Source organism: Bacteroides sp. HPS0048, assembly GCF_964240755.1.
In the GTDB taxonomy this organism is placed as follows: Bacteria; Bacteroidota; Bacteroidia; order Bacteroidales; family Bacteroidaceae; genus Bacteroides; species Bacteroides nordii.
Genome location: NZ_CAXSVC010000028.1, coordinates 1 through 57671, shown reverse-complemented (window position 1 = coordinate 57671; position 57671 = coordinate 1). Strand labels below are relative to the sequence as shown.

Below are 57671 nucleotides of genomic sequence, written 5' to 3'. Positions count from 1 at the left end.
CCAACCATTCTCCGGAGTAAACTTTGTTCCGCTGAGGCGCGCACGCTCGAGCCAGAGAGGAGAGGTTACTTTACCATAGGCATTTGAAGCGTCGCCTACAAAATAAGAGAGTTTTTCTCCTTCATACCAACGCGGTATCCAGCCATAACCCTCTGTACCAATTTTCTGTCCCATACCGTTCACGAGGATAGAGTTGTGGGCACGGGTGTTACGGTAAGAATACATGCAATGATCGTCAGTGAAACCTGTACGGTGACCGCTGCTATAGAAAATCTCTTTACCACCGTAGAATGTATTGAATGCATTTTGATTGGCAAGTGCATGTGAGGTACTTCCGTAAGAACTACTGCGGAAGGAGAGCATGGCATTCTTCTCCGGTTCTCCCAGAGAAGTATTCATATTCCCTAATCCCGTTTCATTGAAAACGTGTGTCTGTGGCATATCATCGAGGGTACGTTTACCAATGGGGAAAACATCTTCAGCCGGGAAAGGCTTTTTAGTGATACAACGATACCAGGTAAGGTCGGCAGGTTTCGCTTCGAAAGAACTCTGGAAGATGTCCGGTTGACGTTCTTTTATAGATCGTACGTAAGCAGCCGCCCACGGATTATTACATTGGCGTGCCAATGCATCAGCGTAGCCTACACGTGCTCCGCTGGGAGTCTTTTGATTTTCGTGAGAATTTCCCTGTCCGGCAGCTTTAGAGAAAGGAGGTTGCTGATAGATAACGTACAATGCATTCTTGTTGTACCATGGATCAGCAAAGAAATCGAATCCGGTGACACGTGAGAAGAAAGCGGGTACTTCAATCAGTGTACGGATGTTCACGTGAAAATAGGAGTCTCCGTTATGCCATCCTCCGTCTGCATTAAGTCCCGGCAGGCGTGATACCCATTCGTTATAGCAATAATCTACCCAGGTAGAGGCTTCGGGGAGTTCGCCGTAAGTAGCAAATGCAGCCATTGTAAGGATACGGAAAGTCATTTGCCAAACGTGATTATCGGCAATACGGTTCTCAAGATGGTTGACGTATTCTTCGAAAAACTTGCTTCCATTCTCCCGGATACTACCCAGTAAAAGAGTTTTCTCAGTAGGGGTGAGCAGGTGGTAGAAGGCGTCGTAAGCCGAAGTGCTCATGGAGAGAATTGTACCGAGGTTAAAGTCACCGGCAAAATACTTACTGTCTTTCCAGGAGAGGATTTCGGTAAGACGCTTCATTGCTTCACGATAATATACTTCGTTTTTAGTCAGTAGATAAGCACGTATCATGCCTTCTATATTTTTCTCTTCACGATCTACAATCTTTCGGCTTTCGCGGATAAGGGCGGATTTGTATTGTACGATGTTTGTTAGTTTCACCACTGCGCTGGTATCAATTTCTTCTGCCAGGTGTTTCAGGGGGTGCATGATACATTTATCGGCTTTGTTGATGTAAGACTGCGCTTCCGGATTATTCTGATTTCGGGCGATGATGTCGTTCCATTCTTTAAAGTCGAGAAGAATACGAGGGTGTTCTGCAGGAAGTTTGGTTAGTAACTCTTGCAATGAAGGTGGATTGAAAGTACGCGTATTCTCATCTATATAGAAATGATAAACAGGCGACCACTCTTCTTTACCGTTCTTGTCTACATAAGCATGTTGCCAGTAATAAGTACCTTTCTCAAAGAGTTGGAATGGATTGAAGAAAGCCCAGTTACGTTCGGCGGTAATGACTCCTTGCCGGAAGTCTTTGTCGCGGGCGATACGTATGCGATAAGTTACGTGTGGTTTCTGCTCTTCACCTTCCACGCCATCGAGTACAGCGCCGAGGTGAGGGAATTTATCCGGCCACATGAAGCGTGGCGGGTTCATTGTAATGTGTTGTCCGTCGAGTGGGGAGGGAGTTTCGCGTACTTCATGCATAAGTGTAGATTGTGTCAGATGCATGATGCTGTTCTGCGCTCCTACTGAAGTAGAAGACAGGAGGGCGGCAAAGAGGAAATAGTAAGTGATTCGTTTCATGATTTAAAGACTAATTAATAATAATATGCCAATTACCATGCGGTGAGTAAACGTCGCGCAGCCAATTGGCACATTGGCATATTATCACATTATTTAAAAAGTTCTTTTAATTTCACCGTTTTATTGTTGATAAGCGGGTGTGCCCAGAAGCCTATAAAGGTTATATATCCCACGAATATCAGAATACTCAGCATACCTGTGCGCAGTGAAGTGGCATCTGCCAGTGTACTGACAATCATTGGACCACCTGCACCACCTGCAATCGCCGAACAAAGAATCCCGGCAAACGAACCGTGATGTTTCCGTGCTGAGTTTAAAGCTAAAGAGAAGATGATACTAAACATCATCGATATACTGAATCCGATAGCCGGGAAAGCAATCAGCGACATTTCACGCGTGCCAAATAGAGCGGTCAGTAACAATATCATAGTCAGGAATCCTGAGATTTGCAACAACCGTTTACTATCCATCAGTTTCAGCAGGAACATACCGACGATGCAACCTGCCGTCATCAGTCCCCAGAAATAACTGACGGCCTGTGCACCTTCTGTCTGTGGATTGACATCATGGTATTGCTCAAGGAAGGTGCTCATGAAGATGGAAGTTCCCTGCTCGGTACTTACATAGCAGAAGATGCCCAGGAAGAACAACCATACATACTTCTGTTTGAATAACTCTAAATAGGAACTGGTGGTACCGCTTTTTTCCTCTTCCTGTAGAGTGATTTTCGGGAAGCGTGAGATGCCGACTGCAATCAGCATAATCAGCAATAGTGCGGAAAAGACCCAATAGAGAGATACCCAGGGCATTTCTCTCGGAGTAACATCTGCCAGCAGATCGAGTAGGAAATTATGTCCGGCAACGTAGGTGTCAGCGTTCAGTTCCCGTATCAGATAGGTATAAACCAATGGACTGAGGAATGAAGCAATACCAAACATGAATTGTGCCAGTTCGGCAACAAAAGCATAGTTCTCTTCACCTCCTACAGTACGTTGCAATGGATTCAGTACTGTTTGTAACATCGCCATACCTAACCCGATAATAAAGGATGAGGCTAATAACATGGGATAGGTATGAAGACAAGCGAAAAGAATGGTACCAATAAACGGCATTAAAAAACCACAGAAAAGTACCGGTTTCTCTCCGTAACGGTCAATCAGCAATCCGGCAGGGATAGACATGATGGCATATGCCAGGAAAAAAGAAGTCGGAATGAATCCCGCCATTGCCAGGTCGCTCAGATTGAAGTTGTGGATGATATCCGGTATCAGCGGCCCCAGAATATTGGTAATAAAAGATATAGTGAACCAAAACGCCATAATGAGCGCCAGCATTCCAAAGTTTCTTTTCATAATAATAGTGTTTCAGATTTCTTTTGTACTATCGTCGATTAAATATTAAGCCTGCTGCTCCTATACTTCCGGCTTTATTACCTAAGCGAGCTGCAATGATTTCAGTGTTGACCGCACAATCGGGGATAGCATAACGATGTGCTTGCCGGCTGATCTTCTCTATATAGAAGTTTCCCGCTTCGGACAGTCCGCCTCCAATAACAATGCGTTGCGGGCTAAAGATATTAATAAATCCGGCAATACCATGTCCTAAGTAGTCACAATGTTCTTCTAAACATTCCGTAGCAAGTTTATTTCCCTCTTTGTAGAGGTGGACAATAAGCTCACCATTGATCTCCTTTCCCGGATATTGTATGCCTGCTTCTGCACTGCGTTGTGTGAAACGGCGTACCAGTGCCGATGTGGAAGCGTAATGTTCCAGACAGCCTACCGAACCACAAGCACAAGCCTCTCCATTGGCAATGAGGGGTACATGTCCCAGTTCCGTCCCCCGGTTGGCAAAGCCGTTGAATAGTTTGCCGTCAATCACAACAGCTCCTCCGATTCCTGTACCGACAGTCAGAAACACAACATGTGTTGCTCCTTGTCCTGCTCCGTACATCGTTTCTCCCAATCCCATCAGATTAGCGTCATTGCCAAGTAAAGTAGGGAGTCCGGTAGCTTTTTCAATTATATCCGCTAAGTGGAGCTTTTCCCATCCCTTGATGTTTTCGGCTCCTCCGAGAACAATACGGTTGGTTTCGTCTACAATTCCTGGTGTACCGATACCGATACCTTCGATATTGTATCCTTGTTCAGTGGCGAAAGCTTTTACTTCATTGATCGCTTTTATCAATTGTTCTATTACGGCTTCTGCCGAGATATCAGCCAAAGAGGGTAGTTTTCCCTGAAACGGGAATTCTCCTTCATTACTGATGAGGGCGTATTTGATGGAGGTGCCGCCCAAATCGATGCCGATAGCATATAGGTTGTTCATAAAATATCTTATTAAGTTGGATGTACTTTTCTTTTGCCTTGATGCAAAAGAAAAGATACCAAAAGAAAAGCTCAAGGCTGCATTTTCTCCGCTACTGCACTACGGTGAAAAGCTAAAGGGGCTCGAACTCGCTTCGCTCAGACAATCGCCCCTTCTTACGCTTTTCGCCTCCATTCCGTTTGACGCTGCGGAAATGAGGCCGGGGGGGACCATTCGGATGGTAGATAGCATACAATGCTTCTTGTAACTAAAAACGTATACTATATTACATTAATTATATTGCAATATATTTACTTTTATATCACATATCTCTACCTCATCCTAAACCGTAGTTCCGCTGATGAACGGTCTCTGGCCTCATTTTTTCTCCGTCAAGCGAACGCCCGCAGTGAAGCGTCAAAAAGGGGCGATTGTTTGAGCGAAGCGAGTTCGAGCCCCTTTAGCGGAACGAAGGAAGTGAGTAGGAGAAAAAATGCAGCCTTGATTCTTTCTTTTGGTATCTTTTCTTTCGCATCAAGGCGAAAGAAAAGTACATTATACAATTTAAACTCTCTCCGCCCAGATCGGTGAACTCCATGCCCACTGCTGATCGCGTTGACGAACCCGGACATAGTAATAATCCGTATCCTTTTGCGGTTCTTTATCTTCCATAAAGTGCTCTACTGTATAGCAGCTTTCGGGCATTGCGCGATTGAAAAGAATGGCTTCACTCAACCAGCCTATCATAAAGTGAGAGCGTGAACCTTCGAGCAATTCGCCTAAAGTATGCTCAAACTTCTTGCCGTTAAACTCTGCTGTCAGAACTCCGTCTTTAGGCATTTCCAGTTCAAGGATGACAGCCTGCATTGCGGGAGTAGTTACGTTCGGATTTTTACTGGAGTACATATCGAGTTCCGTTTCCTTCTCATTGGTAGAAAGGATACGATTTACATGTGTATGGAATTCTGTTTCACCCTCTTGCGGAGAAGTAAATGCAGCGCCACGGAAACAGGGGGTTACGCTCACGATACGTCCTTTATCTACTGCGAGTTTACCTAACCAGTGCACGTATTTCTCTTCACGATTCCAGCCAAAGTCTACTTTCACTTTACAGTGTACAGTGTCACCTTCGGGCATTATCGGAGTCAATGGGCCATTCAAGCGGGCAATGCATTGTCCGTTTTTCACGATATCTACATAGTCGATGCAGCTTTCACCTTCTACGTTAACATAGATGCGACGGCTGTTGCCACGTACCACGTCTCCCATGAATGCGTCATTCAGACGGAAGTCAATCTTAATTTTGTCACCGGTCGCACCACATACATGACGGTTTTTCAGAGCATCCCAAATGGCATCCCGAGTCAGTGAAGGAGCCAGTACACCGATACGTCCGTCGCCATAGCTACCCGGATAACCCGAATGTTGGTCTGTAGAGCACATGATACCAAACTTATTGCCACGATCCAATCCGTATTGCACGGTTCCTTCCCACTGGCGTGGTCCCATATCATGCAGATAGTTATAATCTCCCTGATCACTTTCTGCCAGTCCGTGACGAGAATACATTTCAACGAATGGAGTCTGATCTCCTTCTGTGAAACAATCCCAGTTGTATCCGCGGTATCCACCCTGATAACCCATATGGTGTGGGGTGATAAATACCTTCTCGTTTTTTAGCTTCTCTTTCCATTCCTGTACAGAGGTACATTCTACGAGTGGTACATCAATGTCATGCCACAGTGCCACGTGGTCACCGTGTGCCATGCTATGGCATTCGTATCCCGTAAAAGTAAGGAATTCTCCTTCCTTATTATACTCTTTCGTCATAGCGATGTATTTGTCATAGTTGCCTTCACGCAGACGTTTGAAAGCACCTGTGTGGTAGTCTATCACCCATTTCAGACGAGGATCATCAGCTCCGGGAATGTCCGGCCACATGGCATGTGGAGTCACTGATACAAAGTCCAGTTGTTCTCTTGCTGCTTCAAAAGCATCGCGCATATCACCATGTCCGTAAGTGATGTTACAGTGATTATGTAAGTCACCCCAGTACATTTTAAGGTCACTTGCTGATGGCATGATTTTTTTAGCATCTTTGCTACCCGCTGCACAAGCACCGAGCAGGCTACCGGATGCGGCCAGTCCCAGGAAGGACCAACCTGTGTTTTTAAGAAAACTTCTTCTGTCCATAATAATATTTACGATTAGACGATTTACAAATTACGATTGAAATTACTTTGTTTATATATAAGGCAGTGGAGAGATTTACGATTAGACAATTTACAATTAGGATTATTCTTCTGAAAGAGGAAATATCAATCGTAAATCGTCAATTGTCCAATCGTCTAATCTTTTCACCTGTTGTGCATCATTCGTCTGTCTCCTTTGAATAGTTCTTTTACCTTCTCTTCCGGATCAGTATCATTATATTGTTTCTGTGTATCTTCCAACAGCTGCATGAGTTCTTTTTGCTTCTCTGCATACTCCGGTTTATTAAATACGTTATTCATTTCACGCGGGTCTGCTTTCATATCGTACATTTCCCATTCGTTGATGTCATTGTAGAAATGAATGAGTTTGAAATCCTGCGTGCGAATACCATAGTGACGCTTCACAGAGTGCTCTGCCGGATATTCATAATAGTGATAATAAGCAGCCTGACGCCAGTCTAGCGGAGCTTTGCCTGCATTATCCATGATCGGCTTCAGAGATTTACCTTGTATATCCGAAGGGATATCTGCGCCTGCATAATCAAGGAAAGTAGGAGCAAAGTCTACATTCATGCTGATTGCACTACTTGTGCTTCCTGCCTTGATACCTTTTGGGAAACGGATTATCAGTGGCATACGTTGACACTCTTCATACATAAAGCGTTTGTCAAACCAACCATGTTCACCCAGGAAGAAACCCTGATCCGACGTATAGACGATGATTGTGTTATCCAGTTCTCCAATCTCTTCCAGATAGTTCATCAAGCGTCCGATATTCTCATCTACTGCAAGTACTGTTGCCAGATAATCGCGCATGTATTGCTGATATTTCCAGCTGATAAGTGCCTTTCCTTTTAAGTTTCCTTTATGATACTCGGCAATACGTTGTGCATAGACTGAATCCCATTTGTCCTGCACTTCTGCCGGCATGCGTTTGTAGACGCTGTACAGGCGATTGGTAGTATCTTTTAGCATTTCGGCACGTGTGAGTAACTTCAAGTCCCAATCGTTCGTTAATGTATGTTCGATAGACATATCCTGTTCACGTGCTGCACGCCCACGTCCTTCGTAATCATCGAAAAGGTTGGCGGGTTCAGGGAATATTGTATTATTGAATATACCCAGATGCCGGGGAGCAGGCATCCAGTTGCGATGAGGTGCTTTCTGATGATACATCATGCAGAAAGGTTTTGATTTATCGCGGTGTTCAAGAAAGTTGATTGCTTTGTCTGTGATAATATCTGTGGCATATCCTTTCTCGACAACAGGTTTACCCATTTCAAGAAAATCTGGGTCGTAATAATCACCCTGTTCATGTTGTCCGCTCAGAATGCTCCAGAAGTCGAAGCCTTGTGGTTCGGTGATAAGATGCCATTTGCCGATCATGGCAGTTTGATATCCGGCTTGTTGCAGTAGTTTGGGGAAAGTCTGCTGATCGCCGTTAAAAGTACTTGCATTGTCAGTAAAGCCGTTCTCATGGCTGAATTTACCTGTCAGGATACAGGCACGGGACGGACCGGAGAGTGCATTGACTGCATAGCAGTTATCGAAGCGGATACCTTCATTGGCAATGCGGTCCATATTCGGAGTTTGAATAAGATTACCACCATAGCATGACATGGCTTGTGTGGTATGGTCGTCCGTCATCATGAAAATGATGTTAGGGCGCTTGGGTTCTTCCTTTTTTTCTGCGCATGAGGCAAGACTCAGTGCGGCAAGTGGAAGGATGAGTTGAGAGGATTTGCTTTTCATAATGACCAGTTATTTAGTGGTTAGTGATGGGTGATCAGTGATGAGTGATTAGTGATAAGTGATTAACACCATGCGGTATATAGTGCAGCCGGTTAATCACTTATCACTAACTACTTATCACTAATCGCTGATTTTATATTTCAATGACTGTTTCTTACCATCGATTTTCACTTCTACTTCCAGTGCATTTTCGTCAAACTTCTTATTTTTGAAACTTGCCGACAATTTGGGGGCTTTGGCACTGTCCTCAGTCGGGTAGATAATCGTGATATAACGTACGGCCTCTTCTTTATCTTTGCCTACATTGAAGGCTACGGCAGTACGTTCAACGCGTTTGCGATAGGCAGTAGAGCGCCATCCTTCTTCTGTTTCCAATGTTGTACCTTTCGGAGCAAAGCATTGTAGTTTCACATTACTGTTACCTCCAAAGTCAGAAGTAATTGTCATTGTTTTCGGATCAATGTTCACTTTACCTTCACACAGTTGGTAGTGCAGATTTACTTTACCTTTGGCAGCACCTACAGCTTCGTCTACAATCACAAAATATTTATTTTCAACGAAGAATACAGAACGACGGTGTTTCAAATCTTTGTAGCTGGAGTTTTCAGTTACTAATATTTGTACGTCACCTTCCGGTTGCCAAAGTTTGGTTACAGACTCTGTGGTCTCTAATGTTTTGTTATCAAGTGTCAACGTATTGTGAACCATCGTTTGGCGGAACCAGTTACGTAATTTCATCACTTCACCTTCGCCGGCGTATACGTATGCACCACTGTCTGGGAAGAGGTTTTTGCCATTAAACCAAAGTTCAAATGTGCCATTATCCGGTTGGCAATGCCAGAATGCTTTGGGGCCGGCTTTCACTACCATTACTGTAGCGCCTGTATTCCATGAATTGCGGAAAGTAAAGAAGCCTGATTTCAGAAAACCTTTAGATAAGTTCTCCGGTTTCTTTCCTTTTTTACCTTCTGTAGCAAACCAAAGTATCTGCTCATTTTTCGGGAAGATTTTTACCCAGTCTTTGTAGTTGTTGATTTCAGCTGGTTTATCACCTAATTTAGCATCGCTGAAGCAAGGATTAGAGTAATCAGGGAAACAGATATTACTATAGAAAGTAATCATTGATTCGATGGTATCCAGATAACCCTGTGGGAATTCATTACGGAACCCATTTACATCTGCCATGCGCAATGCCTTACAGAAGATATTAATAGCTGCCAGGTGATAATGTGGGTCGAGCTCAAACTGTCCGCCGTCTTCGTATACCTGTACATGAATTTCGTGATTCAGGATATCGATGCCGCTCTTTCTCCATGCTGCCGCTTCTTTGAATTCGGGAAAGAAAGCTCCTGCATAGATCATACGTTGTGCCTCGAACAATAAGTGGTTGCCCTGGTCCGAATAGTTGTTTAGGATGTGTACAGCATGTTTGTGGTAATTTACAAGGAATTCTGTGAGGAAATCCGGAGTAAAGGATGAAGAGGGGAGGAATAACAGGAACTGGCTTGTCTGGTCTTGCAGACGGTTACTAACTTCCAGTGGACGCCATGCAAAGCGTACGTTTTCAGCATTTCCTTTCACTTCGCCTGCACTGACAAGTTCGTAGTGCTCTTTTTCCATTTTTGTCAGAGGATTCTTCTTGATCCAGTCGATATACTGAAAAGCCCATTCCTTTGCATACTTTTCGTCACCGGAGATGCGGTAAGCCTTTCCCATCGGAGTGAACCATTTGTGACGGTGTAACTGCCAACGCAATTCATTGTCTTTCACCGGCCAGTATTGCCAGTTAATGTCTTTACCGTAGTTGTAAGAAGGCTGATAACCTTTATGTACAAAGAAAGTGTGCTCTAAACCATCGTCGGCCCATTTCTGTTCCTGCTTGCTGATTTTAAGGTTTTGCAGATCGATATCCGGACTCTTCACATTAGTCCGTGCCCGATAGTAGTCGAGTAATGCTTTGGCGGCATCCTCATCCTTACCCTCTTCGTGGAGAGCTTTCACTTTCTCAAGTCCCGGATAATCCAGGTTGAGGAGCGAGAATACTTCGCTTTTCAATTCCTGAGCACCTGCTTGGCTTGCAAAACATGCAATAACAAGCAGAGTGATTAATTTAAATGTTTTGTTTAACATGATAGTTTTTTAATGTTATAGGGTTATAATGTTATAAAGTTATCGGGTCATAGAGTTATGATGTTATTGGAGTTGTAATGTTATAAAGTTATCGGGTTATGATGTTATAGGATTTGGTTATCAAGCTCACAAAATATAACTTTATAACCCTATAACTTTATAGCTCTATAACCTTATTACAGCTTCTTATATTCTATTCCCTTCAAGTCCATAAAGCGTTTCAAAGCTTCCATGTAGTAATAGTCTGCGTAATTCAGTGGAGTATCGATTTCCGAGCCATTGGGTAGTGAACCGGTAGAGTGCATCAGAATGAATCCCTGGTTATCACCTGCTTTGGCCAGATAAGCATCGCTTGAGAGGCTCTTCAGAATTTTTTCTGCATAATCCAGGTATTTCTTTCCATCCGGAACCATTGTACTCATTTCAATGAGGGCGGAAGCTGTAACAGAAGCTGCTGAAGCATCTCGCGGAGTTCCTTCACCCTCGGGTGCATCATAATCCCACAAAGGTATAGCATCATCTGTTTTTACCCGTGCCATGATCATATCGGCAATTTTAGTAGCAAAATCCAAGTATTCTTTGTCGCCTGTTTCACGATAGCAGGATACGTATCCGTATACCGCCCATGCTTGTCCGCGTGCCCATGAAGAGTCATCGTTTTTGCCTTGATGAGTCTGTCTGCGTTCCACTGTACCATCATTGTTGTAGCTGATTACGTGCCAGCAGGTATAGTCCGGACGGAAGTGGTGCTTCATGGTAGTTTGTGCGTGTTTGATAGCAATGTCTTTGTATTTGGGATTACCTGTCATTTTGCTGGCTGTAAATAACAGGTCGAGATTCATCATGTTGTCAATGATAACCGGGAAGTTCCATGTTCCGAAGTCCCATGAACGGATTGCACCAATTGGCTCATTAAAACGTGAACAAAGATTTTCTGCTGTTTCTACCATTACAGCGGAGATGGTATCATTGGGTGATAAACGTTTTGCGTTGCCATAGCTACAATTTATCATAAAACCAAGATCGTGTGTACCCGTATAGTAGCGTACCGGATTCAGCATATTTGTATATTTAACAGCTTGTGTTTTTAATGCATTATCACCTGTCAGCTCGTAAGTATACCATAACGTTCCGGGAAAGAATCCGCTTGTCCAGTCAAGTAGTCCGCAAAGACGGCGTTTCCCTAACTTATATGCCTGAGGATGGGTGCGAAGTGAATCCTTAAAAGTAAGTGAATCTCGTTCTAATTGCTGACAAAGGAAATTCATGTCATAGCCGGTCCAGATGGAACGTGGCATTTTTGTTGAGTCGGCAATTTCTTCAGCTGTAAGTTTGAGCTGTGCAGAAGCTACATCAATGCCTTTTTTAATCCAGCTGTAGTCTTCCTTTGGAGTAGTGTTGCACGATGACAGAGCAACGACCGCAAGCGAAGCAAAGAGCACAAGGTTCTTTTTCATGTTATTCATTTTTTAATAAGCAGTTGTTAAATGTGATTTTGTTATATTGCAAATGTACTCAATCAAGATGTATTTTTATTGTACGAATGTTGAAAAGGAATTGGAATAAGTCCACTATAGTATTACTTTTGTTGAATTTGCTATTAATATTATGTAAGAGGGTACTCTGTGGCACCCTCTTGCTTTGTTTTTATAGAAATTCGGAATTAATTCCAACCCGGGTTTTGTTTGAACTGTATCATAAGATCTTTGTCTCTTTGCGGGATGGGAAACAGTTCGTGTTTACCCTTCTTTGTAAAATCGTATGCTATGTAATTTGCATTCGGGAACCATCTTCTCAGTTTTGTATCTGTTTCATCAATTGCTTCTGCATAGATTCCCCAGCGTACAAGATCTTGGCGGCGATGTCCTTCAAAAGCAAGCTCGTATGCACGTTCTTTGCGGATGGCTTTCTGGAAACCTTGATAATCGAGTCCGGCAGGCAGGTCTGCAAAATTACTAGCTGCGTCTACCGGAAGTCCGAATCCGCGACGGCGTACCATGTTTATAGCGTTGTAAGCATCGTCATTGGGAGATTTTTTCCATTCGTTCAAGGCTTCTGCATACAATAATAATACATCTGAGTAGCGCAGGATGTACCAATTTATATTGGAACGTTCACCATTGATCAGTACATTACTTTTGCTTACATACTTTTCTGTGTCCCATTTAGCCGGAGTAAGGAGTTGCCAGTTCTTTTGGTCTTCGTCCGGGCCTTTGGTTGAATATGGAGTTTTTACAGTACCTACATATTTATAATCGGCGATAGAGAGATTACAACGCAAATCGTTTTCTTTATTCTCCCAGTCACGGTAGAAAGTATAGAGAACTTTCACATTACCAGCATTGCGTCCGCGTACGCCTGGGATTTCGTTTGCAATCACGCCGTTCCACTTACCGATACGTCCTACAGGGTCCTCGCTGTTTGTTCCTGTTACGGTAGGGGCATAGAAACTTACTTCAATTAAGCTCTCTTCAGGGGCCCACACACCGTTACAGGTGTTTTTCCATAGTTGTTCATAATTCTGTAGTAAGCTGTGCTTTTTCGATTCAATAAGGGTCTGAGCAGTCAGTGCAGCCTGTTCCCATTTAGAGGTGTCATGTACAGGGTATCCTGCCCATGTAGCATATACTTTAGCCAACAATCCTAAAGCAGCACCTTTTGACATGCGGAAGCTGCTCTCTTTGCGTACATCGTCCTCGGTTGAATATGGCAGATTATCTGCTGCAAATTTCAGATCATCTTCAATAAAACGGTATACCTCAGCCGGATCTGCCTGTACAAAAGTAGACGGATGCTGATTGGACATCTGGGTGTTTTTCATGAGTGCGATATTACCATACCAGCGAACTAATTCGAAGTAATATAAACCACGCAAAGCTCTTGCTTCTGCCATATAGATGTTTGCCAGCTTCTTGTCGCCTTCTGTATAGTTGCCCACTTTACTCTCCAGTGTTTCAATAAAATCATTGGCATTGTAGATGGAGTTGTACAATGTAGACCAGGTAGACTGAACACTGGAGTTACTTGTGGTGAAGGCATTGGCCGGGATTTCACGGAATGCATTTGTCGAGTTACCTTCACATTGTGCAATGTCATTGGTGATATTGAACAGTATGGATAGATTATAGCTGTACAGTGCATCAGTCACCATATTGCGATAAACACCTAATAACACGGTTTCTGCTTCTGAAGCATTGTTCATGTATTTCGATTTATCAACTTCTACAGCTGACTCTTCCGCAAGCATGTCTGAGCAAGAGGAGAGGGAAGTGGCACACATTAATGCTGCGAATATATAATAGGATATCTTTTTCATTGTTGTCATTTGATTAGAATTGAATATCAAGTCCGAATGTAATTACTCTACTCTTTGGATATGCACCCCAGTCAAGTCCGGGAGTCATCGGGCTACTGCTTGCTGTACTTACCTCAGGATCATAGCCGCTATAACCCGAAATACAGAAGAGATTCTGGCCTGAAGCATATACGCGTAATTTAGAAATATATGCTTTCTTTGTCCAGTTGACAGGAAGTGTGTAACCCAGTGTCACGTTCTTCAAACGCAGGAATGAACCGTCTTCAATGAAACGTGAATATAGTTCATTTTTTACGTATCCTTTGGCCGAAGGTACTCTGTTGGATGCATTGGTCGGAGTCCAGCGGTCTGCAACCTCTGCCAGCTGATTGGTACGTTCGTTCTGAGTCTGGGTGGCATAAAGGCGGGTTGCATTGTATACATCGTTACCATAATTGAATTGGAACATGACACTCAGATCGATGCCCTTATAGTTAAATGTATTAGTGAAACCACCATACCATTTGGGAATAGCATTACCAATTACCGTACGGTCGTTAGTGGTGATTACACCGTCACCATCCTGATCTTTATATTTCACAACCCCTGGAACCAAAGGACCGGTAGTATAGCGATCATTACGTGTTACGCCCGGTTTTAGTTGCTGTGAACCGTTCGGAGTAGTAATAAAGTCGGAACTTTGATATACACCATCAAATTCATATCCATAAATTAATCCCAGAGAAGAACCTACGGTAGCTACGTAATCATAGTCTGTAAAGTCAGAGCTGAACCCTGAACGGGAATACATAGACTGTACTCCTGACTGAAGTGATTTCAATTCGTTGCGAATGAATGAAATGTTGAAATCTGTTTGCCAGGTAAAGTTACGGCTCTGGATGTTTGTACTGTTCAGGCTAAGTTCGATACCACGATTCTGAATCTTACCAATGTTTTGGTATTGAGAAGAGAATCCGGTGACATGTGCCAGACTCTGTGCCAGCAACAAATCTTTCGTGTTTTTGATAAAGAAATCAGCTGTCAGGTTCAGCCTATTGTCAAGGAAGCCCAGGTCAAAACCTAAGTTAATGGTGGTAGAACCTTCCCATTTCAGATTTTCATTTTTCAGTTGTTTCGGAGTTAATACAGTAACTGTACTTCCGCCTACACCATATTTGCTCTGTTCGTATAAGTCCATAGATAAGTAGTTGGATATGCGGTCATTACCTACTGTTCCCCAACCAAAACGTACTTTAGCATTTGAAATGAATTCCAGATTCTTCATGAAGTTTTCTTCAGACACCCTCCATGCAGCAGAGAATGAGGGAAAATATCCCCATTTATGCTTTTTAGAGAATACCGTAGAACCGTCAGCACGTACAGTGGCAGTCAACAAATAACGATTGTTGTAACTATAGTTACCACGGGCAAAAAATGATACTAATGTTTTGTCGCTGTATGAAGTAGCTACTTTACTTGGCGTTGCACCGATACCTAAGTTGTCATTACCCATGTTGTCAAAAGGGAAGTCTTTTGCCTGTCCTAATAGGTATTCAGAGCTTTTGAATGAGATTTCCTGTCCTAACATCACGTCATAAGAATGCTTTTTGATTTTCTGTTTCCAGGTAAGGTTGTTATAGTTCGTCCAACGGAGGTCACGTCCCATTTGAGTCTGACCATAAGGTTTCTGTCCGTTACGGTAGGCTTCTTTCGAACCATTCTTATAGAAAATGTTCGTACGGGTATTGGTCGTATTGTAAGTTCCGGCTGTTTTGAATGTTAACCCTTTTATAATTTCCCAGGTTACAGACAGGTTACCCGACCACATTTCAGAACGTTTTGTATTCGTAACAGATTGGGTCTGCATAATAGGATTTACCTGTGCGAGGCTTTCACTACTTTCCAACTCCAATGGGTCGATAGCAGCTGCCAACAGTTCTTCATTCGTTAATGCAAGACCACCGGTTGGACGGGCACTCAGAATTTGAGCTAACATATTGAAACGACCGGAATCTCCGGATGTGCCTGCACCCTTCTTGTTTGTATTTGAATAGTTGATGGTAGCATCAAAAGATACGTTTTTAGTTACTTTCTGATTCACACGGAATTTACCGGATGTTTTATCAAATCCACTATTGTTGAATATACCATTTTCATTGTAACGGGAGAATGAAAGTGTATACTTCGTATTGTCATTACCACCCATTACAGACAGGTTATGATCTTGTGACCAGGTCGGGCGGAATGTCTCACTTTGCCAGTCTACACCTTGTACACCGATATAATCATTCATAGACTGATATCTGTAAGGAACACCATTGTCATCTTCACCGGTTCTATAATACGTATTTGCATATTTACTGGGATTAACTTCCATCTGTAATTTTACAAATTCGTACGGATCCAGCAAATCCAGCATCTTGGAGATCTTACGGTAACTTGTAGAACCGTTATAACTTACTACAGGACGGCCGGTTTTTCCTGATTTTGTAGTTACCATTACAACACCATTGGCTGCACGTGCTCCATAGATGGCAGCTGAGGAAGCATCTTTCAATACTTCAATTGATTCAATATCCGAGTTAGCGAGATAATTAATATTGTCTACCTGGAAACCATCTACAATGTACAGTGGAGAAGCATCTCCTGTCATTGTGCCGATACCGCGTACTTTGATATCAAAACCAGAACCGGGAGTACCGTCTGTTTGTGTGATTTGTACACCGGCTACCTGTCCTCCTAAAGCTTCCATTACCGAACCGGTCTTGAAACCTTCAACATTTTTGGCAGATACCGATGATACTGATCCGGTCAGGTCCGAACGCTTCATTGAACCATAACCTACTACAACCACTTCATCCAGCATTGCATTGTCCGGAACCATTTTGATATTCAGTGTTTTCTGATCCTGTATTTTTATTTCCTGTGGCTTATAACCAATATAAGAAACTGACAATACATCTCCCTTTTTGGCGGTAATTGTAAATTTTCCATCCAGATCGGTTACTCCTCCATTGGAAGTTCCTTTCACCATTACGGTTGCTCCGATCAGTGGGAAATCTGTTTCGTCAACTATTACTCCCTTAATTGTATTCTGGGCATATAAGCTGATTGACATAATCAGAGCTAAGAGGGTCATCCACCCTCTTTGGCTCATAGCTTTATTTATCATTGAATTACTCATTATTTATAATATAAGATATAGATTAAAATTTCTCATCAAACCAAACAAGAATCGGAAAAATCTTATTACCGTTACCTAAGCCTGCACTGGCTCCATCGGTTACAAATGTAATTTGTCCGCTCATGACACCATTGGCATACACTTTATCTTCGCCCATCCATTTACCCGGATTGATAACTACTGATTTGTCTGCAGGGTCTATATATGCAAGTGTGGTCGTTTCCGAACCTGCGTTATCATAATATGACATTGGTTTGCGTGCACCGTAGTTTGGTTTTACTCCGATTGCGGTGTAGAAGTTACGCCATACCTGATTCATGAAGAAGTCATCCGTTTTACCGTCATTTTTCATCATTCCGCTGATGTGACTTTCGCTTCCGTTGATGTTGTAATAACTAAAGTCACGTCGATAATCCATTAATACTTTACTTTTATCTGCTCCTGTAACAGTCGGAGCTACAGAGCGTCCCCCTGTCTTGGGGTTTACCTGAAGTACGAATGGAGTATAATTGATAGTTACATCTTTTACTGGTGCTGCAAAATGGAAGAATACAGGTACACTTACTGATACGGCTTCGTCACCTTCACCGGCTGTAGCTGTCACCATAATCATGCCACACATTGCATCTTTCCATGTAATATTTGCCAGATTCAATGCACCGTCTTTACCTACTTTACCATTACTCATGTTGAGTTTGTTCTGTACTTTCCAAGTTACTGTAACACCTTCCGGAATATCTGTTTTCGGTGCGGGGATGACAGTTTTAGCCAACTCTTCGGCAGAGTTGAACCTGTATTGGAAAGCGCTGCCTTCGGGTAGTCCCAGATTATTACCATAGGTAATGGTAGTAAAGAAGTTCTTATTCTTTTCAATAGCGAGTGTAAAGGTAGTGGTCTGTTCCCCTTTTACGTTTTTGGCTTTTACAGCTACTGTATGGGTACCTACAGGAATCGTATTACCTTTCTTTGCAGTGATGGTACCTGTTGTCGCATCGATATTCAGTTGTCCCTGAAGTTCAGCAGCCAGTTCACCTAATTCAAAGGTTACTTCGTCACCTTTGAATGCGTCTGTATGTGCAATGGTGAATGGGGTTGCCTGTGTTTTTGTTACATTCTCATAGGTAAAGTTTTCAATCGGAGCAATAAAACCAACTACTTCCAATGTGAATACACCTTCGAATACTTTATCTGCTTCTTCTGTTGTATTATAGATGTTTTTTACATTTACATCTATAACATAGGTTTCGTCTGCTTTGAAACCATGTCCTTCTGCTACAGAAATGACACCTGTTGAAGCATCAATTTTAATCTTATCAGTGGCAGGAGTTATATTGGCAATGCGATAAACAACACCTTCCAATGAACCTTTTAGTGTAGGTACATTGGTGGTGTATGAAGTGGGGCCTTCGGTAGCTTCTTCCATTTTTCCTTTATTGGGAGTATAGGTCAGAGCTAATGGTTTAGAAGTGATGTTAAAGGTCACAGCATCTGCAAAAATACCTTCTCCGGCTTCTGTCTGTAGCTTTAAAGCTACTTTATAGATGCCCGGTAGAATATCGCCTTCATAGTTCTTATTAATGCTGACTTCACCACTTGCGTTAACAGTGAAGTAATCTTTGAAACCACTTTCTGCAATAGAGTATTTACTGATAGATACATGTTCACCTTCCGTTTTTACCTGTGCTTTGGCATCTGAAGTCTTCACGTCAGCATAGTCAATTGTCAACAGGTTGGGCTCTACTGTGATACCTTCCGGTACAGGACACATCATGTTGATAGATACGGCATCTGTAAAGTGATATGTCTTTCCGTTGGATACACAGGAGATAGAAAGATGATACAGTCCGACAGCCAGATTATCGCTATTCTTGATTTCTATTTCTCCGGTTGTAGCATCAATAACGAAGCTTTCGGAGTTTACACTTTCATTTTCAAGAATAATTTTAGTAATTGTAAAGTCTGCCGGAGTCGCACCAATATAGGTAGGGGCGCTTATTTTTGCATTCATTGAAGGGCCGATATCAGTCATTCCCGAATAATAAATTGCAAAAGGAGTCGAATCTGTAGTTTCTGTGTCCGAGCAAGAAGTCCCGGTCAGAATCAGTGATGTAACAGTCAGGATTACTAAGAAACCTGAGGTTAGCTTTTTAAAGTTCATTGTTTTTAGATCGTTTTTAGTTAGTTTAAAAATGATAGTTAAGGTCTAACATGTGTTCCACAGGCATTGGTGTTTGACTGCTGAACGTGTTAGTAATAGCTGAAAGATAGGTTGCTTCCAACATTTTCATGTCGGAAGATTGTTCATTAGATAAAAGAAAAAGATGTTTCATTCAGGTAATTTGTTAATAAAGATTCTACATGTAATTTTATTATGTAGCAAAGGTATATTAACGCATACTCCCGAATAATTCAGGTTGTAGCAGCTTTATTTAAAAACGACTTTTTTTCTTTTAGTTTTGTGCAGTGAAATATTAGTCTTGTCGAATTACCCCCTTTGGAAGGGGGTAAGAAGTGTCATTATGTAGTATATAGTACGAAGTATAAATATTATCCTTTTCTTTTCTTTATGTATTCTGTAGGCAAACATCCGAAATATTTCTTGAAGCTTGTAGCAAAATAGGAGGGGGTATTAAAGCCTACCATGCTGCTTACTTCAGATACTGTATATCTTCCGTCCTTTAATAGTTTACATGCTTCATTGAAACGGATTTTCCGTATGAAGTCGATAGTAGATTCTCCGGTAATTGCTTTTAATTTCAGATGTAAATTAGAACGGCTCATATTCATTTCGCGTGCAAACTCATCGGTAGAGAATTCAATGTTATCCATATTCTTCTCTACAATAGCCACAGCACGTTTTAGCAATGCTTCATCCATAGCATTGAATGTTATTTTTTCCGGTTCTACTTCCAATGATTTGGAATAACGTTCCAGCATTCTATGTCGCGTACGTAACATATTCTGAATCTTTGTCATCACAATGCTCAGTGAGAATGGTTTCGGAATATAGTCATCTGCACCTACCTGCAATCCTTCCATTTGATCTTTTACTTCACTTTTTGCTGATAGTATGATTACAGGTATGTGGCAGGTTCGTATATTTTGTTTGATGCTTTTGCACAGTTTAATGCCATCCATTACCGGCATCATAACATCTGTCACTACTACGTCTACATCTTTTTCTTTCAGTATTTCCAAAGCTTCTTCGCCATTATATGCTCCAATTGTATTGAACAGTTCGGATAACCCTTGATTCAGATAGTGAAGGATTTCTTTATTATCTTCTACAATTAAGATTGTTCCTCGTTTCTTGTCACCCGTTTCCACCACTTCTTTTTCTACGGTTGCCGTATCAATGAAGTACATATCTTTCGGATTGGTAGTGTGCACTTTGACTTCTTCCTCCATATCTGAAGCTAATTCTGCCGGATTGTATATTGCCGGATCCTGTGGCAGGTAAACAGAGAATGTACTTCCTTTACCTTCTTCACTTTCCAGCTCTATATGCCCATGATGTAGTTCTACCAGCCTTTGTACCAGTGAAAGACCGATACCACTCCCCATATGTTCGCTTTCTATTTGATAGAAGCGCTCAAATATTTTAGCTTGTTTATTGATAGGAATACCTATTCCCGTATCGCTAACTTGCAATAGCAGAAAGTCGTTTTCCTTTTTCAGTGTTACTGTAATACTTTGTCCTTCCTGCGTGTATTTGAAGGCGTTTGAAAGCAGATTATTTACAATCAGTTCAAGATAGTTTGTATCGAAGAGCATTTCTTTTTCTTCTACTTCCGAATGCAAAGTATAATGAATCTTTTTCTGTTTAGCCAGCTTATCGTAGAATAAGAAGTTATCTTCTATTAGTTGGTGTGCATTTCCCATTCTTGCTTTCAGCTCAAACACTCCCAATTCTGCTCTACGGTAATCCATTAATTGATTTACCAGATAGAGCAGGCGGTTGGCATTACGCTGTATATAATCTAACTGGTTACGCGTCCATCGGTCACTAATGCGGCTGATGATTTCTTGCAGTGGTGCCATTATTAACGTTAGTGGAGTACGCAATTCATGAGATATATTGATAAAGAAGCGCATCTTCATCTGATTAATTTCCTCCTGATGCTCTTTGTCCATTCGTTCCATGACCAATTTGGCTTCCATACTTTTGCGCATCAGGAAGAAGCGGAATACAAACGTAATGAATCCGGTGAATGTAGCAACAAATAAAAGAATAGCCCACCACGTTTTATACCATATAGGAAGTACCACGATTTCAAGCTGAGTTGGCGTTTCGTTCCATTTTCCATCACTATTAGCCGCCTTTACGAGAAAGTTGTATGTTCCTTGAGGCAGATTGGAATAGGACACAGGTTGTTTGTCGGTCAGGTAATACCATTCTTTATCATATCCTTCCAATTTGTAGGCAAATGTATTGTGTTGCCCCGAAATATAATTGGATACTACAAAATCCAGTGAAAAAGCCGACTGGTGAGAACTCAATGTTATGCTTTCTGTATCTGCAATGTTTCGTGTCAGTATTTCCGTTTCATCATCCGGGCGCACTATTTTATTGAACAAACGAAGTCCTGTAATAACCACCGGAGGAGTATATGGATTGTCTATCAGCAATTCCGGACGGAAAGTCGTGATTCCGGCAATCCCTCCAAAGTACATCTGTCCGGTCGAAGTACGGCAATAAGAAGACGAGTTAAACTGATTACTTTGTATTCCGTCTGTCTGCGTGAAATTGCGGAATTTTTCTGTTTCTGGATTGAAACAAGTCAATCCTCGGTTAGTGCTCATCCACAGACGTCCGAAGGAGTCCTCCAATATCCCATAGAGCACATTATTGGGGAGTCCGTTGGCTGTTGTATAATGCTTTATTGTATTTTTCTTTTCATTATAGCTGTATACTCCTTCACGTGTTCCTATCCAGAACACATCATTTTGTGTTTCATACACACAGTTGATAAATGCTCCTGCCAACGAAGAGGTTGGTTCAATGAGGTGAAGGGATTCTACTTCTCCGTTTTCTACTTTATAAATGCATAGTCCTTCTTCACCTCCTACCCAAATACGTTGTCGGGAGTCGCGGAAAAGAGTAGTAATGCGGCGGTTGGGAATTTCGTTTCCGTTTTTTTCTTTATCAATGACGGTAAACGAACGTTTTTCCGGATTAAATCGTATGAGTGCCTGGAGAGTCCCTAACCAGAGATTCTGTTCTCCATCCGGTAATATAGCGTATACGTTGTCATCCAGCAACTCGCTGTTTTGCATATTGAAATGCTCGATGCGCCCTGTATTACGTTGGAGCACACTTAGTCCTCCGGCATGTGTACCAATGTATACACGCCCTTGTTTCTCGTCTACATATACTGCTTTTACGTTATTAGAACCAATGCCTTCTTTATTACCTTCTTGCAGAGTGTAGTAAGAGAAACGCTTTGTTTTAGGGTTGTATAGGTTAAGTCCTCCGTCATTGGTTCCTATCCATAGATTGCGTTCGTTGTCTTCAATTATGCAGCTTACTACATTATCGTTCAGCGAATTCTGATAAGGAATTCGTGTGATGTTACGGAAGCGATTCTTTAGGGGGTGATAATAATTGAGTCCTCCGAAGTAGGTACCTAGCCACATACCTCCTTGCGAGTCCATAAAAATGCTACGTACGGAACTTTGTGACAAACTACCGTCTTCTACCGGGTTACTGCTGAAAGACACAAAAGAATCATGCCCTTCATGATAGATGTTCAGGTCATTGAATGTGCCGATCCATAATCTGTTTTGTGAATCCAGTGCAAGTGAACGGATAAAATTGGAACTGATGCATTGTGGCGTTCCGGGTGAATGGCGGTAGTTTTTTACTTCTCCTGTTTTGGGATTCAACAAATAGAGCCCGGCGCCTTCGGTTGCTACCCATAAGCGGGTGGGGGATTGTAACAAGACAGCTTGTATTTGCTTATTATCCAGTGCATTGGTTACCGTGCTTAAGCGTCCTGTACCAATGGAATACTCAAATAATCCATTGTTTGTACCAATATATATATTTTCTCCTTGCCTGCTGATGGTGGAGGCTTTCAGCTGATGCATCTCTGTGCTCAGCTTATTATCTATGAAGCAGGTGTCTTTAACGTTAAATAGCAATAGTCCTTCCTGCGAACTGATGAGGAGTTGTTCCGGATTGATTTCCGCAATGCCGTTTACTTGTGTATTCTTTCCGTTTTTCTTATAGAAGAAATTTCTGAATAAATCTTTTTCTTCATTGTACCATGAAAGTCCGTCTCGCGTACCTATCCATATGCGTCCCTGACTATCGGTCATAACAGTACGGGCTATATCATTGGCTATACTGTGTGGATCAGAAGCGTCATGCTGATAAATAGTAAAATCATATCCATCGAATTTGTTTACTCCATCATAAGTGGCAAACCACATATTTCCTCTTTTATCTTGTGCAATAGAGAAGACGGTGCTTTGCGACAATCCATTGTTAAGTGATATATGAGAAAACTTGATGCTTCCGTTATCATTAGCAGAAAGTGTCATTATTCCTATTGCAGAGAATAATATAAATAGATAAATACGTTTGATAAAACTCATCCTGATATATTCAAATACAATTAATTACATTAATTATTTTAAAACTATTCATTCACAAAGATAATAATAACGGATGGTATTATACTATTTCTTTGATAACAAATAACATTTCTATGTTGTTAAGGGGGGGTAGAAAACAAAAATAGGAAGAAAACGAAGTCGTCTTCTCCCTATTTGATTCTATTAAAAACTGATGAAGTGTTTCGTATTGGCGAAAGGAACTTCTTTGGAATTAATATCCCGGATTCTGAGAAACAGAACCTAATGTTTCGCGCACTTCACGGGCTGGGATAGGATATAACTCATGCTTTCCGCTGACAAACCGTGAACCGGCTGCGTAAGTGTAGTTACTTCCTAATCCTTCCTGGCCATTGTAGTAGCTTAGGAAATTCTGAGAAGTGGTTGCTATTGTTTCTTTCAGGAGATTCCAACGGATAAGATCGAGCCGACGGTTACCTTCGAAGCAGAGTTCACGTCCGCGTTCGGCTACAATGAAGTTAAAGAAGTCATCTTTTCCGGCGAAGTCACTTGTTTTCAGGTCTACATCTGCGTTTACTGTTAAATAGGGTTTTCCAAAAGCGCGGCGGCGTACTTGGTTAACACGTTCAATGGCTAAATCATTCGGACCGTCATTCAGTTCGTTTTCAACTTCTGCACTCATCAACAGAACGTCGGCATATCGAAGTAATGGGAAGTTTACATCGGTGTTGTTATTGTCTTTGATAGCAGCTGTTTGCCAGTTACGGCGCCACTTGCCTGGTGACCAGTTCTGACTGTTCTTTTCGGCTATTTCTACAATTTTACTATTGGCATTGATACTGAATGTGGCTACTGCTACATCCCGGCGTAAATCTTTCTCATCAAAAGTCTCATAAAAGAATTTATGTGTTTTGATGAATGAATTGGCTCGTCCATAAATGGAATTTACATTAATTTCAGGACCGTTGTATGTTCCCATATTGCTGGCGCCAGCGTTCTGTCCGGTTGGATTGTAGAATGATATTTCGCAGATATTTTCAAACGGATCGTATTTTAGTTCACACATGTTGCGGAAGTTCTTTTCATATCCACTGGAGTATGTACCGTCTGCGTCGATCAGCCCATGTTTGCCAGAAGATATCAATTCGTTTAAAACTGTTTGTGCTGCCTGGTAGTATTCTTTATAATTACCGGGACGTTTGATTGATTTATCCTGATAAAGTGAATATCCTCCGCGGAATAAATAAGCCCGTGCCAGTAATCCCATGGCTGCTCCTTTTGAGAGTCTTTCTCCTTTCTGGTTACTGTCATCACACCACAACAGGCCCGGTATTGCTTCTTTTAAATCAGTTATAATTTGTGCATACACTTCATCCCGGTCTGTTTTTGGGAGTTTAAAGTTATCCCCGTCTTTTGACGGATCAAGCTTCAAAGGTACATCTCCCCAAAGGCGCACCAGGTCGAGGTAACACATAGCACGCATACATTTGGTCTGAGCTACCAACCGATTGAATACCAACTGGTCACTTTCTCCATTAATTACCACATTGTCTTTTTGGTCTAGAATTGTATTGGCGCGATCTATTCCCTGATAATACAACTCCCAGGAGCTTTGTAACCAAGAGTGTTCTGCATAGGCATTATAGTGGCCTAAGTCGCGGGCAACATGACCTGTACCAGCTCCTTTTACGTGAGCGATGTCTGTGTCACAATCTCCGTATACCTGCCAGTATTGTCCGTAGGTAGTGATACTACTGAAAGTTTCGTATATACCGTTGACAGCCATTTCCATTTTGCCAGTAGTATCGAAGTAGGTATCTGCGCTGTATTTTCCGTAAGTTTCTTCTTCTAGCTGATCAAGACAAGAGGTAGAAATAACTCCTGTGAAGAGAGCGAATGCACTTACTTTTATTATATTTACTATTCTATTTGTTTTCATAATTTCAAATTATTATCAGGTTAAAATGAAAGATTTAATCCGAATACGAATGACAAGCTTCTTGGATAAGCACCCCAGTCAACGCCTGGAGTCAGACCTCCGTTCGATTTGGTATTAACTTCCGGATCATAACCAGAGTAACCGGTAATGGTAAACAGATTGTATGCAGAAGCATACACACGAAGGTTGCTGATATATGCTTTTTTCAGCCATGTTTTCGGGAACGTATAACCGAAAGTGACATTGTTCAGGCGTAAGAATGAAGCGTCTTCTACATATCCGGAATGGAAAGCTAAATTGCTGGATCCTTCGATGGATGCATAGTTTGCATTACGGTTGAGGATGGCGAGTTTTTCAGGATCTTTGAAAACATTGGCACCTGTACCGTCAATATACGTGAAACGTTCGGCTGCATTCGCTAATGAATTACGGTTCTTGTTATTCATTTTGGTAAAATACATCTTATTAGCGTTGTACACATCACCACCAATCTGGAAATTCAGACCGATAGAAAGATCGAAACCTTTGAAAGTGAAGTTGTTGATAAATCCACCGATAATATCCGGAGTTGCATTTCCGATCACGGTTTTATCATCCGAAGTGATACCTTTCACACCGTCTGTATCTTTAAATTTCCAGTATCCGGGTTGTATGCTGGCATCATAAGAATTGCCTTCTCCGTTCAGTACATATCCGCCGTTACCGCTGTTTGCAGCATTGTCCCAGTGGAAATCTTCCACCATATAGATTCCTTTTCCGTCCAGCTGATAGCCGTACATCTGTCCCATGGATTGTCCTACAGCGATGATATAATCGTCATCGTTAAATTCAGATACAGTTGACCATCCGGAACGTTCAGTGAAATAATCTGCATCGGCCAGAGCTACAATCTTATTCTTGTTGTGAGCAAAGTTCAGGTTACTTTCCCAAGTGAAGTTTTTGTTTCTGATATTAATGGTATTAATAGAAACTTCAATACCACGATTGCGCGTTTCACCTACATTCTTCATAACGGTTGTATATCCTGATAATCCGGGAAGTTTTGAATTCAACAACAGATCTTTGGTCTGGTTATTATAGATATCGATCGTAGCCTGAATACGTTGATCAAGGAAGCCCATTTCAAGACCTAAGTTGGCTGTAATGTTAGTTTCCCATTTGAGGTTCGGATTGGGAAGCTGTGAACTTGCATAAGTCGGTACTAATTGATCTTCATAACTGGTGTTGCCGGAGCCCATGATGGCTAATGAACGGTAACTACCGATATTGTCATTACCTGCCATACCATATCCGAATCTAACTTTCAGATTTGAGAATACATTCAGATTTTTGATGAAATCTTCTTCAGAAGCACGCCATGCGACAGAACCGGCAGGGAATACTCCCCATTTATTGTTCTTACCGAAACGATTGGAACCATCGGCACGAACGGTTACAGTAGCAAGATATTTACTTTTGTAGTTATAGTTGGCACGACCGAAGAAAGATATTTTACGGTATTTGTAATGTGTCGTAGAAGGTACATTAGGATTGGTTCCCAATGAGAAATCGTCAAAACCAAAGTTTACATCAGGGAAATTGGTATTTGTCACTGACAATGTTTTTGTTTCGAGCATATAGTCTTCCTGGCCTACCAATACATCAAATGAATGTCCGTTCTTAAGTTTCGGGGTATAAGTCACGGTGTTGTTATATTGCCAGCCGTTATAGTCATTGATGTTCTTTGTTCCGTAAGGAGCTCCACTATTAATAGCCTGGCGACTCTGTGCCTGATAGAATACATCATTATTCAGGCGACGTTCACGAAGACCTACAGAACCGCGATAGATGAGATTGTCTAATATTTTAAACTGTACTTCTCCATTGATTTGTAGACTCTTATTTTCTTTAGTACGTTCTTCTGCCTGAATGGAGATCAATGGGTTTTGCATCTGGTTACCACTGTCTTCATCAGTAATCGGGTCACGTTGGAGGGTTAACAAATCAGAGTCGTTACCATATTTACCAATAACAGGACGATATTGGAGGATATGCTGCATACGGCTGAAATATCCGGATTCGTTCAGAGAACCCAATCCTTCAGAAGTTTCGTTGCTGTAGTTAGCATTGAAGGTGACTTTTAACCGCTTGTTGACATCCTGTGTAAATTTAGCACGGATATTGGTACGGGCAAAACCACTTCCCTTCATAATTCCATCATCACTGGTACGTGCTATTGAAATGTTGTAACTGGAAGTCTTGGTTCCTCCACTGATACTTACTTTGTGGTTTTGAGAAATAGGGCTGTTACTGCCGAATACTTCATCCTGCCAGTCTATACCTGCACGATTGCCATAAACACTTGGAATATTTTGATAAGCTGCATACATCTGATCCAGAATGGTACCCCCGTTTTCATCATAAGGGTCTGCATAATATTTCAGATAAGTTTGTTTGTCGGAGTCTGCACCGATCATTGCACGTTCATATTCCAATTTTGCGAATTGTTCTGTGCTGAGAAGGTCAATTCTCTTTGTCAGTTTCTTGAAACCTACATACATGTCATAGCTAACGGTCGCTTTGCCTTCTTTACCGGATTTTGTTGTAATAAGGATTACACCGTTTGCTCCTGCAGAACCATAAATGGCTGTTGATGATGCATCTTTCAATACATCAATAGATTCAATATCACTCGGATCGAGTCCGTTCATGCCATTCTCACTTTGGAAACCATCTATAATATATAGAGGTTCATTACTCTGTGTGATTGACATTCCACCACGTACACGTACTGAGATTTCTGCATCGGGGGAACCTTGAGATTGAATTACCTGCACACCGGCTATTTTACCAGCTAATGCCTGTGTTACACTGGAAACCGGTATTTTACTTAATTCACCTCCCTGAACGGAAGAAACGGAACCAGTTAAGTCGCGACGCTTAGTGGTAGCATAACCAATTGCTACAACTTCGTCCAGTTGAATAGAGTTGGGGACTAGAGTCACATTGATCTGGCTACGACCGTTGACCGGAATTTCTTGTGTATCCATACCTATATAGGTAAATACCAGTACGTCTTTTGCTGCGTTATTTACCTTTAATGAGTATTTCCCATCGATATCAGTGATGGTACCTGTGCCGGTGGCACCTTTTATAACTACATTGGCACCAATTACTTCAAATCCGTCACTGTCTATTACTTTACCTGTAACAGTAAGGCTCTGTGCCTGTATGTTAAGGCCGACAAATAGAAAAATTGCCGTGAAAAGGAATTTTTGAAAATTTTCCATAACAATTAAATAAAGGTTGTACTTTGAATTTTTATTCTGTCCAAAAATATTGCAAATCTCTAAAACGATTAATTCCTATTGTCTTTAGTTTATTTAAAAATCGCTTTATGTCTTTCACTTTTGTTCATAACTCTTTCATTTATGTCTAAAAAATGTGCTAAGAGCTTAAACTATTCTATTTTTATATAGATTTGGTGATAGATATTCTGTAGATAATCACCGTTTTTTTTCTCTTTTTGTGGTATGTTTTTTAACGTGTTCGATATGAGATTGATTCAGATATCCATCGTTTTTTCGTGTATAGAGGGATTAGCTTGGTTGGTGAGTAAAAATACCTCTTCCTCTCTCTACATTTTATGAACAGGCTGATTGAGTTTTATGTGAGGAGAACGTGTGCCAAATTGTAGTATACAGAGGAAAATCTTACTTTATCACAAAGCTACTGATTTGATACGTTCCACACATTGTTTTTTTGTTGCATTAACATTGTTAACGTCGCTTTTTTAACAAGATGAGGTTTATATGCAAGATTGTACACTTTAATACCTCAATATTGTACAATCTTGCCATGCAAAAGTGTACAATATTGAGGTATTAAAGTGTACAATCTTATATTTCTTAAAAATAGAGCTTGCTAGTCTTTGATTATCATTGATTTACGATTCGTAAACGTACTGTGCTCTATGCTGAATTTCACTTTGTGTGAATGTCTGTAATTGTTCTTTTCGCAACCAAATATTCAAGCAATGATTGCCAAGTACAAAAAAACTTATGCCAGACTTCCTATTTCATCCAGATTCTTTTGGATGTCTTCATCACTGAGTGAGTAATTCACCAAGTCTCCTGCCAGGAACTTATCGTATGAGGGCATATCGATAAGTCCGTGACCGGAAAGGTTGAACAGAATAACTTTCTCTTCACCTGTCTCTTTACATTTGTTTGCTTCACGGATAGCAGCAGCGATAGCGTGACAAGATTCCGGGGCAGGAATAATACCTTCGACCTGTGCAAATAAGCAACCGGCTTCAAAAGATTCTAGCTGCTTGATGTCTACTGCTTCCATCAGTCCGTCTTTCAACAATTGAGAAACAATAACGCCTGCACCATGATAACGAAGACCACCGGCATGAATGTTGGCTGGAGCGAAGTTGTGTCCTAATGTAAACATGGGAAGCAACGGGGTATATCCGGCTTCGTCTCCAAAATCATACTGAAATTTACCACGTGTCAGTTTGGGACAGGAAGCTGGCTCGGCTGCAATAAAACGGGTTTTTTTACCGTCTAGAATGTTGTGACGCATGAAAGGGAAAGCGATACCTCCAAAGTTTGAACCGCCTCCAAAGCAAGCAATCACCATATCGGGATATTCTCCTGCCATCTCCATCTGTTTTTCGGCTTCCAGTCCGATGATTGTTTGATGAAGTGTAACATGGCTAAGTACAGAGCCGAGGGTATATTTACAGTTCGGAGTGGTACGGGCAAGCTCGATAGCTTCGGAAATGGCTGTACCCAATGAACCCTGATAATTGGGATGGGCGGTCAGTATATCTTTTCCGGCACGGGTAGACATAGAAGGAGAGGGAGTGACCTGTGCTCCGAAGGTTTGCATGATACTACGACGATAGGGCTTCTGTTCATAACTGATTTTCACCTGATAAACGGCAGCTTCCAGCCCGAAAAGCCGGGCAGCATAAGCAAGAGAAGCTCCCCATTGTCCTGCACCTGTTTCCGTGGTTACATTGGTTACTCCTTCCTGTTTGCAATAGTAAGCTTGCGGGATAGCAGAGTTTAATTTGTGTGAACCCATTGGGCTGACACTTTCATTCTTAAAATAGATATGTGCCGGAGTTCCCAGAGCTTTTTCCAGTCCATAAGCACGTACCAGCGGAGTACTACGGTAGTATTTATACATTTCGCGTACCTCTTCGGGGATCTCGATCCAGGCATCAGTCTGGTTCAACTCCTGACGTGAGAGTTCTTCTGCAAATATGGGAAAAAGGTCTTCTGCTTTTAAAGGTTGCTTTGTACCGGGGTGTAAAGGAGGCATCGGCTTGTTTGCCATGTCAGCCTGAATATTGTACCAATAGTGTGGAATTTCTTCTTCGGGTAGCAGGTACCTCTTTGTCTTGTTACTCATGATATTGTAAATTTTAATATTTTGATTGCCAAAAATAGGTATAATTTTTAATACAACGATTAAATAGTCAACAAAGAATCGAATTTGTTGTTATTTTAATTAAGTTTGCACCTTCACACATTGACACATTATTTATCATGAAAATTTATCATAAAATATTGTTGTATCAGAATAAGTTACTACAGCCTTATGTTCGTGTTTTGCTCAGGCTAATAGCTGCTTTTACTTATGTAGCCTCATTACTATTGATAGTAGGAGTAGTTTATGAACATGGGTTTCCACTTTCAAGTGTGGATGTGGAGCATCTTAAAATATTATATAAGGCTGTCTGGATTATCTTTTTGATAGATGTGACCTTGCACTTCCTGTTGGAATACAGAGATACAAAAAAGAATTATCGTAAACTGGCATGGGTGTTGAGTGGCTTACTTTATCTGACACTCATTCCCGTTATTTTCCATCAACCTGAGGAGAGTGGGGCGATTCTTCATTTTTGGGAATTCCTGAACAGTAAGTTTTATCATGTAACCCTTTTATTACTTTTTTCTTTTCTTAATTTGTCTAATGGTCTGGTACGGCTGTTAGGACGCAGGACGAATCCTTCATTAATTCTGGCGGTGAGTTTTCTGGTGATTATACTGATAGGTACGGGATTGTTATTACTGCCACGTTGTACGGTAGAGGGAATATCTATTTCGTGGGTGGATGCATTGTTTACTTCAACAAGTGCAGTGTGTGTGACAGGTCTTGTGCCGGTGGATGTATCTGCTACTTTTACCCCCTTGGGACTTACGGTGATTATTCTGTTGATACAGGTCGGTGGGTTGGGAGTAATGACATTGACCAGTTTCTTTGCTATGTTTTTCATGGGAAATACTTCGTTGTATAATCAATTGGTGGTACGTGATATGGTGAGTTCTAATTCATTGGGTTCATTACTATCCACACTGTTGTATATATTGGGTTTTACGTTAGTGATAGAGGGTATGGGAATGCTGTCTATCTGGCTGGGCATTCATGGTACATTGGGGATGGACCTGCAGGAAGAGTTGGCTTTCTCTGCTTTTCATTCCATCTCGGCATTTTGTAATGCCGGATTCTCTACCCTTCCGGGTAATCTGGGTAATCCGATGGTGATGACCGGGCATAACTCTCTGTATATTTCTGTTTCTTTATTGATTATTTTGGGTGGTATTGGGTTTCCTATCCTGGTGAATTTTAAAGATATTGTGCTTTACCATTTGCACCGTTTCTGGAAGTTTGTGCGTACACTTAAATTGGATAAACATAGAGTACAGCATCTTTATAATCTGAATACGAAAATTGTATTGATTATGACTTTCCTGCTTCTCGTATTGGGTACACTCGCCATTGCCGCCTTTGAATGGAATGGTTCTTTTGCCGGTATGTCTGTAGCGGATAAGTGGACACAGGCATTTTTCAATGCTACCTGTCCGCGAACGGCAGGGTTCAGCAGTGTGGATCTGACAAGCCTGAGTATACAGAGCATATTGATTTATATTTTGCTGATGTGGATAGGTGGTGCAGCACAATCTACGGCAGGTGGAGTCAAAGTCAATGCTTTTGCCGTTGTAGTGATGAATCTTATGGCAGTGCTGCGTGGTACAGATCGTGTAGAAGTTTTTGGGCGTCAGCTTTCACATGATTCGATCCGTCGTTCTAATGCAACGGTAGTTATGTCTCTTGGGGTGTTGTTTCTGTTTGTATTTATATTGAGCATACTGGAACCTAAAATGTCGATTATGACACTAACGTTTGAGTGTGTATCGGCATTGAGCACAGTAGGATCGAGTCTGAATGCCACGCCCTTACTTCGGGATGAGAGTAAGTTATTGGTGGCTTTGTTGATGTTTGTAGGTCGCGTAGGATTAATAACACTAATGCTGGGCATTGTGAGACAAAAGAAAAATACGAAATATCGTTATCCGAATGATAACATAATAATAAATTGAATAATATGTCAATTGGCACATTATTCAATCGGTACATTAAAAAAATATTGATATGAAATACATTATTATTGGTCTGGGAAATTATGGGCATGTGTTGGCAGAAGAGCTTTCTGTATTAGGGCATGAAGTGATAGGTGCGGATATCAGTGAAAGCAGGGTAGATAGTATTAAAGATAAGGTAGCTACTGCTTTTGTAATTGATGCAACAGATGAGTTATCGTTAGCAGTACTTCCGCTCAATAGTGTGGATATTGTGATAGTGGCAATCGGAGAGAATTTCGGTGCTTCCATTCGTGTAGTAGCGTTGCTAAAGCAAAAGAAGGTGCAACATATCTATGCGCGTGCTATTGATGCGGTACACCGTTCGGTATTGGAAGCTTTTAATCTGGAAAAAATACTGACTCCGGAAGAAGATGCAGCGCGTAGTCTGGTACAATTGCTGGATTTTGGAACTAATATGGAAGCATTCCGGGTAGATTCAGAATATTATGTGGTGAAGTTCTCTGTGCCGGAGAAATTTATCGGATATTTTGTCAATGAACTTAATCTGGATGAGGAGTTTCATCTAAAGTTGATAGGGTTGAAACGAGCAAATCGGATAGAGAATTGCTTAGGGATTTCACTGACGGAACACAGCATAGTAAATGAGCTTCCTGAAAATGATAAGATACAGGAAGGAGATGAATTGGTGTGTTATGGTAAATACAGAGACTTCCAGAAGTTCTGGAAGGCATTATAACATTAAAGTTAATAATGGGCATTGTCTGCCACGTAGCTTTCTTCTGTGTATAAAACGTTATAAAGTTCAGACTTAGGTTTTATTATACTCTAAAAAATATTCCTTGTTATTTTCGTTTTCAGAAAATAGCAAGGAATGTATATTTTAAGTGAGTTATTATTTATCTGTTAGCTTTCAAAGCTTCTTCCAGATCGATACCCAGTGCTTTGGCAACGCCTGCTCCATATGCCGGGTCTGCTTTATAGCAATTACGTACGTGACGTTGTTTAATGAAGAGTTCGGAATCTCCCATGGCACGCGCTGTGTTTTCAAACAGTAGCTGTTGCTCATCTGCCGGCATTAGTCGGAAGAGATCGCCTGGTTGGCTGTAATAATCGTCATCATACTCCCGTTCATTATAATTATAAATATCACTATGAACCTTCAAAGGTGGTTCTTTCTTTTCAGGCGAGTCTTTCCATTCGCCATAACTGTTGGGTTCATATCCTTTGGTAGCACCATAATTACCGTCTACACGCATAGAGCCATCGCGATGGTAGGAATGGAACGGACAGCGAGGTTTGTTAACCGGTATCTGTTCCGAATTAACGCCCAGGCGATAACGCTGTGCATCTCCGTAGGAGAACAAACGGCCTTGTAGCATTTTGTCGGGAGAGAATCCAATACCTTCTACAATGTTTATCGGATTGAAGGCAGCTTGCTCTACTTCTGCAAAATAGTTCTCAGGATTACGGTTCAGTTCAAGAATGCCTACGTCTTGTAGCGGAAAGTCTTTGTGTGGCCATACTTTAGTCAGGTCAAATGGGTTGATGCGGTAATTGTCTGCTTCTTCTTCCGTCATCACTTGAATCTGGAACAGCCATTTTGGATAATCACCTTTTTCAATACTTTCGAATAAATCGCGTTGGTGTGATTCACGGTCTTTGGCAACAATGGCTTCAGCTTCCTGGTCAGTCAGATTCTTGATACCTTGCAGGGTACGCAGATGGAATTTTACCCAGATACGCTCGTTTGCGGCGTTATAGAAACTATAGGTATGGCTGCCGAATCCATGCATATGACGGTAGGAATAAGGAATGCCACGCGGGCTCATAGTGATGGTTACCTGGTGTAATGCTTCGGGTAGCAGTGTCCAGAAATCCCAATTACTGTTAGGGCTACGCATGTTTGTTTTTGGATCTCGTTTGATGGCATGATTGAGGTCAGGAAACTTCAGAGGATCACGTAAAAAGAATACCGGGGTATTGTTTCCTACCAGGTCCCAGTTACCTTCTTCCGTATAAAATTTCATGGCAAAACCACGAATATCACGTTCTGCATCGGCAGCTCCGCGTTCACCGGCTACGGTAGAGAAGCGGACAAAACACTCTGTTTTCTTTCCTATTTCGCTGAATATGGCCGCACGGGTATACTTTGTAATGTCATGCGTTACAGTAAATGTTCCGTAAGCTCCGGAACCTTTGGCATGCATACGTCTTTCAGGGATTACTTCCCGGTCAAAATGAGCGAGTTTTTCAATTAACCATGGATCTTGCAAGGTGATAGGGCCACGAGGACCTACTGTCTGTGAATTCTGATTGTCGGCAACAGGGCGGCCGTTGGCAGCTGTAAGTTTCTTTTCTTCCATAAATGTGTAGTTTGTGAGAGTTTATAAATATATAACAAAGATAGGGGAGATTTGCTCACTTGTCAAACAGATATTTTCTATGAGAAAATAGAAAAAAACGATAAGGTTTGTAAAGATGCAGAGGAATCGTTTATTAATTGTTAAAAAAGTGAGAACAGACTAAACTTATTGGGTTTCAGTGAGTCGTATATTCAGTTGCAACAAAAAAACTGATAATTAATCAACTTAAAAGCAAAGGTTAGTATGAAAAGAATAGTATTTTTAATGGTTACCCTCTTTCTGATGGGTAGTGTAGTGATGGCACAGGGACAACGGGGCGAACATAAGAAAATGACTCCGAAAGAACGTGCGGAACAAATGACAGAACGTATGGTTAAGGAATACTCTTTGAACGATACGCAGAAGAAACAATTGTTTGAAGTAAATCTTGCACAGTGTGAGAAGATGGGAGATCGTGCTTCGATGCGTCCGCAGAGAGATGGAAAGAAAGCACCTGAAATGACGAAAGAAGAACGTGAAAAGATGCGTGCAGAGATGAAAGCTAACAGTGAGGCTTACAATGCGCAGCTGCAAAAGATAATGACTAAAGATCAATATGCTTCTTATACCAAGAAGCAGGCTGAACGTGAACAGCGGATGAAGGATGGACGCAGAGAGAAGAAGTAGCTTAACTTTCAACCTTGAATTCTTGTGTATATCCGGCTCTTTTTGTTCCTTTGTCGTCATAAATTAAAGAACGGATTAAAGATGAAGAGATTCATATATTTGTTTATTCTGTCACTGTTAGCAGGGTTAACTGCTTGTGGCGGTGGAAGTAAAAAAACGGATGAAGGTTCATTGATCCTCATGCAGGATAGTGTAGATAGCCGGGGATTGCAGCGTATGCAGGTATCGAAAGCCGAAGTGGATATTAAATTTAAGGGGAAGGATTACCACTCTTTTATTTCTCGTACTCCTGATGAGGACCTGCCGCTTGTGAAGAATGAGATGGGGAATACTTTTGTTGACAACAAGATTCAGCTCCGTTTGACCCGTGGCAATGAGCAGGTCTTTAATATGACTTTTACAAAGAAGAACTTTTCTTCTATTGTAAGTGATGATTTCTTGTCGAAATCTATTCTTGAGGGGATGGTGTATAATAAGACTACACCTCAAGGTATTGTCTATGCGGCCAGTGTGTGTTATCCGCAGACAGACTTGTATGTTCCTATCTCTATAACGATTACTGCCGATGGTAAGATGACAATGGAAAAGGAGGAGTTGCTGGAGGAAATATATGAAGAAGACAGTATTTAAACTCTCTGATATGTTTTGACAGCATATTTACACAAATATGATAATTTTTAAAACAATTGAAAGGTAGCCCTGTGGCTACCTTTTGTACTTTAGCGGAGTCAATAAATTTTATAAATATGATGAACACACAACTTTATTTATGCTCCGCAGCTTTGCTGCTGACTGCTGCTCAGACCAAAGCAGCCGATAAGCAAAAAGAACGGCCAAATATTCTTTGGCTTACTTTTGAAGACACGAGCTCTTATGAGTTTGGTTGTTATGGAAATGCGCAAGTACATACGCCTAATGTAGACGGACTGGCTTCTAAAGGGATACAGTTTATGAATGCATGGTCGGTAGCACCACAAAGTTCTGCTGCACGTTCTTCGCTTATTACCGGATGTTATTCCAGCACATATGGTATGGATGTTCACCCGGTACCCTATGATACTCCGGAGAATATCTTTTTCCCACAATGGTTGAGGGATGCCGGTTATTATTGTACGAATAATAGCAAGACACACTATAACTCGACTACAGATAATAAGATCTGTTGGGATGAATGCACAAAAACGGCTTCTTATAACAGTCCTAAACGTGAAAAAGACCAACCTTTCTTTGCAGTATACAATACGGTTACCTCTCATATGGGGCGTGTACGTACCTTTCATATGGATGGGCGTCGTGATTATACAAAGGAAGGTATTTATCCTGATAAACTGATCCTCCCGCCTCATGTGCCCGATCTTCCGGAAGTACGTTCTGACTATGCCGGACATTTGGAGGCTGCTCAGGATGTGGATACATGGGTCGGCTTTTTCCTCAAGGATCTGAAGGAACACGGTTTGGAAGATAATACCATCATCTTTGTATTCAGTGATCATGGAGGTTGTCTGCCTCGTGGCAAAGGATATTTATATGAGACAGGTTTACGGGTTCCGTTGGTTGCTTATTTCCCCGAGAAATGGAAACATCTGGCTCCGGCAACAGCGGGAACAAAAGATAGTACGCTGATTAGTTTTGTGGACCTAGGACCTACTGTTCTGAGTCTGGCAGGTGTGAAGCCTCCTAAATATATGCAGGGAAAGGCACTGATGGGAAAATATGCTTCTAAGGAGAAGACTACGATGCAATTTGCGTTGGCTGCCAATCAGTTGCATCATTTTATGCCGGTACGTGCAGCTATGGACGGACGTTATAAGTATATCCGCAGTTATATACCTTACCGCCAGTTTGCATTACGTAATTATTATCAGTGGGGTATGCCTTCCAATAAAGCTTGGGATAAATGGGTAATGGGTGGCCATAATACGAATCCTGACTGGAAGCAGACGTTTGAACATCATCCGGCAGAGATGTTATTCGATTTGGATAATGATCCGTTTGAATTGAATGATCTGGCTGCCAAACCGGAATATCGGGAGGTACTGCTTCGTTTTCGTAAGGGAATGTCCGATCATATTCGTGAGACAAAGGATCTAGGATTCTTTATTCCTACTTCCCGTGAGAATGTAGTCTTATATGATAAGGTACGTAAGGAGAAATATCCGTTGAATGACTTATATGCTTTGGTGGAATTGGCAGGTGTAGCAACTGCTGCTGATGTGCCGGTATTTGAAAAAGCACTGGCCAGTGCATATCCCGAAATGCGTTATTGGGCTACCGTAGGCTTGGCTCAGTTAGGTATAAAAGGAGAGTTGAAAACTTGTCCGGCTGCGTTACTTGCACTATTGGATGATAAAGATGCTTATATAGCTTGTGAGGCTGCCTATGCTGTTTCTTATCTGGGTGAGACAGAAAAAGGGGTAAAACGTCTGAATTATCCGCAGAATGAAGCGGATAGAAAGATAGGATATTCATTGTTGGAGTGCCTGTCTTTGGATAAGGCGATGCAACCTACGGTACGGGTACATTTGGCCGATTTGAAAGAGAAAGCTGAAAAACTTCCTCGTAAGGCAAATGAAGATGCCGGATTGATGGCACGTGGTATTCTTGTAAATCTGGGAGAGATGGATATAAAAGATTTGCATGGTCCGGAAACATACGAAATGGGATTACAACTGAATCATGGTCGCAGACCGATGGTGCCACTTCCTAATTGATAAGAATGTAAATTTTCAATAAGTAAATAATATATGAACAAAATTGTTTTTTCTTTTTCTCTGCTGGTTGTAAGTACAGCGATGCTTACTGCTCAAAATGCAAAGCTGATTCCTTTGACGGAACGTGTGAATGTACAGGCTGATTCAGCACGTATCAATCAGGTTATTGATGGTTGTTGGGTAGCTGTTGGTACAGACAAACCACATTCCATTCAACGGGATTATACCATTCCTTTTAATGGAAAGCCCTCTTATCGTTTTGAGCTTAAAACGGAGGACAATACTTTGGAAGGATATGCTAAAGGTGAGACTAAGGGCCGTGCGGAGTTTTCTTATTGTTATGCTACATCTGCTGATTTTAAAGGACAACCTGCAAGTGTTTATGAAAATGCGCAGAAGACCAAAACCGTTTATCATCATGGAAAAGGTATATGTCCGCAAGGTGCTTCACGTGATTATGAGTTTTCAGTTTATATTCCCTCCGCATTGAACAGAGATGTATCTACTATCTTTGCTCAATGGCACGGAATGCCGGACCGTACTTTGGTTTCTACTCCTGATGGCGAAGTGAAGAAGCTTACTACAGAGGAGTTTTTGGAGCTGTATGACCGGATGATCTTTAAGAAAAATGTAGCACATGATAAGGTGCCGGTACTTGACAAACAAGGTAATCCGAAAAAGGATAAAGATGGTAACGTTGTTTATAAAGCAGGCAAGGCCAATGGTTGGTTAGTAGAACAAGGTGGCTATCCTCCACTTGCTTTCGGATTTTCCGGAGGATACTTTTATATAAAAGCGAACTCTGATCGTAAATGGCTTACTGATAAAACGGATCGTTGTAATGCCAGCGCTGAGAAATCTCAGATAATGAAGCCCGTCACTTCCAAATACAAAGCATCTACTATTGCCTATAAAATGCCGTTTGCAGAGTTTCCTAAAGAATGCTGGATTACATTCCGCATACATATTGACTGGACTGTTTATGGTAAAGAAACCGAAACGATTGTAAAACCCGGTATGCTGGATGTACAGATGAGTTATACGGAAAAAGGCAAACAGATAAATCGACCTATTGTGGATAATGAAGAAATTCTCATTGGCCGTAATGATGAGGATGGGTATTACTTTAAATTTGGAATTTATCGTGTAGGAAATAGTACTATACCCGTGTGCTATAATCTTGCCGGTTATTCAGAGAATTGATACAAGCATTATAATTTTTAGAGTGCAGATTAACACAGAGGGTCGCAGATTTAATTTAAATTTTGTGATCCCTGTGTTAATCTGCATTTTAGTGATAGGATAATTAACTTTTACTATATCTTCATTTTTGTTTTCAGGAATCATACGTTAAAGAATTTAAAAACAATAGTTGTATTCCATTATTCCCAAATCTTTCCAGAATCTCTATCGTTATTTGCATTATCAAGTGATAGAAAACTATATTACTAACATTAAAAAAATAACGATTATGAAAAAGATTTGGTCTCTTCTTGTGATGGCGATTGTAGCTGTTCAATTTGCTTTTGCAGGTGATATTATTACTAAAGATATTAACCAGTTGCCACTTGCGGCACGTAATTTCATTAATCAGCACTTTACCACTCCTCAGGTTTCGCACATTAAGATTGATAGTGAAATAATGTCGAAGAAGTATGAGGTACAACTGACAGATGGCACAGAAATAGATTTTGATTCTAAAGGTAATTGGACTGAAGTAGATGCCGGAAAAAAGAAGTTACCTGCAACAATTATTCCCTCTTTTGTGAATGATTATCTGAAGATGAATAATTTCACCAATGAGTTCGTTACCAAAATAGAGCGTGACCGTAAAGGGTATGAGGTAGAGTTGAATACTGATGTATCTTTTAAGTTCGATAAACAAGGTAAATTTCGTAAAGCAGATCATTAATCACTGTTAATAATCTAACCTCAAAGGACTTTAACTATGATAAAAATAAAATTTAGTATTTTGGCTGTCATGTTGATGACAGCCTTATTCTCCTTTAGCTCTTGTAGTGACGATGATGATACTTATTTACCTCCCAATCAGGCTATCATAAATGCATTGAACCAGCTTTATCCCGGTGTGAAAAACATAGAATGGGAGCAGAAAGGTGTTTATTATGTGGCGGATTGTTGGGTAGGAAATGACGAACTCGATGTGTGGTTTGATGCCAATGCCAATTGGATTATGACAGAAATGGATATCTTTTTTGAGAATCTGCCAGTTGCTGTCAGTACTGCGTATCAGGAAGGAAATTACGCCAATTGGGTAATTGATGATTTGACGAAGCTGACTTTCCCGCAAAAGCCGGAAGAATTTGTCTTTGAAGTACAACAGGGAGGGCAGGAACGAGCTTTGTATTATTCAGAATATGGAGGCCTTCTTCGTGAAAAAGACATCTCTGATACAGATAATACCCACTGGCCGGACATTAGTTGACAATTGACAATTGACAGTTGACAATTGATCGTTGACAGTTAGCTGTGCTATATGCTGCATAGCCACTGTCAATTGTCCACTGTCAATTGTCAACTAAATAACTACATTTGCTTGTAATCTTTTGCCAGCCCTCCTTCGCTTGTTTCTTTATACAGAGAAGGCAGGTCATGTCCTGTTTGTTTCATCACTTGTACAACTTTATCGAAGGAGACACGATGCATTCCGTCTGTGAATGAAGAATATAGATTTGCATCCAACGCACGTGCCGCAGCATATGCATTACGTTCAATACAGGGAATTTGTACCAATCCGCAAACAGGATCACAAGTCATACCCAGATGATGTTCTAATCCCATTTCAGCTGCGTACTCTATTTGTGCCGGGCTTCCTCCGAATAACTGATTGGATGCAGCTGAGGCCATTGCACATGCTACACCTACTTCCCCTTGACAACCTACTTCCGCTCCTGAGATAGAAGCGTTGAATTTGACAATATTTCCCACTAATCCGGCTGTTGCCAATGCACGCAGGATGCGAATGTCACTGAAATCGCGGCTTTTGTACAGATGATAAAGTACGGCAGGTACTACTCCACAAGAACCACAAGTAGGAGCCGTGACTATTTTCCCTCCGGAAGCATTCTCTTCGCTGACAGCCAATGCGTATGCAAATACCAATCCTCGTGATTGCAAGGATTGTTTGTATCCCGTAGCACGGATATAATAGGTTGAGGCTTTTCTTCTCAGATTCAGCGGACCGGGTAATACACCTTCCTCTTCCAATCCACGGTGAATGGAATCTATCATCGTCTTCCAGACTTCGTTCAGGTAATCCCAGATATCAGAGTCTTCGCATTCTTTGACATATTCCCAATAGCTTCTACCATTGCGTTCACACCATTCCAGAATCTCTGTCATGTTGTTCATGCCGTATACATCCGGACTTTCGATAGAAGGAGTATCGTTGTTCTCTGCCAAAGCTCCGCCACCAACACTATATACGGTCCAGTTTTCTATTAATTTGTCATTGACATCGAATGCAGCAAAAGTCATCCCATTGGGGTGGAAAGGGAGGAATACTTTAGGTTGCCATATAATTTCTACGGGAGCTGTAGGTTCCAGCGTATCAATGATGGCAACGTCTGTCATGTGTCCTTTTCCTGTGGCGGCAAGACTTCCGTAGAGGGTTACTTTAAACTTGGCAGCGTCCGGATGACGTACCACAAACATTTCGGCAGCTTTGCGTGGCCCCATTGTGTGGCTGCTGGAAGGACCTGTACCGATACGGTATAACTCTTTAATAGATTTCATATATAATAAATGTGCTTATTTTCAACTCTTTCAGTACCATCTCTTTTTCCGGAAGAAAGCATATACGATGATACCTATGATTGCCATTAATCCCCAGGCAAAACAGTATCCGTATCGCCAATCCAGTTCGGGCATCACTTTGAAGTTCATACCCCATACGCCTACCAGAAACGTTAATGGTATAAAGATGGTAGAAACGATTGTTAGCCGTTTCATGATGTCATTCATTCTCAAATCATTGTTGGAAATATAGAGGTCTACCAGAGATGAGAGTGTTTCTCTGCATATTTCAATGGTTTGCAGTACAAATTGTAAATGGTCGTTTACATCATTGAAGAAGGCACGGTTCATCTTGTGCATCAGAGTGCTCTCTCCGCGCAGTAGTTTTATGTATTGCTCTTTTAAGGGGAGTATTGATTTTTTCATCAGCATATACTGGCGACGCAGGGACTGAATTTGTACACCAATGTCATTTCCGTCGCTGATGGTCAGTAATTCTTCTTCAAGATCTTCAAGGGCATCATCTATGTCGGATACCATTGAGGTATAATTGCCTATAACACTATTCAAAAGTACACTGAGCAGATAATCGCTTTGTCTGCCTCGTATTTTGAGTACATCATTGCGTAGGGCAGTACTTACATCATCAAAAAAATCAGTTTCTTTTTCAAGGAAAGTAAGTACGTAATTGGTACCCAGAATAATACATACTTGTTGTTGCTCCAGTTCATCCAGATCTTCCTCGTTTTTTTTAGGTGCAGGATAGAAGAGTTTTAAAATCAGTACGATGTAGTTATCGTGTTCTTCTATTTTAGTAGGGTGATTGGCATTCAGGATATCTTGTAATACGAGAAAGTTTATTTCGAAATGTTCGCATATTTCACGAACGGTTTCAGTATTCTTCATTCCATGTACCTGGAGCCAGTTGATACGTTCACTATTCAGAGAACTGCTGATTTCATGAAAGTCTGCTCCTGAAACCTCCTGCATTTCATTAGCATTGTATGTACAAAGGTGCAGATGGGTAGGCGTCTGGCTCTCACCCGTATAAATTAATTTCTCGCTTAACAGGTTGTTCTTCATGCTTTATTTTTTAGTTTTAGAAAACCATTCCAACAAAAGTAATGATTTTCTATATGAGAACAAGTTGTTTAATACATTTGTTCGCTTTTATGCCAAATCTACAACTGTAATCCCGGCACCTCCAAATTGTACATGTTCATCGGCAAAGTGGCGTACACCTGGCACGGTATCTAAATACTGGCGGATAAGAGAACGAAGTATACCTGTACCAGTACCATGAAGAATACGTATGCGGCTCATACCTACCAATATGGCATCATCTACAAAGTAAGTGACAGCCTGCAAAGCCTCGTCTCCACGCATTCCACGTACGTCAATGTCTTGTTTGAAATTTAGTTTTTTCTCATACATCTGATCGTGTGTCTGGCTACTGACAAAAGTACTCTTTGCCGGTTCCTGCTTCTGTGTTGTGGCATTAGTACGTTCCAGCCTTTCCAGTTTAACGGTTGTTTTGATACTACCAAAGCCTACCACTGCATTTTTGCCATTTATTTCCAATACCTCTCCAACGCTGGTTTGGCCTTTTAGTTTGACATTATCACCTACAGTGATAGGTATCACTTTAGGAACTTGCTGGGATTGTGTTTTTTCTTCCGAAGTTGCTTTTTGCTTGTCTTTTTTTCGATTCTGCCTTTCTTTTAGCTTCTCCATTTTCCGGGCAATCTTATCTTCCTGTTCTTTGGAAGCAAGTTCGTTTACAGAAGCGCGGAAGTCATTTAATTCCTGGCGCACAAGGCGGGTTTTTTCTTTTTCTGCCTGTGCCTCCTTGATAGTACGTATGGTATTCTCTATTTTCGCATTCGATTCTTGTAGCAATCGTTCGGCTTCTTCTTTTGCCTGGCGGATAATTTCCTTACGGGATTTCTGTAATTCCTCCATCTCAGTCTGATACCGGGCGATTGTTTCCTCCATATGTTTTTCACGCTGGCGGATAGTCTGACGTTTACCTTCCCAATAACGTTTGTCACGAACAATATCCTGGAGATATTTGTCCGCATTAATATATTCGCTGCCTACAATTTCTGAAGCATCGGCAATGACATCCTCAGGCAGTCCGATTTTTCTTGCTATTTCTACAGCAAATGAACTTCCCGGGTTACCTATTTGCAGCTGGAAAAGAGCCTGCATGAGATGGCGGTCATAAAGCATGGCACCGTTCACTACTCCTTCATTATCTTCTGCAAAGTGTTTTAGATTCTGATAATGTGTAGTGATAACTCCGAATGTCTTTTTTTGATTGAAACGTTTCAAAACTGCTTCGGCAATAGCTCCACCTATCTGTGGTTCTGTTCCACCTCCGAATTCGTCGATAAGGATAAGGCTGCGTTCATTACAATTCTTCATCATCATCTTCATGTTGGTCAGATGAGATGAGTAGGTACTCAGGTCGTCTTCAATAGATTGTTCGTCACCGATATCAATGAATATGCTGCTGAATATTCCTGCATGGCTACGTTCATGCATGGGGATGAGCATTCCGCATTGCAACATGTATTGCAGTAATCCTACTGTTTTGAGACAGACAGACTTTCCACCGGCATTAGGACCGGAGATGATGAGAATACGCTGTTGCTGATCCAATTCGATGTCGAGGGGCACTACCTTTTTGCCATGCTTGGCGAGGGATAGTTGTAACAATGGGTGTATAGCCATAGTCCAGTCCAGTAACTGCTCATTCTCAAGAGAAGGTTTCAGCGCATGGGTCTGTATGGCGAAATAACTTTTTGCCCGTATAAAGTCAATCTCTGCCAGAAACTCATAAGATTGTAGAATTTCCGGGATAGAAGGACGCAGCATATTGGAAAATTCTGTCAGAATACGGATAATTTCCCGTCGTTCATCTCCCTCCAGTTCACGAATGCGATTGTTGGCTTCTACCACTTCCGCTGGTTCTATAAAGACCGTTTTTCCACTGGCAGATTCATCGTGTACAATACCTTTTATTTTTCTCTTCAATCCGGGTGCAACAGGGATTACGAGGCGACCATCACGCATGGTGGGTGCCACATCTTTATCTACATATCCTTCGGATTGAGCACTGCGTAAAATGCTGTTTAGTGAGCGTGAGATGCTTCCCATCGTACTTGCAAGTTCACGACGAATACGTGCCAGTTCCGTTGAAGCATTGTCCTTTATCTTTCCGTATTTGTTTAGTATACCGTCAATCTTTCCTATTAGCTGGGGAAATACAGCAATATCTCCCGCCAATCGTTTCAGGCTGGGGTAGGGGCAATCACTTTCTTCATCCTCTTCATTGCGTTGAAGGAATCGTACGATGTCGCGAATCGTTTCTAACGAACGTCTTAAATCAAACAATTCCTGCTCGTCCAGGTACATTCCTTCTATTCGCACGCGTTTCAGTGAAGGGCGTACGTCAAAAAAGAACTGGTCGGGGAAACTGTCTTCTTCCTGTATGATGCGGACAAACTCTGTGACTTGATTTAGCAGTTCCTCCACCTTCTCATGCTGATCGGAGAAACTCATATCTGTTACACGTTCCTCGCCCAATGTGCTGAGACATTTTTCTTTCAATAGTTGTCTGATTTGGTCAAATCCTATCTTTTGCTCAAAATTTTGAGGATATATCATTGATATTTACGATTTAGCTATTTACAATTTACGATTGAGATAACTCTCTGTAATTTGAATTACGAGGCAAAAATACGATTATTTCATGAAAAAATCATTAGAATGTTTGCAGATTTAAAAAAGATACGTACCTTTGCACCGCTTTCAAAGGAAAGTGTTTCTGATAAAGAAGTTTTGGAGAGGTGGCAGAGTGGTCGATTGCGGCGGTCTTGAAAACCGTTGTACTGCGAGGTACCCGGGGTTCGAATCCCTGTCTCTCCGCTGAAAAAGAAACGGACAATGAACAACAAAGTCTCACAAATTCAATGTTTGTGGGACTTTTTTTTATTCCCCTTATGTCGCCTACCGATATCGTTTAGACCCTAAAAAGACAAAGTTAGTAACCTAATTTGCCCCCTGACAACAGAAAACGTAAAAAGAGTACACTTAGTCCGAGATTTGCGAACTCCTGTCGCTGTTTGGTGAACCTGTATGAACTTTATTATAAGCTGATTAACGTAGTTTTGTGACCCCAAGAAGTGAGCTTATGAAGAGTACATTTTCCGTTCTTTTCTTTGTGAAAAAGGCAGCAAAAAATCAATGGTAGTTACTCTATTTTTGTTCGTATCGCGATTGATGGTGTTACAAGCTGTTTTAATTCCATACTGGACGTTCAATCCAAACTTTGGGACGGTGTAAGGCAGGTAAAGCTGCCGGACGTTCTGCGGAAGCTACCCGTATCAACCGATTGCTGGATGATATAAACGCATCCCTTAATACCATCTATCACGAACTGCAAAGGCGTGACAATTATGTTACCGCCGAAAAGGTGAAGAATGAATTTTAAGGGCATAGCGAAAACCACGATACCATCCTTAACCTTTTCCAAAGGTATAATGATGATGTGAAACAGCTGGTCGGTATATCTAAAACGATTGCCACTCGTCGTAAATATGGATGGTTTCCGAACGGTTGGAACAGGTTTTATAGGCTAAAGCGGAAAACTGCTAAATATATTAAAAGACTGATGCTTAATAATAATTCTAAAACTGATTCATAATGGAAACTCAGCAACGTTTATATATTTTATGAATACGAAATGTTGCAAAATGGCTACTTTTTGTCGATATTTGTCCAATCTGTATTAATAATGCGAATCAGTAGTTGAAAACCGGACTCAACTTAATCGTATATATTTGTTCAAAACAAGGCGATATGAACTACCTTTTATCAGGAAGAAAACTACTGTTCTCTCTTTTATAATCTATAACCAAAACTTCTGATTTTATAACCGGAACTTTTGGTTATAAAACCAAAAGTTTTAATCTTACAACTGAAACTTTTGATTATAGTTTACCTTTAATTGTCCGTAACTTTACTTCCTATGAAAAGGTATTAATTTAAGGAAGAAGCAGATTTTATATATAAATATCTTGAGTGTTGCGGATAAACTATCAGCCATCCCTTTAGTTCATTCTGTACAGGTTTGGACCAAATATCCAACTACTGATTCGCATTAATAGTTAATATCAGTCTGGCATTTCATGTTATCACCGGAATCTTACCCTTCGTCACTATAAGTTGCCCATACCGTTACGCATCTCTACTTTTGAAATAAAAAAGAAAACATGCGTAAATATTTATTTTTAGGACTATTCCTATGTAGTACACCTCTAAGAGGTTGGGCACAACAAGATACTATAGCCGATCAGCATTTACAGGAAGTGGTCATAACCGCTAAACTCCCGCTTGTCGAAATGACTCCCGGAAAAACAACTTTCCGTATGGATGAATCTATTACTCAAAGCAATGGAAACTTATATGATGTACTCTCATCCTTACCGGGGGTGATGATTAATTCCGGAGGAACCATATTACTAAATGGACAGAGTGGAGTAAAGATTCTGATTGACGGAAAACCAAACTATCTTTCCGGAGAAGAGTTGATTAATCTTTTAAAATCCACAGCAGCAACCATTACTGATAAAATAGATTTAATTACACACCCTTCTGCACGTTATGATGCTGAGGGAAGCAACGGAATTATTGATATTCATACTCGTAAGATAAAACTGCGTGGTATGAACTTGGCACTGAACGGTAACTTCAACCAGGGAAAAAGAGCTAACGGTTATGGTAGTACAGTTCTTAATTTCCGTAAAGATAAATTTAATATCTATTTCAATTATTCCTATTATCAAGGAAAACAACATATCGATATGGAAACCGATTTGTCTTTTAATAAAGTGAGCGAAAGAAATCAGCTTTCTTATCGGAATCGTACGAACTATTCCCATACCCTCCGTACAGGATGCGATTTTTATCCTACAGACCGCACGCTTATAGGTGTTTCCATCAATACGAATTTAGGACATCAGAATGAAACAGCCGGTATGTTTACTGAAATCAAAAAAGATCAAATATCGGGTTGGACCTATACTACTAATAAGAATAAATGGAAAAATATTTCAGCTGGTGTATTACTGAATCAACGCTTAGTAAAGGAAGGAGGAGAGTTTGACCTTTCTTTTGACTATTTTCATTATTATCATCCCGAAGACCAATTTATTTATAGTTTTAAACCGGATACATTGAAAGGCGAGATGAGGGGAGACGTTAATTTATATTCGGCACAAACAAATTTTACTTATCCCTTAAACAAATATTGGAAGTTACAGACAGGAATTAAAACTTCTTTCGTACGAATAGATAATGGGAGCGGATATTTACGACCGATAGAATCAGAATGGCAACAGGATATTTCTCTAGGATCGTATTTTATATATAATGAAAATATCAATGCAGCTTATTTGCAAGCAGATCTTGAATATCATCATCTAAAACTTACTGCCGGATTGCGTTTAGAACATGCCTGTGTAAAAGGAAACTCAGGTGGTAATTCTCTGCAAAACGATTCGTCATTTATAACTAATCAAGTACATCTGTTTCCAACTTTATCTTGCAGTTATGCCTTATCTTCGGACAATACTCTTCAATTTTCTTATGGAAGACGTATTATCCGTCCTAACTATAGAGATTTGAATCCATTTATCTATATCTTTGATGACTATACATTTGAAGTGGGCAATACAAGACTTCGCCCCTCTTTTTCTGATAATGTAGAACTTGGCTATGTACATCGGGATTGGTTGCAAACAGTGTTTTTCTTTTCATATACTCATGATGCTATTACGAAATCTTATCAGGAAAGAGAAAACCATCAGTATTACGTCACTCCGGAGAATCTTACTTCTTATATTCAAACAGGATTGCGCATGAATGCAGCCAACCTTTCATTGACCAATTGGTGGACTATAAACTTGACAATAATAGGTATGTACAATAACTATCATTGGATTGATAAAGGAGAGAAAATAACAAATCGGAGATTCACCCCTATGGTCCATTTTACGAATTTACTGACATTTGGCTCCATTTGGTCTGTAGAAGTATCGACAAATTATAATGGAAAGATGGCTTATGGGCAGGCAACTCTTCATCCATTTTCGGAAGTAAATTTAGGGGCTCGAATGAAAATTTTTCGTGGGAAAGGTGCTATCGGAATATTTGTAAAAGATCTATTCAATACCAATTTTCAGAAAATTAATCTTTTGGTATCTGAGAAACGCGCATGGATAGTTGAACGGGAAAATAAACGTATGATAGGAATTTCTTTCTCTTACCGATTCCAAAAAGGTAGTAAAATGAAAGAAAGAAAGCAAAAAAATAGTATAGAAGAAATGAAACGAGTAAATTTGTAATTCATATGATGAAGAATTTATATAGAGGATTAGCTCCGGCATTTTTCGCCATGATTTTGTTTCTTTTCATTCGAGTGGCGAACGATGTTCCTATGCGCCGGCATTATTGGGACGGAAACAGTTTGAATTTTATATTAAAAGAAGTACTACCGCTAATTTTAGCTTCTTACCCTATGATGGCAATCCAACTCTTTTGGGTGAAATGGTGTCGAAAGAAAGGGATTTCCCGATGGAGAGAGTATGGATTTATCATTTTATGTACTTTATTTTTGGGAACTGTGATTATGTGGGGCACACGTTGGATGAATGGAGTTACGCTTAACTTTTATGATACTCCAATTCCGATAGTAGTTGGTGTTTTATTTGTCGGTTTCTCTTACTCTTTTCTTAGGAATCAGACTATTCAGAAAGCCTATGAAGTTCAACGTTTACAATTGGAAAAGATAAAGAATGATCAGCTACAGACAGAATTGAAGTTTCTGAAGGCCCAATATCATCCTCATTTCCTTTTTAATGCGCTCAATACGGTTTATTTCCAGATAGAGGAGAAGAATGAGATACCTCGCCGGACTTTGGAGATTTTAGCTGATTTACTTCGTTATCAGCTTTACAATGAAGGTGATAAAGTAATGATAAAGGCAGAAATAGATTATTTGAAGAAATATATCAGTTTATGGAAACTTCGTAGTACGGAAAGATTGCAGTTGCAGGTATACTTTGATGAGGCTTTGCAGGAACAGGAGGTTTATCCGTTATTGTTTGTCCCTTTAGTTGAGAATGCATTTAAATATGTAAGAGGAGAATATCATATAAAATTAAATATGTATTTAAAGGAAGACCGATTATATTTCTATGTAGAAAATACGATTTCTGATATGTTACCGCCTTTACAACAGAAACAAGGTATCGGCATAGAGAATTTGAAACGGAGATTGGAGTTATTATATCCTGATAACTATACCTTGAACATTAAAAAAGAAAAAACATTATTTAAAGTAGAACTTGTTTTAAAGTTATAAGTATATGCAAATAAGCTGTGTGATAACTGATGATGAACCTATGGCTCGCAAAGGGTTGAAAAGTTATGTGGAGAAGGTGGATTTTCTCACATTGACCGGAATATGTGAAGATGCTATGCAATTAAATACTCTTTTGAAAAAAGAACAACCCGATTTGCTCTTTTTAGATATTGAAATGCCCTATCTAACAGGATTGGATTTGCTGGCATCACTTTCAAATCCTCCGCGTGTTATTATTACTTCTGCTTATGAACAATATGCATTAAAAGGTTATGAATTTGATATTACGGATTATTTATTGAAGCCTATTTCTTTTGACCGTTTCCTAAAAGCAGTAAACAAGGTTCATCATCTTATGCTACAATTGGAATCTTCCGAACCAACAGATTTCATATTTGTACGTTCGGATAGACAAATGTACAAGGTTTTCTTTAAAGATATTTTGTTTGTAGAGGGATTGGAAAACTATGTACAAATTTATACTGAAACACATAAATTATTGACAAGAACTACTATGAAAAGAATATCTGAAATGTTGCCTGATGGAAATTTTTTACAGGTACATAAATCATATATCATTAATACGAAGAAAATTGATTTGATTGACGGCAATAGTATTTTAATTGGTACACATTCTATTACTGTAGCCCGTAATTATCGAAATGAAGTTTTTACACGTATTTTGAAAAATACGTTGTAGGATGTATTTAATGTTTTAAATTAAAATAGGAGAATATTTATTACCTGTTTTTTACGTAACTTTCTCAGGTTTTCCGCAAAGATAAATGTTACTAATCATACGATTAAAGTTGGTGATTATGGTAGCAGAAAAACAAAGGAAAGAGTAGGGATCTGATGATAATTAAAAAATCCCAGTATGTCTTGCACATCGTTCCGGTCAGGAAAACCAAGAAGATTAGAACTGAGGAGGAATGATATGCTTGAGACACTGAGGCTCAGATTAGTGGGGCTTTTTATTAGCCATCAATATTCTGACTTTTATTAAATTTGCTTGGACTTACATTATAATATTTTTTAAATACTTCGCGGAAGTATTTTGTATCCGAGAATCCGACTATGTCGGCAATCTCCGTTATTGTATATTCACCCTGTTTCAGCAATTGTGCGGCATGTTGCAGACGTATCATCCTGATATAATCAGCCGGAGCATAGCCGGTCAACGCTTTTAATTTGTTGAAGAAACTTGTACGGCTCATGTGATGCTGACTACTGAGCATGTCCACATTGAAATCCGGATTTCCCATGTTGTTTTCTATACACTCCTTGACAGAGACTATGAATTTCCAGTCCAAAGTATTGGTGCAGTTGGACGGAAGATTCTGTTTTTCATCTTCGATACTGTTATAAACCTGACGGAGCATCGTGCGATTTGCAAGTATGTTTTTGACCGTTGCCTTGAGTATCCCTACGCTGAAAGGTTTTGTGATGTAGGCATCTGCTCCAATTTCCAGTCCTTCGAGCATGTTTTTTTCATCTCCCAGCGCAGTCAGCAAGATGACTGGAATATGTGACATTTCAAGGTCGCCTTTTATAACTGAGCAGAGTTCATCCCCACCCATCTCGGGCATCATTATATCGGATATAATGAGATTCGGATTAAATTCCCGTATTATGACAAGCGCATCCTTTCCATTTGGACAGGACTGGATATTATAACTCGTTCTGAACATATCAACAAGATAATTACGTAAGTCATCATTGTCCTCTACTATCAGGATACGTTGTAAAGAACCGTTTGCCTGGGATATTTCTATGGACGGTTGATTTGAAGCACTATCAGGTATGATAATCTCCGGACATTCATCCGGTGTCTTGGGAGATATGAATTTTGCCTTATGGAGATGGCTGTTTCCTTTCGGGAAGGTAACTTGTACACAGGTCCCTTGATGTTCAGTACTCTGAATTTGAATCTTGCCTTTATGTAATCTGACCAGCTTGTATACCAGCATCAACCCGATTCCGGCGCCTGTCACTTTGAGGTTGATAACGTTGCTCCCCCGGAAATAATTCCTGAACAGTTTCTTCTGTTCACATGCGGGAATACCGATTCCGGTATCTTTCACTTCGATGCTCCAGGAGTTCGCTTCCTCGCAGGCATAAATATGTACGCTGCCACCTTCAGGTGTGTACTTCAGTGCATTGGACAGGATATTCTTCAGAATAGATCCCATCTTGTCACTGTCAAACCACACATTCAGATAGTTAAAATTGCTTTCGTAAACAAACCTGACATGTCTCATTTCAGCATATTTACGGAAAGTGGCACAAACATTATTCATATAGGAGTTCAATTCGTATTCGGAAACATAAAGGTGGGAAGAGTAGACACCTACCCGTTCAAAATTTATCAGGTTGGTCGTTAACTGGAGCAATGTATTTACATTTCTAAGGGCCATATTCATGTGCGGTAATGCTTGTTCCTTTACCATACAATTTTCAACGACTTCCTCCAGTGGAGCCTTTATCAATGTGAGCGGGGTACGTATGTCATGGGCCGTATTAATGAAGAACCGTGTCTTCTCATCCGAAATCTTCTTCTGTTTGTGTAGCATGATGATACGGAATATGATACCCATAATCAGCACCAGCAGGATCGCATATACCGCCATGGCCCATACACTGGCCCATATTGGAGGCGTTATGATAATCTGGATGTTTCTGGTCTCATAGGTCTTATATTTTTCCTCATTGGATACGGCACGAATCTGCAAAGTATAATCGCCGGGCGGCAGATTTCTTACAATAATCCGGTTGTCTTGGCTCGGACGGCTCCATTCTTTATGAAAACCGTCAATTTTCCATGAATAAAGAATGTTAGAAGGATAATCATAATTAATGGAAGTTACATCAAGAGAAAAGGAGTTTTGTCCGTAAGTCAATTTTAACCGGTCAGTCTCGTCAATATCTTTTTCCAGCGGAGAGCCGTCATCACCAGGATAAACGGGATGATAGGCTATCATAAAATCGCGCAATAACAAACGGGAGTAATGCGGTTCCGGTATCTGTATGTCTGTTGGGAACCTGACAGCCCCGTTATTGCTACCAAAAACAAGTGTGTTTTTGCTATAGGTTGTAGCAGAGCCGGTATTAAAATTGACACTCATCAATCCTTGTTCCCGTGTCCAATTGCGGAAGGAGTGTTCTTCAGGCGAGTAAATGGTAATTCCGTTTTCTGTACCCATGAGGAGACTCTTGTCCTGACGTGGGAGAATTGTATAGATATTATCGGAAATCAGTGCACAGTTGTCTGTATGATATTGATGGATGAACTTCTTTTTATCGATGTCATATATAAGCAGTCCAGCTCCACGAGTGCCGATATATAGGATACCGTCATTCCTCTGGTATAATGCACATATATAGGGAGATTCAACGGGCAGGTCAACATATTGGTAAATCCCGGATTCCTTGTCAAGCTGATAGAGGCCCATTCTTGTACCGATCCACATCTGCCGGGTGTCTTTCTCTTGAATAGTGGTGATGGAGTTTACTCCCGGATATAGACGCACTCTTTTAGTCTCAAGATTAATGCGTTTCAGGTGATAATATCCACCGGACCAGACATCACCGTCCGAATCTTTCTTAATGTCAAATATGTATTGGTCGGGACGTACTCCCGCAATAGTAGCAGGAGAGAGGTGGCTGAGCTTAAATCCTTTCTTTTTTTCTATCTTGCAAATGCCAGACATAAAACCACCAGCCCAAATTACGCCGGGAGAGACCTCACACAGTGCTAAAAAGATGTGATTCTCGTTATCCGGTACCGGATCAAAAGAACTGAGGAATGAACGCCATTCTTTTGTATCGGTCTGATAAAGACTGATGCCGTTACTGGTTGCAAACCAGAGGTCACCGTCACTGTCCTCCATCACATCATGGACCTGGTCGTTCACCAGTGAAAGGTTGTTGCCAATGGAATGTTTTATTAGGTCATAACTTCCATAACGGTTGTTACGGATGGTAATACCGGTAGGATAATTGGCAAGCCAGATGCGTTCATCCTCATCCACATAAATATCATTAATATTGTTTCCGTTCATTCCGTTATAACTACTATAATCGGCCGTTATATAGGGTTCACTTATACATGTATTCATATCCAGTTTATATACACCTTTCCCGCCTGTGGCTATTAGAAGTTCATGAGCGTTCAAAGTAACGATCCGGTTTATCTCTACATTATTGAGCGATTGACAAGGGATGATTTTTCCTGTTTTCCCCATGTCGTATATAAGTATTCCCTCTTTATAATTTCCCACAAACAGTTGTTTGGAAATGGCGTGGTAATAGAGTTCATGCACTGGTGTATCGATACTTTCTACTGCTTCGTCATGTACTATATTCAGCTTCCCCCTTTCTACCCTGGCACGAAACAGGCCGCTTCCTGTACCGATAAAGAAATGGTTAGTATCCATCTGTGCAATGGCAGTTATTTCACCGTTGACCGGTGTAGGCATATGTAAAGTCGTTCCGGCATGGATATCATACCAGGTAATGCTGTCTTTATAACATAGCCACATACGATCGCTTTTGTCCAAATAACCGTAATTCATAAATGCCTGCGACTTATTTTTGATTAGCTCCGGATGTACGTAAACCAGTTCGAATTTATCATGCTGCGAATCATATTTGAAAATACGACCCTTCTGACCGATTACCCATAATACATTCTCGTTGTCCATATAGAGCCAACTCAAAGCAACCCGCGAATCCAGCTTCATGCTGCCGTCTGAAAAGTTGTAATGCTTGATATGTTTTCCATCATAACGGTCTACCCCTTCCTGGGTTAGAAACCACATATATCCTCTTCGGTCTTTTTGGATATGATATATTTTCTGGTTGCTCAGACCGTCTTCCAGTCCTATGTACTTATAAATCTGGCACCTGCTTACGGAACTACTGATGAAAAGAATAGTAAAAAGAAAAATCCGTCTAATGTTTAAAGATATTTTCATATTTCTCGCAAAAGATTCAAAAACACATCTGCAAAATTATAAAATATTCGTTAAATATCAACCAAAATAAATGAATTTTGTTTCATTAGTAGCTAATAATTTTACGTTGTCTCTTCGCTGAAGGGTGTAAAAAAACGGTTTCAAAAGTATGGAAAAGTTATCAATCTACAACTCTTTAACCATTGATGAACATAAATTATCCCAGATTTAATTCAATCTTTATATAAGATATGGTTGATATGTTCTTTGATAATAACTAACTTTACTTTTGTCCTTTTTCTATATGATGAAAATTTTTCTCAATTTATCATTTTTTTATTTCTTAATTTTGGGGATATTCTGATAGCTATATAATTAATTGTTACTTGGGGTATTGTAATTGGGCACTGACAATAAGTGTTGGAAGTGGTTAATTTATACTCAATAGTTGAGTTAAAAATACTCATAATTAAATGTTTGTTATTCTGATAATCAGTGTGCTATCCAAAAGGAGTCGGCTGTTAAGTAATTAATGAAGAAAAAGAATAGTTATCAGTTTTGAAGTAGCTGAACAAGCTAAGGAAGAAACTGTTAAAGAATAACCTGAACCTAACATTTCGAATAAAAAACAAAAAGAAAAAGATATTTAATTGAAAAATGTATATCTTTGCAAATGAAGATGGGGAGAAATCCATTTTCATGAAATGTAATTTATTACAGCGTTCGGACTTCTTATTATTCAGAAAATGTGGTGTTTAACGAATAAGCTAAAAAGAAGAATCTGCAACGCCTGTGCTGATATGGTACGGGCTTTGCTTATTCTGTTTAGCTTAGGGCTGCACCACATCCTTCTGAATTCAGGTAAGTTAAAGTTCCGTACCTCTTTTATTTTAAAAGGAGGAAATTTAAAAAACTATCAGTATGGATATTTACACAAGGGAGTTTATAGATGGTAGTCTTAAACAAATCCCAAAGCAAAACAACAACTCGGAGTATTTAACCCTATTTTCTTTTACGAAGTATCATAGCATCTTCTTAGATTTTGAAGAAATCGAATTTTCTGAAATTTTTTGTTGTTATCGGACACCATTAAATAATATTTGGGGGCCAATAGAAATAGAAGATATATTTTATTTCAATAACTATCTCTTTTACGTACTTTATGAGAAAGGACGTGATACTTTTTTGAAACCCAAACCTTCCGGGTCAAAATTAAGAATGGAATTAAACCTCTTGATCAACAAAAAACTAAACCAACATGTACGAAATTAGTGAATTGGGAATAGAAGTTAAACAGGCTGATTCGGAAGTTATAGAATTGATTTGTTTGATGGGATTGGCAAATCAAACCAATCAGGAAAAATATGAACTAATAAAACCCTTCTTCGAAAGGTTGAATTTATATTGTGATGAATTCTGTTTGAGATTAGAAAAAGATACTGATTTGTTTGCAATACCATTAAGTACAATAGCCTGTGTTGAATATGAAGAAGAGGATGATATACTATTTATATTATTTAAGAAGAGCAGACATCTCCATTCATTCAATATTAATCTGAAAATTCATACTATCTACATTATAAAGGAAGAACATAATTGTATTTTTGAGTTCTTTTTGAATACATATAATAGAATCCGAATCATATTTATTGGTTATAAACTAAAGCGGAAAACTGCTAAATACATTAAAAGACTGATACTTAATAATAATTCTAAAACTGATTCATAATGGAAAGTCGGTAACGTTTGTATGTTTTGTAAAAGTAAAATAAACCTTATCAACTCTATATTAACGATTGATATATTGTTACAATTCGGAATACTCCCTTTTTTTTCTTTGTAATATCTTATAAACTTTTTCTTTGTTAGTCGTAGAGAATAGGGGCGATTCTCGTAGAGTTTCACACTGATCTCCGTAGAGTTTCACCTCGTTCCTCTACCATTATCTTTGCCATGGAAAACATAGTTCTTTATGAACGTTAATAAGAATAAATTTCTTAATATTGT

The 57671-nt window shown here is 40.4% G+C and carries 30 protein-coding genes, 1 tRNA gene and 2 pseudogenes (1 of these 33 running past the window's edge); 14 read left to right on the top strand and 19 right to left on the bottom strand.

What is annotated here, in order from left to right; all coding sequences use genetic code 11:
- From ACESQI_RS18425 to ACESQI_RS18360, 14 genes and pseudogenes are all read right to left on the bottom strand, one after another.
- Positions 1–2004: the 5' portion of a DUF4962 domain-containing protein gene (locus tag ACESQI_RS18425; RefSeq protein ID WP_373126713.1), read on the bottom strand. It extends 639 nt beyond the left edge of the window; only the first 2004 of its 2643 coding nucleotides appear in the window; it begins with the start codon at positions 2002–2004; the stop codon falls past the left edge of the window.
- Positions 2005–2090: 86 nt separating this feature from the next.
- Positions 2091–3353 carry a sugar MFS transporter gene (locus ACESQI_RS18420; RefSeq protein ID WP_182416618.1) on the bottom strand — a complete coding sequence of 421 codons (1263 nt, stop codon included), beginning with the start codon at positions 3351–3353 and terminating at the stop codon, positions 2091–2093.
- Between the two features lie 28 nt (positions 3354–3381).
- Positions 3382–4329, bottom strand: coding sequence for an ROK family protein (locus ACESQI_RS18415; RefSeq protein ID WP_320969979.1), 948 nt, complete (start codon positions 4327–4329; stop codon positions 3382–3384).
- 543 nt (positions 4330–4872) lie between these two features.
- Positions 4873–6501, bottom strand: coding sequence for a Tat pathway signal sequence (locus tag ACESQI_RS18410; RefSeq protein WP_195349860.1), 1629 nt, complete (start codon positions 6499–6501; stop codon positions 4873–4875).
- A 164-nt stretch (positions 6502–6665) separates the two neighbouring features.
- Positions 6666–8273 (bottom strand): sulfatase, encoded by a 1608-nt coding sequence (locus ACESQI_RS18405; RefSeq protein ID WP_025866940.1) that lies wholly within the window; start codon positions 8271–8273, stop codon positions 6666–6668.
- Positions 8274–8393: 120 nt separating this feature from the next.
- A complete protein-coding gene (gene hepC / locus ACESQI_RS18400; RefSeq protein WP_373126703.1) occupies positions 8394–10403 on the bottom strand; it encodes a heparin-sulfate lyase HepC in 2010 nt (669 codons plus the stop codon).
- A 176-nt stretch (positions 10404–10579) separates the two neighbouring features.
- Positions 10580–11869 (bottom strand): DUF4995 domain-containing protein, encoded by a 1290-nt coding sequence (locus ACESQI_RS18395; protein WP_025866938.1) that lies wholly within the window; start codon positions 11867–11869, stop codon positions 10580–10582.
- A gap of 197 nt (positions 11870–12066) precedes the next feature.
- The gene (locus ACESQI_RS18390; RefSeq protein ID WP_373126701.1) at positions 12067–13719 is read right to left on the bottom strand and encodes a RagB/SusD family nutrient uptake outer membrane protein; all 1653 of its coding nucleotides are present in this window, start codon (positions 13717–13719) and stop codon (positions 12067–12069) included.
- A gap of 13 nt (positions 13720–13732) precedes the next feature.
- Complete coding sequence (locus ACESQI_RS18385; protein WP_002561945.1) at positions 13733–16870, bottom strand: TonB-dependent receptor; 3138 nt, start codon at positions 16868–16870, stop codon at positions 13733–13735.
- Between the two features lie 34 nt (positions 16871–16904).
- Positions 16905–19040, bottom strand: a complete 2136-nt coding sequence (locus ACESQI_RS18380) for a surface glycan-binding family protein (RefSeq protein WP_195349856.1) — start codon at positions 19038–19040, stop codon at positions 16905–16907.
- Positions 19041–19429: 389 nt separating this feature from the next.
- A pseudogene (locus ACESQI_RS18375) lies at positions 19430–23398 on the bottom strand (two-component regulator propeller domain-containing protein); the annotation flags it as partial.
- 316 nt (positions 23399–23714) lie between these two features.
- Entirely contained in the window at positions 23715–25400 is a 1686-nt protein-coding gene (locus ACESQI_RS18370) for a RagB/SusD family nutrient uptake outer membrane protein (RefSeq protein ID WP_002561941.1), read from the bottom strand.
- A 20-nt stretch (positions 25401–25420) separates the two neighbouring features.
- Entirely contained in the window at positions 25421–28669 is a 3249-nt protein-coding gene (locus ACESQI_RS18365; protein ID WP_373126699.1) for a SusC/RagA family TonB-linked outer membrane protein, read from the bottom strand.
- 769 nt (positions 28670–29438) lie between these two features.
- The gene (locus ACESQI_RS18360) at positions 29439–30806 is read right to left on the bottom strand and encodes a TrpB-like pyridoxal phosphate-dependent enzyme (protein WP_002561939.1); all 1368 of its coding nucleotides are present in this window, start codon (positions 30804–30806) and stop codon (positions 29439–29441) included.
- Between the two features lie 137 nt (positions 30807–30943).
- On the opposite strand from ACESQI_RS18360, the gene ACESQI_RS18355 reads away from it, so the two are divergent.
- Positions 30944–32779, top strand: a complete 1836-nt coding sequence (locus ACESQI_RS18355) for a TrkH family potassium uptake protein (protein WP_195661318.1) — start codon at positions 30944–30946, stop codon at positions 32777–32779.
- 52 nt (positions 32780–32831) lie between these two features.
- Complete coding sequence (locus ACESQI_RS18350; RefSeq protein WP_002561937.1) at positions 32832–33518, top strand: TrkA family potassium uptake protein; 687 nt, start codon at positions 32832–32834, stop codon at positions 33516–33518.
- A gap of 160 nt (positions 33519–33678) precedes the next feature.
- Here ACESQI_RS18350 and ACESQI_RS18345 read toward each other — a convergent pair whose 3' ends face one another.
- A complete protein-coding gene (locus ACESQI_RS18345; RefSeq protein ID WP_373126697.1) occupies positions 33679–35145 on the bottom strand; it encodes a catalase in 1467 nt (488 codons plus the stop codon).
- A 243-nt stretch (positions 35146–35388) separates the two neighbouring features.
- Between ACESQI_RS18345 and ACESQI_RS18340 the strand changes: the two genes are divergently transcribed.
- The 6 genes from ACESQI_RS18340 (at position 35389) to ACESQI_RS18315 (ending at position 40968) form a co-directional block, all read left to right on the top strand.
- Entirely contained in the window at positions 35389–35811 is a 423-nt protein-coding gene (locus ACESQI_RS18340) for a DUF4890 domain-containing protein (protein WP_373126695.1), read from the top strand.
- Between the two features lie 81 nt (positions 35812–35892).
- On the top strand, positions 35893–36441 hold the full coding sequence (locus ACESQI_RS18335) for a DUF4738 domain-containing protein (protein WP_122202172.1): 549 nt from the start codon (positions 35893–35895) through the stop codon (positions 36439–36441).
- Between the two features lie 116 nt (positions 36442–36557).
- Positions 36558–38522 (top strand): sulfatase-like hydrolase/transferase, encoded by a 1965-nt coding sequence (locus tag ACESQI_RS18330; protein ID WP_373126693.1) that lies wholly within the window; start codon positions 36558–36560, stop codon positions 38520–38522.
- Positions 38523–38555: 33 nt separating this feature from the next.
- A complete protein-coding gene (locus tag ACESQI_RS18325; RefSeq protein WP_373126691.1) occupies positions 38556–39725 on the top strand; it encodes a heparin lyase I family protein in 1170 nt (389 codons plus the stop codon).
- A 268-nt stretch (positions 39726–39993) separates the two neighbouring features.
- Complete coding sequence (locus ACESQI_RS18320) at positions 39994–40434, top strand: PepSY-like domain-containing protein (protein ID WP_002561930.1); 441 nt, start codon at positions 39994–39996, stop codon at positions 40432–40434.
- Between the two features lie 36 nt (positions 40435–40470).
- Complete coding sequence (locus tag ACESQI_RS18315) at positions 40471–40968, top strand: PepSY-like domain-containing protein (RefSeq protein WP_025866929.1); 498 nt, start codon at positions 40471–40473, stop codon at positions 40966–40968.
- A 101-nt stretch (positions 40969–41069) separates the two neighbouring features.
- On the opposite strand, the gene ACESQI_RS18310 is transcribed toward ACESQI_RS18315, so the two are convergent.
- The 3 genes from ACESQI_RS18310 to ACESQI_RS18300 all read right to left on the bottom strand — a co-directional run bounded on the left by ACESQI_RS18310 (position 41070) and on the right by ACESQI_RS18300 (position 45950).
- Complete coding sequence (locus ACESQI_RS18310) at positions 41070–42278, bottom strand: L-serine ammonia-lyase (RefSeq protein WP_251237293.1); 1209 nt, start codon at positions 42276–42278, stop codon at positions 41070–41072.
- A 30-nt stretch (positions 42279–42308) separates the two neighbouring features.
- The gene (gene corA, locus ACESQI_RS18305; protein ID WP_002561927.1) at positions 42309–43361 is read right to left on the bottom strand and encodes a magnesium/cobalt transporter CorA; all 1053 of its coding nucleotides are present in this window, start codon (positions 43359–43361) and stop codon (positions 42309–42311) included.
- Between the two features lie 87 nt (positions 43362–43448).
- On the bottom strand, positions 43449–45950 hold the full coding sequence (locus ACESQI_RS18300; protein WP_256142646.1) for an endonuclease MutS2: 2502 nt from the start codon (positions 45948–45950) through the stop codon (positions 43449–43451).
- A 176-nt stretch (positions 45951–46126) separates the two neighbouring features.
- Here ACESQI_RS18300 and ACESQI_RS18295 point away from each other — a divergent pair.
- The 5 genes and pseudogenes from ACESQI_RS18295 to ACESQI_RS18275 all read left to right on the top strand — a co-directional run bounded on the left by ACESQI_RS18295 (position 46127) and on the right by ACESQI_RS18275 (position 51409).
- A tRNA-Ser gene (locus ACESQI_RS18295) sits at positions 46127–46211 on the top strand.
- 265 nt (positions 46212–46476) lie between these two features.
- Positions 46477–46884: pseudogene (locus ACESQI_RS18290) on the top strand (Arm DNA-binding domain-containing protein); the annotation flags it as partial.
- Positions 46885–47557: 673 nt separating this feature from the next.
- Entirely contained in the window at positions 47558–49690 is a 2133-nt protein-coding gene (locus tag ACESQI_RS18285; protein WP_373126689.1) for an outer membrane beta-barrel protein, read from the top strand.
- Positions 49691–49695: 5 nt separating this feature from the next.
- A complete protein-coding gene (locus ACESQI_RS18280; RefSeq protein ID WP_226812828.1) occupies positions 49696–50709 on the top strand; it encodes a sensor histidine kinase in 1014 nt (337 codons plus the stop codon).
- Between the two features lie 4 nt (positions 50710–50713).
- A complete protein-coding gene (locus ACESQI_RS18275; protein ID WP_122202177.1) occupies positions 50714–51409 on the top strand; it encodes a LytTR family DNA-binding domain-containing protein in 696 nt (231 codons plus the stop codon).
- Between the two features lie 277 nt (positions 51410–51686).
- Here the strand turns inward: ACESQI_RS18275 and ACESQI_RS18270 are convergent, their stop codons facing one another.
- A complete protein-coding gene (locus ACESQI_RS18270) occupies positions 51687–55595 on the bottom strand; it encodes a two-component regulator propeller domain-containing protein (RefSeq protein WP_373126712.1) in 3909 nt (1302 codons plus the stop codon).
- Positions 55596–56922: 1327 nt separating this feature from the next.
- On the opposite strand from ACESQI_RS18270, the gene ACESQI_RS18265 reads away from it, so the two are divergent.
- Positions 56923–57393: a hypothetical protein gene (locus ACESQI_RS18265; RefSeq protein WP_007484733.1), complete on the top strand. Its 471-nt coding sequence runs from the start codon at positions 56923–56925 to the stop codon at positions 57391–57393.
- Positions 57394–57671 lie beyond the last annotated feature (278 nt).

Excerpts from the sequence above, each read along its gene's own strand:
- ACESQI_RS18355 (WP_195661318.1), top strand. The coding sequence starts at position 30,944 with ATGAAAATTTATCATAAAATATTGTTGTATCAGAATAAGTTACTACAG.
- ACESQI_RS18370 (WP_002561941.1), bottom strand. The coding sequence starts at position 25,400 with ATGAAAACAAATAGAATAGTAAATATAATAAAAGTAAGTGCATTCGCT.
- hepC (WP_373126703.1), bottom strand. The coding sequence starts at position 10,403 with ATGTTAAACAAAACATTTAAATTAATCACTCTGCTTGTTATTGCATGT.
- ACESQI_RS18300 (WP_256142646.1), bottom strand. The coding sequence starts at position 45,950 with ATGATATATCCTCAAAATTTTGAGCAAAAGATAGGATTTGACCAAATC.
- ACESQI_RS18320 (WP_002561930.1), top strand. The coding sequence starts at position 39,994 with ATGAAAAAGATTTGGTCTCTTCTTGTGATGGCGATTGTAGCTGTTCAA.
- ACESQI_RS18360 (WP_002561939.1), bottom strand. The coding sequence starts at position 30,806 with ATGAGTAACAAGACAAAGAGGTACCTGCTACCCGAAGAAGAAATTCCA.
- ACESQI_RS18395 (WP_025866938.1), bottom strand. The coding sequence starts at position 11,869 with ATGAATAACATGAAAAAGAACCTTGTGCTCTTTGCTTCGCTTGCGGTC.
- ACESQI_RS18385 (WP_002561945.1), bottom strand. The coding sequence starts at position 16,870 with ATGATAAATAAAGCTATGAGCCAAAGAGGGTGGATGACCCTCTTAGCT.
- corA (WP_002561927.1), bottom strand. The coding sequence starts at position 43,361 with ATGAAGAACAACCTGTTAAGCGAGAAATTAATTTATACGGGTGAGAGC.
- ACESQI_RS18265 (WP_007484733.1), top strand. The coding sequence starts at position 56,923 with ATGTACGAAATTAGTGAATTGGGAATAGAAGTTAAACAGGCTGATTCG.
- ACESQI_RS18310 (WP_251237293.1), bottom strand. The coding sequence starts at position 42,278 with ATGAAATCTATTAAAGAGTTATACCGTATCGGTACAGGTCCTTCCAGC.
- ACESQI_RS18415 (WP_320969979.1), bottom strand. The coding sequence starts at position 4,329 with ATGAACAACCTATATGCTATCGGCATCGATTTGGGCGGCACCTCCATC.
- ACESQI_RS18340 (WP_373126695.1), top strand. The coding sequence starts at position 35,389 with ATGAAAAGAATAGTATTTTTAATGGTTACCCTCTTTCTGATGGGTAGT.
- ACESQI_RS18365 (WP_373126699.1), bottom strand. The coding sequence starts at position 28,669 with ATGGAAAATTTTCAAAAATTCCTTTTCACGGCAATTTTTCTATTTGTC.
- ACESQI_RS18275 (WP_122202177.1), top strand. The coding sequence starts at position 50,714 with ATGCAAATAAGCTGTGTGATAACTGATGATGAACCTATGGCTCGCAAA.
- ACESQI_RS18315 (WP_025866929.1), top strand. The coding sequence starts at position 40,471 with ATGATAAAAATAAAATTTAGTATTTTGGCTGTCATGTTGATGACAGCC.
- ACESQI_RS18420 (WP_182416618.1), bottom strand. The coding sequence starts at position 3,353 with ATGAAAAGAAACTTTGGAATGCTGGCGCTCATTATGGCGTTTTGGTTC.
- ACESQI_RS18345 (WP_373126697.1), bottom strand. The coding sequence starts at position 35,145 with ATGGAAGAAAAGAAACTTACAGCTGCCAACGGCCGCCCTGTTGCCGAC.
- ACESQI_RS18330 (WP_373126693.1), top strand. The coding sequence starts at position 36,558 with ATGATGAACACACAACTTTATTTATGCTCCGCAGCTTTGCTGCTGACT.
- ACESQI_RS18285 (WP_373126689.1), top strand. The coding sequence starts at position 47,558 with ATGCGTAAATATTTATTTTTAGGACTATTCCTATGTAGTACACCTCTA.
- ACESQI_RS18390 (WP_373126701.1), bottom strand. The coding sequence starts at position 13,719 with ATGAAAAAGATATCCTATTATATATTCGCAGCATTAATGTGTGCCACT.
- ACESQI_RS18410 (WP_195349860.1), bottom strand. The coding sequence starts at position 6,501 with ATGGACAGAAGAAGTTTTCTTAAAAACACAGGTTGGTCCTTCCTGGGA.
- ACESQI_RS18350 (WP_002561937.1), top strand. The coding sequence starts at position 32,832 with ATGAAATACATTATTATTGGTCTGGGAAATTATGGGCATGTGTTGGCA.
- ACESQI_RS18405 (WP_025866940.1), bottom strand. The coding sequence starts at position 8,273 with ATGAAAAGCAAATCCTCTCAACTCATCCTTCCACTTGCCGCACTGAGT.
- ACESQI_RS18280 (WP_226812828.1), top strand. The coding sequence starts at position 49,696 with ATGATGAAGAATTTATATAGAGGATTAGCTCCGGCATTTTTCGCCATG.
- ACESQI_RS18380 (WP_195349856.1), bottom strand. The coding sequence starts at position 19,040 with ATGAACTTTAAAAAGCTAACCTCAGGTTTCTTAGTAATCCTGACTGTT.
- ACESQI_RS18335 (WP_122202172.1), top strand. The coding sequence starts at position 35,893 with ATGAAGAGATTCATATATTTGTTTATTCTGTCACTGTTAGCAGGGTTA.
- ACESQI_RS18325 (WP_373126691.1), top strand. The coding sequence starts at position 38,556 with ATGAACAAAATTGTTTTTTCTTTTTCTCTGCTGGTTGTAAGTACAGCG.